Genomic DNA, 57,671 nt, shown 5'->3' on the forward strand with positions numbered 1-57,671 from the left:
CGAGATCTCCGCTGTCGGGTCCGCCCACCGTCGTGGCCGAGCAGGACGCCGCCCGGGACTTCTGGACCGGCGGTCTGGCGATAACCGGGTGCCGATGCGTCCCAGAGGGGATGCACACCCGGCCGCCGCCATTCCGTGACGGCAGCCTCCAGTGGCTACCGCTCCGGCCGGGTTCGCCACCTCGGCGACCAACCCGCCTCCGAGGGTGGCTCGGTCGGCTACTGCGCAGCCGTTGTCGTGGTCGTGGTTGTGGTCGCTTCCGGCGACGACGTGGTCGTGGGCGCGGGTGTCGGCGTGGTCGTGGCCGTGGTCGGCGGAGCGGCGCTGGTGGTCGTGGGGCGGATCGGCTCCGGACACACGCCGTCTCGCACGCCGATATTGTTGATCTCGTTGTTGGAGCGGGGATCTCCGGCGTAGTTGATCTTGTCCGTGCACTTCACATAGACGCCGCAAGGTTCGGGCCCGCAGTAGTCGGTACCGCCCGGCGCCGGAGGTGGGTAGCTCGGCTCACCGCACAAGGTCGCACCGCAGGTGTCCGTACCACCCTCCACCGGCTGAGATTCTGGCGCCACACCACAGACGACGACGGTTCCACAGTTGTCGGTGCCCCCGGGAGCGACCGGCCGACCGGCCCCCGCCTGCCCAGAACCCGACCCTTCGCCACCGCCCGCCTGCCCGACACCAGGGCTGCCCGGCACCGTAGTGCTGGTGGCCGGGGTCGTGGTCTTCGAAGGGCTGACCGAGGTCGCCGTCGCGGTCCCCGAACCCGGCTTGGCGGAGTCCTGCTCGTCCGCTGTGCACGCGGTCACGATCAGCACCGGCGCGACGACGCTCAGCACCAATCCGGTGCCCGCACGCCACCGGCGGCCCATCCTCAACATCTGCACGATCCGCACAGCCTCTCCTCTGAATATGCCGCCCGGCCCCGAATAGGACAGGCGCGCAAGGGTTCCGGCAAACCGGAATGATCGGTAAAGAAATCCCCTGCGAGAGTCGTCGGATGCTCCCCGGTCGTTACAAACCCCATCAGATCGACGCGGCACCTGTCGGCCGAATCACGTTCCCCCACAACCGAACCCCGGTCGTCGCCCCCAGCGCGCTGCTGGCAACGCGAAAGGAACAGAACGGCCATTGCTCAGCAATACGGCGGTGATGAGGTTGCACCATCGCCCCGATCCGGGCGTTCCGCACCACCGATGGGGAGATCACGTCGTGCAGAAGAACACCATCTGATGTTCGAATCTTGTTACACGCCAGTCGATATCGCTCACCTGCTGCGGCACCGATACGGTCTGCCGGTCGAGCTGACCGCCGACCGCGCGACCGTGGTGTGCGGACCGCGAATCGGCGCGCTGGACCTCCCCTCCGCACTCGGACGTCGAGTCCTGGGGCTACTCGCGGATACCTGTCCGCCCGTCATCAGTGATCAGCGAGATACACAGTGGACCTTTCTGATCGAACCGCTGATGCCGTCGAGCGCGCCGAGGTTCATCGATCTCGGAGTCGTCCCCCGTCGAGCCGGGCGACGGATACTGCTCCCCATGTCGGACTCCGGCTTCGGCTGCCGCTGGGCATCGCGGCCCAGACCCGGCCCCCTGCACCTGCCCGCGGGATCGGATGTCCTGGACGCGATCGAACGCCTGAACCCGGTGCCGTCGCCCCAGCCGCTGGAGGCATGTGCAGCGAAATCGCACCCGTCGCCCGGCTTGCCCGCACGACGGGACGGCCGGAGCTATGACAAACGACAGCACGCGGTACGCCCCGGGTGATCGCGGGTGTGGACACCCATACGCTTCTGTGGGTTGCCCGAACTCGTTGCGAGTGTGGCTATTTGCAACGATCCACGCCTCCACCCAACTGGCGCCCGGCCCCATACCCATGCCGGTGATCACGCCGTCCGGCGCGTCGATCACGCCGTTCTCGTCGACGGCCGGGTCGGTGGGAACGGCGGTAGCGGGTCCGGCGAATCCGGCCAGCACGGAGGCTGTCGCCGTGGCGATAACACCGGCACGGACCGATGGCCGCGCCCGGCGTCACCTGCCCCGGCCCGGATCGAATGATTTTGGGCCGGACCGGGATTCGCCTGAGGATCAGTCGGTGATGCCGGCGAACATGCCGGGCTCGTACGAACCGCCCTGCATTCGCACGATCACGCCGAGCCGGTTGGCGGCGTTGATCATGGCGACCAGATAGACCAGCGCGGCGATCTGGTCGTCGTCATAGTGCTTACGCACTTGGGCCCACGTGTCGTCGGATACGCCACGGTGGGCGTCCGCGAGCCGGGTGCCCTCCTCGGCCAGCGCCAGCGCGGCCCGCTCGGCCTCGGTGAACACGGCGGCCTCGCGCCAGGCGGCGACCAGGTTGATCCGGACCGCGGGTTCACCGGCTTCCGCCAGCTCCTTGGTGTGCACGTCGGTGCACCACCCGCAGCCGTTGATCTGGCTGGCGCGCAGCTCCACCAATTCGAGCGTGGACTTCGGCAGGGTCGACTGCGCGATGGCCAGGCTGGTGTTCGCGAACCGCTTGCCGATCTTGGCGCCGAGTTCGTTGTCGTTCAGGGTGAAACGGGGTTCCATGACGTGGTCCTCACTGGTGGTGTCGGGTGCTTTCGCACTGAACGAACACCAGACGACGGCTCCCGGGGCCGCGTAACAGCGCGCCGATGTGACGTGCGCCACGACATTTCGGTGTTACGGAACGGCCGAGCCCGGCGTCTGATGGGTGAACTACTGGAGAGCGAACAGGAGTCACCCCATGGTCGGTACATCGCGGAGCGTGCCCGGCGACAGCAACAGTGACTCGGCGACCGCGGCGTTCGTCGCCCACCGCAACCTGCTGTTCACCGTCGCCTACCAGATGCTCGGCTCGGCCGCCGACGCCGAGGACGTCCTGCAGGAGACCTGGCTGCGGTGGGCGGGGGTCGAGGTGGACACGGTCCAGGATCAGCGCGCGTACCTGGTGCGGATCACCACCCGCCAGGCGCTGGACCGGCTGCGCACTCTCGGCAGACGCAAGGAGTCCTACGTCGGACCGTGGCTGCCCGAACCGCTGCTCACCACGCCCGATGTGGCCGAGGACGTCGAATTGGCCGACAGCGTCTCCATGGCGATGCTGCTGGTGCTCGAGACGCTCACACCCACCGAGCGGGCGGTGTTCGTGCTGCGTGAAGTGTTCGACGTGGGGTACGAGGAGATCGCCGTAGCCGTGGACAAGAGCCCGGCCGCGGCACGCCAGATCGCTTACCGGGCACGGGCACACGTCGCTGCGCGCCGACCCCGCGGAATCGTCTCCGCCACCGAGACGCGCGATGCGCTCGACGCGTTCCAGCGCGCGATCGACACGGGTGATCTGCAGAACCTGCTCGATATCCTCGCGCCGGATGTGGTGTTCCTGGGCGACGGTGGCGGCATCGAACGGGCCACGCTCTCGCCCATCGTGGGAGCAGACAACGTGGCCAGCGTGCTGTCCGCCGGGCTCGGCAGGCTCGCGGCGGCGGCCAAGCAGCTGGCACAGGTCAACGGCTATCCGGCACTGATACTTCGGCGCGACGGCGAGATCGACACCGTCGTGGCGGTGCGCATCGATGACGGGCTCGTCACCGGGCTCTATGCCATGCGCAAAACTGTCCCATGTGCGGCGCGAGACCGCCCTGTCCCGCTGACGATCAGGAGTCTGCTGCGACAGGCTTGCGGGACAGGCGATCACGCGTGCGCTGTCTTCCCGCCGTCTATGACCAGTTGCGCCCCGGTGAGGTACTGGTGCTCCGGCGCGGCCAGGGTGAGGGCGAACGCCGCGATCTCCTCCGGTGTCGCAAGCCGGCCCAGGCCAGGCACACGCCGAGGTGCTGGAACTGGTCGCCGACGGCCTGTCGAATGCCGAGATCGCCGAGCGACTGCACGTCGGCATCACCACGGTCAAGACCCACATCCCAACCTGATGACCAAAACCGGTGCCACCAACCGGGTTCGGCTGGCCGTCCTCGGGCTCCGGGGCCACGGATGAGGTGCTACGCGGACGGCGCGGCGGCGAGGTGACGCATCGACGTGCCGTCCCACACCCCGGTGGCGAGGGCCTCGTCGTACTCAGTGCGCAGGCGCGCCACGAGCTCGGCGACCGAGGTGACCTCCTCGAGGGTGCCGACGCCCTGTCCGGAGCCCCAGATGTCACGCCACGCCTTCGCCCCGGTGTTGCCGCCGGAACCGAAATTCATCTTCGACGGGTCGGATTCGGGGAGGTTTTTCGGGTCCAATCCGGCGGCGACGATGCTGCCGCGCAGGTAGTTGCCGTGCACGCCGGTGAACAGGTTGGAGTAGACGATGTCGGCGGCGGTGCTGTCGACGAGCATCTGCTTGTACCCGGCCGCCGCATTGGCCTCGTGCGTCGCGATGAACGCGGAGCCGACGTAGGCGAGGTCGGCGCCCGCGGCCTGCGCCGCCAGGATCGACGCGCCGTGCGAGAGCGCGCCGGAGAGCAGGAGCGGACCGTCGAACCACTCGCGGATCTCGCGAATGAGCGGGAACGGCGAGGTCGTTCCCGCGTGCCCGCCCGCGCCCGCCGCGACCGCGATGAGTCCGTCCGCGCCCTTCTCGATCGCCTTGTGCGCGTAGGCATTACTGATGACATCGTGTAGAACGATTCCGCCGTAGGAATGAATCGCGTCGTTGACCTCGGGACGTGCGCCGAGCGAGGTGATCACGATGGGGACCTGGAAGTCCACGCACGCCTGAAGGTCGGATTCGAGCCGGTCGTTGGACTTGTGGACGATCTGGTTGACGGCGAACGGGGCGGCAGGCGCGTGCGGGTTCGCGGCGGTGTGCGCGGCCAGGTCCTCGGTGAGCTGGGCGAGCCAGTCGCGCAGGGCCGACGCGGGGCGGGCGTTGAGCGCGGGGAACGAGCCGATGACGCCGGCTTTGCACTGGGCGCTGACGAGTTCCGGGCCGGACACGATGAACAGCGGCGACGCGACGACCGGGAGCGCGAGCGGAATACGAAGGGCGGGAGGCAAAGTCATGATCGATACTTTCGTTCTGAGTGACGAGTGGTCGGTGATCGGGATTCGCGTCAGGAGAGCCGGGGCAACCAGGTCGGGAGGTCATCGGGCACCCGGCCGGGAAACTTCGGGTCGCGGCGCGCCGACATCTCGATGGTGTAAGAGTTGCCCCTGCCGGGGTTGTTCATGGCGACGATCGCGATGTGGTCTTCGACCTGGTAGTCCACCAGGGAGCGGTCGCTCATGCTCGTCGTGTTCCTGTCTGTCCGGCGCGTTCCCGCGCGGGTCGCCCGAGAGTTCGTCGGGACGGCCGCGCGGCGAAGGACGGCCGCGTTGTGCCGCCGGGCGGGTTGCGCCGACACATCGGAGTGTGCCGGGCGGGATCGGCAAGAAGTTATCCGAGCACGACTCTTTTTTGTCTGAGTGCGACAATCTCACCGTGAGTCATATTCGCTCCGCCAGTCTGCGCGGCTTCAGGAGCGTCGTCGCCGAGCTCGGGGGCGACGCGGACTCGCTGGCGCTCGCGGTCGGCCTGTCGCCGAAGTCCCTCGACATGGACGACGACCTGGTTCCAGGAAAGGTGGCCGCGGCGTTGCTCGAGGTTGCCGCGGAGCAGTTGCGGTGCCCCGACTTCGGTCTTCGGGTCGCCGGACGTCAATCTGTGTCCGTTCTGGGGACGCTCGCCGTCGCGATGACGAACTCGCCGACCATCGGCGACGCTCTCGACTGCCTGTCGCGATACCTCTCCTCGTACGGCCGGTTTCTCACGGTGTCCATGGGTGAGGACCCTCAGCATCGTCCTGGCGTGGTCGGGCTCTACTACGGCCCGGCCACTGCGGCAGGTCCGGTGCAGGCCGTCGACCTCGGTATCGGCTTCACCCACCGCGCCATCACCTACCTCAACGGCGGACCGTACGGTTTGCTAGGCGTCCATCTCCCGTACGAGTCCCCGGTCTCGCCCCGCGACTACGCGGACTACTTCGGAGCGCCGGTCCGAACTCGGCAGCCCCACCCGGCCGCCATACTCCGTCTCCCCGCGGCACTGCCGAATCAAGAACTCGTGGGCGTCAACGACACGATTCGTCAGCTCGCCATCGCGTTCCTCGCCGAGCAGACGTCGACCGGCAAGACGGACATCGTGTCCCGCACCCGAACCGCGATCAGGGAGTCGCTCGGCACGGGCACGGTCGAGCTGGCAGGGATCGCCCGGTTGCTGATGATGCACCCCCGCTCGCTCCAGCGACACTTGGAGCAGGCCGGTGTCACCTTCGGTCAACTCCTCGACGACACTCGTCGCGAAACCGCGCTCAGACTGTTGCTCGGCACCGACCTGCCACTCGGTCATATCGCGGGCATCGTCGGTTTCGTCGAGCAGCCGTCGTTCTCGCGGGCCGCCCGCCGCTGGTGGAAGCTCTCTCCTCGTGAAGTCCGGCGCACGCGCCGCATCTGACCCGACCGGCTCACCGGGACCGGAGTCGCTCCGGCACACCACCTCTCGCGCGCCTCGTACGATGGCGACATGCCACCTGTCGAGCCGGTTCGTGACGCCGCGGCCGTATGGGACATCGCGCTCCCGGCACGGCCGAGCCGGATCGCCGGAGTCAGCATGGCCGCGTTTCGCGGTCGGACTGCGAGTCTCATCGATATTCAGGTGATCCCGTACCCGGCGCTCACGATGTTCATCGATTTCGGTGATGGGCTGCTCGTCGACGACGCCGGTGGCGGGCGGGCGCGAGGCACTGTCGTCACCGGTCTCTCGCTCGGCGGCGTTCGGGGGTCCGGACGGAATATCGACTGCCTCCAGGTACGGCTGTCGCCGGTGGTCGCGCACGCGGCGCTCGGCGCGTCCTCGGAGCTGGGCGGGGCGGTGGTCGACCTCGAGGAGCTCTGGGGGCCCGACACCGTGCGGATCCAGGAGCGCCTGGCTGCTACCCGGTCGTGGGAGGACCGGTTCGCGATCGTGGAGGCCGCGCTCGCTCGGCGCCATGGGACGGGCCCCGCGGTCGATCCGGAGATCGACTTCGCCTGGGAGCGAATGGCATCGAGCCGTGGGCGAATTCGGGTCGACCGGCTGGCGGACGAGGTCGGCTGGAGTCGTAAACGGTTGTGGACCCGGTTCCGATCCCAGATCGGTCTCACTCCCAAGAGCGCCGCGAAGCTGATCCGCTTCGACCACGCGGCGCACCTGCTCGCCGCGGGTCACAGCGCGGCCGTGGTGGCGGTGGAAAGCGGCTATGTCGACCAATCCCATCTGCACCGGGACGTCATGGCCTTCGCCGGGGTGACGCCACGGGCCGTCGCGGTCGCGCCGGGGCTCGCCGTCGACGACGTCGCGTGGACCGGCGCCGGGCAAGCACAGGCGAACCAGCGCTCGTCCGCCTGACCACCCGAACGGAACATTTCTCCAAGACACCCCCGCGGTGCGCTGGCCATGCTGGCAGTCGAATCTGCAAGCGGGACAGTCCCATGGAGGAGAAATGAACGACGTCACCGGCACCGAACGACTGCCGCTGGGTATCCGGTTGCTGCACGCCGCGCGTAAGGCGCCGGACTGGTCGACGATGACGGCCGACGAATTGATCGCCTACCGCGACGCGGAGAACCGCAGGCGGTCGTCTCGTCTCGGCAGGGTGATCACCGGACGCCCGGCAGGCGGCGTCGCGATCCGGTGGCGTGAGGTGACGCTGCCCGATCGTGAGATTCGGGTCCGTGAGTACCGGCCGTCGACCGAAGACGGCGGTGCGCTGCCGCTCGTGCTGCACGTACACGGCGGCGGGTTCGTCGGCACGGCGGTCCAGTGCGACTGGGCCAACAGCCATCTCGCCGCCTCGCTGCCCGCGGTCGTCGTCTCGGTCGAGCATCGTCTCCTCGCCCCGGGCACTCCCCTGTCGGCGGCCGTCGACGACGGGTGGGAGGTGCTGCGGCACGTGGTGCGGCACGCCCACGAATGGGGAGTGGACCCGACGCGGACCGTGGTCTTCGGTGAGAGCACCGGCGGATTGATCGCCGCGGTGGCTGCGATCCGGGCCAAAGCTTCCGGCCAGCACCTGCGCGCGCAGGTGCTGGTCAATCCCGTGACGGACGTGACCGAGACGGCGTTCGACCATCCCTCGATCACCCGGTACGCGGACACTCCGACCCTCGACGCGGCGCAGCTGCGGCTGTTCCAGCGCTTGGCCGTGCCGCCGGGATCGGACGCGCGGGCGGTGTCGCCGCTGCTCGCCGACGACCTGAGCGGGCTGGCCCCGGCACTCGTGGTGGTGCCGACCGTCGACCCGCTGGCCGATCACGGTCGTCGTTACGCCGAACGGCTGCTGTCGTCCGGCACGCCCGCGCGGCTCACCGAACATCCAGGCGCGCCGCACGCTTTCCTGAGCATGCCGGGCCTGGTGCCGCAGGCCAAGGCCGCGCGTGCGGAGATCACCGAGTTCCTCCGGGATCGTCTCGCCGAATCACGTTCGTTCGCAACGAAATCGAAGAAGGCAGGAAGGCGATGACCAGCCCGGCTCAATCCTCGGCGAGCGCACGGTCGGCGAGTGCGGCGATGACCGGTCCGAGCGTTCTGGCGTAACCGACGGTGAGGTGATTGTCATCGCGGTACACCAGGTTGTCGCCGATCACGAGCGGGCAGCGGGCGGCGGTGCAGAACAGCGAGGTCAGATCGGCGTACCGGCCGCCACCGGCGGTGGCCGCCGCTTGCTCGGCCGCGATACCCGCATCGTCGACCGCGACCGGCCGCGTCGGCGTGCAGGCCCCGGCATTGTCGAGATGTTCGGACAGGCACGCGGGCACGGTGGTGCGCGGATCGGGGACCGACCCGAGAACGAGGACCGCCGCACCGGTCGCGCGCAGCCGGCCGACCAAGCGGTTGAGGCTGTCGACCCAGGCCTGGTCGTAGGAGACGAAGCCGAAGTCGGCGCCGTAGCGCCTGGACATGCTCAGCACGACCAAACGGGGGCGTTCGGCCTGTAGCCGGGTCAGGATCTGGCCGCGCCACTGTTCGCATTCGGTGTACTCCCGGCCCAGATACGGGCTGGTGATGGGCAGGTCGAGCAACGGGCAGGTGACCTTGGCCATGGTTTCCAGCCGCCAGTGCCGTGCCGCGGCGATCGGCTCGAACGCCGGATGCCACATCGCCGCATGCGAATCGCCGACCAGGGCCACCGTCGTGGCCGAGTCCGGATCGCCGGAGGCGCACTCGGCCTGTCCCACGTCACGCCACGATCGCACGCAGCCGTCGGTGAACACGCCTGCCTTGTCGCCAGGCGCGTCGGCGAGCGAGGGCGTGAGATTCGAAGGGACAGCCTGGATTTCGGCCGATGCGGCGACCGCGTCCTGGGTCTCCGCAATCAGCTGCCGGACCACCGCGTCGCGCGGGTCGACGCCGGGAGTGGCCGATGCGGCGGGCGTGGCGAGCGTGAGAGCCGGGGCTGCCGCGCCACGGCCGACCGGGGCGGGAACGAGCACGAGCAGCGTCAGTGCCACACAACTGACGACCGCCGTGATCGCGCCGCCGCAGGCGAGGCTGCGTGCGGCCGAGCTTCGCAACGGGGCGGCGAAGCGGGCCGGATTCTCGACCAGCCACAACGTGAGCATCGCGAGCCCGCCTGCCATCATGAGCGCGCCCATCGAGCCACCCAGTCCGAGCTGGTGCCCGAGCACGCGCGGCGCCAGCAGCAATACCGGCCAGTGCCACAGATACCAGGAGTACGACACGCGGCCGATCGCTCGCATTCCACGCAGCGCCAGTCCGCGCCCGACTCCGAATCGCGCGTCAGCGCAACCGGATACGATCACCAGGGCGGTACCGAGAACGGGCAGCACGGCCGCGGTGCCCGGATACGGTGTCGTCTCGTTCAGCTGGGAACACGCCGCGACGATGAGGACCAGTCCGATCCATCCGGCAAGGGCGGCGACCGATTTCGGCAATCGGGACCACACGCCGGCCGACAGCGCGATCATGCCGCCCGCGCCCAGCTCCCAGGCTCGCGTCGGCAGCGAGAAGAAGGCCCACGAGGGCAGCGTGCGGGTCAGGATCAGCGAGATCGCGAAGGAGAGCGCGGCGACAACCGCGAGAACGACCATGTACGGGAACGGACCGGTCGATCCGATCCGGCGCCGTCGCGCGAACCAAGCCGTGGCGGCGATCAGCACGGGCCACAAGAGATAGAACTGCTCCTCCACACCGAGCGACCAGAAGTGCTGAAACGGCGACGGCAGCGTATCGCCTGCGAGGTAGTCGTTGCCGCGCAACGCGAGCCGATAGTTCCCGGCGTACAAGGCGCCGGCGATCCCATCGCCGAGGACTTGGCGGGCCTGTAGCGGCGGCAGCAGTACGGCCGCGCCGATCGCGGTGGCGATCAGCACGACACCCGCCGCGGGCAGCAGACGGCGGACCCGCGCGCCGTAGAACCGGACCAGTCCGACAGCGCCGTCGGCGGCCGCCTCGCGGAAGAGGATTCCGGTGACGAGGAAGCCGGAAATGACGAAAAAGACATCCACGCCGACGAATCCGCCCCGAACCCCGGGCATGTTCGCATGGAAAAGCACAACGGCCAGTACGGCGACTGCCCGCAACCCCTCGATGTCGGGTCGAAATCCTCCGCGCGGTGTCGCGTTGAGTGCGCGATTATCCTGCAGATTCGTCAATCCGCCGCTCGCCACCACCGTCATGGACGGCATTGTTCGCGATCTTGATGGCTATGTCACGGCAACTCACCGCGTCGCAGGCTCCCCGACCTCGACCTTTCGGACCGATAGGCAGATCGAGTACGAGATCGGGATTTTCACAATGCATCGGCATCGGGACGCGGACAATCAATAACTCCGAATAGTTTCATTCCCGCAAATAAGAAATTGGCCTGACTTCGATCGAGGTGGGCTCCGCCTCGTCGGTGACCCACCGTGATAGAGGAAGAGCGTGGGAATCCTCATCGAAGACGCACACGTGCTGACCATGGACGGCATCTCCGGCAGCACACCGGTCGTGCGCAGCATCCGGATCGAAGGCGATCGCATCGCCGAGATCGGCGCCGGCCTGACCCCGGCCGACGGCGACACCGTCATCGACGGGTGCGACCGCTTGGTCGTTCCCGGGCTCGTCAACGCGCACACCCACTCATGGGAGACGCTGTTCAAGGGGCGCTACGACAATCTGCCGCTCGAACTGTGGCTCACCATGAGCTATCCGATCCTCGGTGACAGCCGCGTCGCCCCGGAGCTGGTGCGGTTGCGCAGCACGCTGTTCGCGATCGAATCGCTCAAAGCCGGCGTCACCACCATCGTCGACGACGTGATCGAGAATCCGAATCAGGAGTGGGCGCAGCTCGCGGCGGTGTTCGACGCCTACGACGAAGTCGGCATCCGGGCCAACATCTCCGGGCACGTCATCACCCGGCCCTTCGTCGACACCATCCCCTTTCTGGACGATCTGCTGGATTCGGCGATGGTGCGGCACCTCAGGTCGCTGCCCGCTCTCGCCGACGACGAGTACCTCGATTTCTGCCGCCGCGCGTTCGACACTCTGCACGGCCGCGGCGACGGACGGCTGCGGTTCATGACCGCGCCGTCCGCGCCGCAGCGCTGTAGCCCCGAGCTGATCGCCGGGGCGACCCAGTTGGCGCGGACCAACGACGCCGAGTGCCACATCCACGTGCTCGAGACCAAGACCCAGATGATCACCGGACCCGAACACTACGGCGGAACACTGGTCGAGTATCTGCACAGGATCGGCGCACTGACCGCCAATACCACTTTGGCCCACGGCATCTGGGTGACCGAGTCCGATATCGAACTCGTCGCAGATGCCCGCACCTCCCTCGCGCACAACCCCGTCTCCAACCTGAAACTCGGCTCGGGCATCGCGGCGTGGCGGCTGCTGCACGACGCCGGGGTCAACGTCGCGCTCGGCACCGACGGCTGCTCCAGCAGCGACTCGCCGCGCATGCTCGACGTGGTGAAAACGGCGGCGCTGTTGCACAAGGTGACCGATCCCGATTTCCGCCGCTGGCCGCGAGTCGACGAGGTGCTCACCGCGGCGACCATCGGCGGAGCCCGCAGCGCGGTGCTCGATCGCGTCATCGGAACGATCGAGGTGGGCAAGCAAGCCGACCTGGTGCTCTTCGATCTCGACACCATGGCCTTCACCCCGCGCCAGAAGCTCGACAATCAGCTGGTCTACTCCGAGAACGGATCGTCGATCGACACGGTCCTCGTGGCGGGGCGCGTCGTCGTCGCGGGCGGCGAGGTGACCACGGTCGACGAACGCGCGACGCGCGCGGAACTCGACCGGCTGCTGCCGGAAATCATCGCCTGGCAGGACGATCTGGATCGTCGCAATGCCGTGCTGGCCGACGCGATCTCCGCGGCCTATTTCCGGGCGGTCGCCACCCCGGGTCCCGTCAATCGCTTCGCCGGTGACGAGCGCGCCTGGCTAGCCTAGTTCACCCCGATACCCGCTGGCCGGTGATTACGGCCCGATGCCGGTTCCGCGCGCCCTCGATTTGGTAGATTTCGCTGACGACCGAACATTCCACCAGGAGGTTCGCGATGTTCTGGAACGCTTCCCAAATCCCCGATCAGCGCGGCCGGACGGCGGTGGTGACCGGGGCCAACAGCGGGCTCGGGCTGGAGACGGCGCGGCAACTGGCGGCCAAGGGCGCACACGTGGTGATGGCGGTGCGCAATCAGGACAAGGCCGCGGCCGCGGTCGAGAACATCCGCGCGATGGCGCCGGACGCCTCCCTCGAGTTGATCGCCCTCGATCTCTCCGCGCAGGCATCCGTCCGCGCGGCGAGCGAGAAGATCCTCGGCGCACATCAGCGCATCGATCTGCTGATCAACAACGCCGGGGTGATGGCGACCGGCGAGGCGAAGACCGTCGACGGCTTCGAAATGCAGTTCGGTGTGGACCATTTGGGGCATTGGACGCTGACCGCGCTGCTGATGCCTGCGCTGCTGCGCACTGCCCGAGCCCGGGTCGTGACCGTGACGAGCACAGCGCATCACATGGGTCGCGCCGTCGATCCGGCCAACCCCCACCTGGAAGGTCGCTACGGACCGTGGCGCGCATATGGTCAGGCCAAGCTCGCCAACTTCCACTTCGGCCTGGGATTGCAGCAGGAGTTCGAGCGGGCAGGCGTGGGCGCGGCGAGCCTCCTCGCGCATCCCGGCTTGTCGAACACCAACCTGCAAGCGGTCAGCGTGCGGGAATCCGGCGGCGGCCTGACACAGCGGTTCAGCCAGTGGGCCGCTGTGCACACGGGGATGTCCGCATCCGATGGGGCGCTGCCGCAACTGCGTGCGGCGACGGACCCGGCCGCGAACGGCGGTGATTTCTACGGTCCGATGTTCGTCAACAATGGACCGCCGGTGCGCAAACCGATCTTCCGCAGAATCGGAATGAACAGCGCCATCGCCAAACTGTGGGACGTCTCCGAGCGGGAGACCGGGGTGCCGATCGACGTGTCCACCGCGGCGAGCAGTTGACGACGGTGCCGCCGAGTGGGTTTCGCGCGGAGAAATGCGTGCGCCGCGGAAAACAACCGACGTATGACCACCACAAGCCAAGCGACGACACAAAGTTCGCGTCAAACGCCCCCCGTTCGCCCATTACCCGATATGGTCGTAGCGGCCCGAGAACGTGGCGGCGTTCCCGCGGCCTGACGGGGAAGTGGTCCGTCCTCCCGTTTCGACCTTCGGGAGGACGGACCCTGATCCGCGATTGCCGCGCCTAGGACGCGGCCTTTTGGTACGCGGCCACGACATCGGCGGGCACGCGCCCTCGCCGGGGAACGTCGAATCCGTTCGCCCTGGCCCACTCCCGCACCACACCGGGACGAGGACCATCGGTGGCCGCGGTCTCGATACTCCTGCTGCGCCGACCCGCTTTACCCACCCGTCGGCTATGAGGAACCCATTGCGCGAACGACTCTCGCAATCGCGCGGCGTTCTCCTCCGATAGGTCGATCTCGTACTCGACACCGTCCACCGCGAACGACACCGTCTCCGCCGCCTGCGAGTGACCGTCGAAATCATCGACGACCGTGACGACTACCTTGCGCGCCATACCAGATACCCCACTCCCAATTCGAAACCCACCGACACCTGCGCGATGAACCGGACGCGCAGAGACTCGACACCAATCTACGAACTCGCCGGTCGAGATTCAGCATGTTACGCCCACCTCGTCGTCGATTACACATCGCAGAAGCCGAACGAACTCCTTCGGGCGCGGCCTGACCTCACCGGTATCTCATTCGGTTCGGGTGCTTCGCCCCCGACGAGCGGCTCGCGGCGATTCTCGGCCGCGCCGCCCGGCAGGGCCGCGATCAACTGCTGATCGAACCCGACATCACCCCCGCCTGACCTCCGGTTCTTCCTTGTCGCGGATCAGTGTCGGAAGCCGCTCGCCTGGGTGGTTTCGTCCGCGACCCGGACACCGTAGTGATAGGCGAGCTGCCCGCCGAGATAGCCGGAGACGCCAAGCACAGCCAGGGCGACGATCGACAGCACCAGCTGGCCCCAGGACACGGCGCCCTGCGGACCGCTACCGGCAGTGCGCCAGAAGAAGCCGACGACGAAGGCGGCGGTCACCGTCAGATTGAGGCTCATGTGCAACAAACCGATGCGAAACGCCGTGGTGCCGGTCGGTATCGCGAGCAAGTCCAGCAGACCCACCACCGCCGCGACCAGTGCGCCGAGCACTCCGATCGCGATCAGCCACGTCGCGCCGCGGGCGAGGAACTGCGGGTCGTCCACCACCCGCGAGGCGATATCGAACACCACGCTCGCCACCCACGCCCCGATCGGCACGGTGACCAGGATCGGGTGGAACGGATGTCCGTACGGACCGGCCACCACGGAGACGACCGGTTGTTTTGCCTTCTGCATCTCACTGGTCATAGCAACCCCTGCTGACTGGTATCGGTATCGGTGGCCGCTCGGAGCGCGGCCGTTCGCTGCTCGTTTCTTTCGATCCAGACTCGACAGACGCATACCCGAAAAGATCGGAACTACCGGTTCGACGGAACGCCGACCACGCGGTTGCCACGGCGCGTCGACTGATAACCACCCTGATCGCGCCGTACCGGGTCACGTCGCCGTGAGCGTTCCCAGCGGGGAGTCGCTGTGTCGGTCGCTCACTTCACCCGGAACAGGTGAGGATTCGCGCCCGCTCGCGGGGCGACAATCGGCGGATCCGGTCCGATAGCGATGAGGAGTCCACCATGACGAACCCATCGGGTGTCCAGAGTCCCCCGCCCGCCGAACCCTTCCAGCGGCAGAGCGTCGCCACGGGGATCTCGATCACGGCGGCGATCATGCTGCTCGTACTCGCCACGGTCTCGGTGCTCGAGGGAGTCTCGGCCATCGCCAAGGACGAGATCTACGTCGCGGGCGTCGACTACATCTACGCGTTCGACTTGACCACCTGGGGTTGGATCCATCTGATCCTCGGCGCCGTCGGCGTGCTCTGCGCCTTCGGACTGCTCTTCGGCCGGACATGGGGCCGCTACGCCGCGGTGGCCATCGCCGTGCTGGTGATCATCGCGAACTTCCTGTCGCTGCCCTATTACCCGTGGTGGTCGCTGCTCGTCATCGCGCTGAGCGTGGTGGTCATCTGGGCGGTGACCGCCTGGCAGCCACAGCTGTGAAGCGCCTCGGAGGAGAATCGTGAGCAGGAAATCCCCTCACCGGGACGGTGGACCCTTGCGCGCACGTGACGGCTGAGGCCGATCGATGTCCTGGACAGATGCCCTCGGCCGGTTGCCCGGTATCGCGACCGCCCTGCGGTACCGGCGGGACTGGCTGCGCACGGACATCACCGCCGGACTCGTCCTGACCGCGCTGCTGATCCCCGCCGGAATGGGATACGCCGAGGCCGCGGGCCTGCCCGCCTACGCCGGTCTCTACGCCACCATCGTCCCGCTGCTCGCCTACGCGGTAGTGGGTCCGTCCCGGATCCTGGTTCTCGGCCCGGACTCCTCGCTGGCCCCGCTCATCGCGGCCGCCGTTCTGCCGCTGGCCGTGGCGGGCGATCAGGACGACGCGCTCGCCCTGGCCGGTGTCCTGGGCGTTCTCATGGGCCTCATTCTGTTGATCGGCGGATTCCTGCGGCTCGGCTTCGTGACCGAATTGCTGTCCAAGCCCATCCGGCTCGGATATCTCAACGCGATCGCGCTCATCGTCGTCGTGGGGCAGCTGCCCAAACTGCTCGGATTCTCCGTCGACGCCACGGGTGTGCTCGCGGAGGTCGCCGAGACCGCCAGGGCGGTGTTCGACGGCAGGGTCGATCCGGTGGCGGCCGGTATCGGCGTCGGCGCCATCGCGATCATCGTGGCCATCAGGATGTGGCTGCCCGTAATTCCCGGCGTGCTGGTGGCCGTGGCGGGAGCCATCGCACTGTGCGCCGCGGCGGATCTCACGGACGACATCCCCATGGTCGGCGCCCTTCCCGAAGGGTTGCCGCTGCCCTCGATCGGTGGCGTCGACTGGCACGACGTCGTGCGCCTGATCGGGCCCGCCGCCGGGATCGCGCTGATCGCGTTCGCCGACACCGGTGTGCTGTCACGGACATTCGCCTCCCGCCACGGCGAGGACGTGAACGGCAGCACCGAGATGAAGGCCATCGGCGTGTCGAATATCGCGGGCGGGTTGTTCGGCGGGTTTCCGGTGTCGGCGAGCGGTTCCCGCACTCCGGTCGCCGAACAGAGCGGAGCTCACACCCAGTTGACAGGAGTCGTCGGCGCGCTGGCGGTCTTGGCGTTCGTCCTCGTCGCGCCCGGTCTCACCGCGTACCTGCCCGACGCGGCGCTCGCGGCCGTGGTCATCGTCGCGGCCACCGCGCTCATCGACGTGGGCGGCATGGTCCGGATGTGGCATATGAGCACCGTGGAATTCTGGCTCGCGGTCGCGGCTTTCCTCGGGGTGGTGTTCGCGGGTGTACTGCAAGGGATTCTGGTCGCGATCGGATTGTCGTTCGTCGCCGTGGTCGCGCGCGCGTGGCAGCCCTACCGCACCGAATTGGTGCGCACGGCTGACCGCCCCGGCTACCACGACATCGAACGCCACCCCGACGGACAGCGAATCCCGGGGTTGGTCCTGGTCCGGTTCGATGCTCCCCTGTTCTTCGCGAATGGCGAGATCTTCGACGAGTACGTCCGCGGGGTGGTGTCCAAAGCCCCGACTCCGGTCGAGTGGGTCGTCATCGCCGCGGAACCGATCACCGGCCTCGACACCACCGCCGTGGACGAACTCGTCGACCTGGACAGGTACCTGGAAGGCCAAGGAATCCGGCTGGCCTTCGCGGAGATGAAGGGGCCGATCAAGGATCGGCTCCTCCGATTCGGCGTGGGTGACCGATTCGACGCCACCCACTTCTACCCCACCGTGGACGCCGCGGTCGCGGACTTCCTCGAACGCCAGGACCGCATCCACCCACAGGAATGAGGCGACCGTGAACAAGGACGAATACGGCAACGATGCGGCGGCCGGCGATGTGCGCATGCGACGGTGGTCGGCGCGAGCCGCTTTCGTGTCGGTGTGCTGCGCCGTGCTCGTCCCGGTGCTGTTCGCCGGACTGCTCGGGACCGCGGGGTTGGTGATGGTCGGCATCGGCGGCGCGGTGGTGACGGTCGCGGCGCTCTATTGGTTCCTGTCCCGGCGCGGGGTGCTGCGGGCGGCCGGAGCGGTGGTGGCGGTGCTAGCGCCGATCGTCGTGTTCGTCCTGTTCGTTCGCGCCCAGCTGCTATGGGTGGTGCTGCTGACGTGCGGCCTGGCGGCGCTGGCGCTGATCTGCGCGCGTATCGCGCTGCGCGAGCACGAGCGCGACACGCGGATGCCCGAATATCCGGCCGCGCCGCCGAATCACCCGTTCCTGATCATGAATCCGCATTCCGGCGGAGGCAAGGTCGCGCGATTCGACCTGCGGCGCAGAGCCGAGGAACTCGGCGCCGAGGTCCTGCTGCTCGAAGGGCCGGAGACCATTGACGTCGTTGCCGCGGCACGCGACGCCGTCGCGCGCGGCGCGGATCTGCTCGGCGTCGCGGGCGGTGACGGAACGCAGGCGCTCGTCGCGGGCGTCGCCGCCGAATCCGACGTGCCGTTCCTGGTGATCAGCGCGGGAACGCGCAACCACTTCGCCATGGATCTCGGTCTGGACCGCGCCGATCCCGGCGCCTCGCTCGACGCGCTCACCGACGGCGTCGACTTGCGAGTGGACCTGGGCGCCATCAATGGCCGCCCCTTCGTCAACAACGCCTCCTTCGGCGTCTACGCCGAACTCGTACGCAGCCCCGCCTACCGCGACGACAAGACCGCGACCACACTCCAGACGCTCCCGGATCTGCTTGCCGGACAAACGGGTTCGCGGCTCGTCGCGCATATCGGCGACACCGTCGTCGACGGGCCGCAGGCCGTCCTGGTCAGCAACAATCCGTATGGCAGCGGGGATCTCGCCGGACTGAGCCGCCGCGCCCGGATCGACCGCGGCCTGCTCGGGGCGGTCGCCCTCTCGGTGGCCAGCACCCGTCAAGCCATCGATCTGCTGCGCGTCGGCCGATTCCGGCAACTCGTCCAGCAGACCACCCGCGAGGTGATCGTCGAAGCCGACACCGACACCATCCCCGTCGGAGTCGACGGGGAATCGCTGCTGCTCACCACGCCGGTCCGCTGCACGATAGCGCCGGGCGCGCTGCGGGTGCGTGTGCCGAGAACGCGACCGGGCACGCCCGCGCCCACCCCCGCGGTGGACTGGATTCGCCTGCGGGAGAGGGCACGTCGCCCTAGGCGCGCACCCGGATCACGCTCCGGCGCCTGATGACCGGGCCCCGCGCGGAGACGGTGTGCCGGCGCGAATCAGGCCGCGCAGTACCGGCCTGCCTCGGGCAGCAGGTAGCGGAGCGACTCCGCCCGGCGACCAGCCGCTACCTCGGCGCGGCCAGTCACCGCCCGAGAAACAGTCGTTCGCAAGGCAGTCGCGGCAACAGCCGACAGTCCTCGACAGCGTTTTGTATCAATTCGATCGTGCAACAGTTCGTTTGCCTCCAATCGAGGATCGAATTGCGTACCGCCGCCATGTCGGCCGTGTAGTCGAAGGCCATCCCGGCCAGCCAAATCCGCAGGTACACATCACCTTCGCATGGGCGTCTTCGTTCGGCGTTCATGGCCTGCCACCTCGAGCAACGTACAGGTGGGAATCAGTCAACTTCCGCTCCTCTTCCGGAATCGTCACCGGCCGTATGAACTTCTCGGCCTCATCGGCCACGACGCCGCTCCCACGGCAACGTCGATGGCAAGCCCGCGACAAGGCCGACCGGGCCCGTAGCCCAGACCTCGACCACGCCCCACCGGGTTGGCTGATCGCGCGAGTCGGCAGCGTGTTCGTCGCCTACGGATCGATCAGCCGGCGGTCCTCAGAACCAGCGCTTGCGGGGGCGCGGCTGGACGTCACAGGAACAGCGCTGCGCCTCAGGTACATCGCCGAGCACCTGCTCGACGTGACTTCCACATCCCTCGTAGCCGGGCTTGCCGCACCTATGGCAGATGATTCGTTGACACATGTCCCTTTTCCCTTTCTGTGTATACGGATTTCGCGGCAGAGTTACCTGGATTGTCCGGCGATCGCATCTCGCCAGGTCCGATATCCGCCATCCAGGTTGACCGCCTGCCTACCGCGCTGGGTCAGCACTCGCGTCGCACTGTTGCCGCGTTGCCCCACCTGACAGAAAACCAGAACGGAGCCTTGCGGGATCTCGTCCACCCTTTCACGCAGTTCATCCAAGGGGATATTGCGTGCGCCGGGGATGGAACCCGCGGCGAACTCCTCCGGCGATCGCACGTCGACCAGGTGCGATCCCGCAGCGATCACCTCGTCGATTTCGTGCCACTGCACCGTGCGAAGCGCGCCGATGCGCAGGTTGTCGGCCATGTAACCAAGCATGTTCACCGGATCCTTGGCCGAACCGAACTGCGGTGCGTACGCCAGCTCCAGGTCCATCAATCGGGAGGCCGGGATTCCGCCTGCCATCGCGGTGGCGAGCACGTCGATACGCTTGTCGACGCCTTCACCGCCGACCGCCTGCGCACCGAGTATCGCGTCCGTTTCGGGATCGATGAGCAGCTTCATCGACATCGCGCGGGCTCCCGGGTAGTACCCGGCGTGGGCGAGCGGATGCGAATGGAGAACACGGAAAGGACGCCCCGCGGCCTGCAATCGAGTCTCGCTCCATCCGGTCCTTGCCGCTCGCACATCGAATACGCCGATGATCGCGGTGCCTCGAGCGGGCGGGTCCGCAACCGTCAGGCCCGTGATCGCATCGGCGACCAGCCGCCCTTGCCGATTCGCCGCATTCGCCAGCGGGACCAGCATCGACTGTCCTGTCACCGCGTCCAGCTTCTCCACCACATCGCCGACGGCATAGATGTGCGGGGCCGACGTGCGCAGCCGATCGTCGACCACGATGCCGCCACCCGAGCCGATCGCCAATCCGGCATCGCGGGCAAGAGCGCTCTCCGGTCGTACTCCGATCGCCATGACGACCAGATCGGCCGGGATCACACGCCGATCGGAGAGGGTCACCGCCTCGGCGTCGATGCCGACCGGCTCCACACCCAGCTCCAATCGAATCCCGTTGTCGCGCATTTCGGCGGCGACCGGCGCGGCCATCTCGACATCCAGCGGAGCCAGCACCTGCGGGCCGCGCCCGACCACGGTGGTCGAAATCCCCTTGCGTACGAGGTTTTCAGCCATCTCCACTCCGATGAAGCCCGCGCCGACCACGACCGCGGACTGCGCATCGGCCGCAGCCGCGGCCAAGCGATCGACGTCGGCGACATCGCGCACCACCAGAGCGCGCTCGACGCCCGGCAGCGGCGGCACGATCGGCGCGGCGCCGGTGCTCAGCACCAACTCGTCGAACGGTTCGACGTATTCGCGACCCGAATCCAGCGCACGCACGGTGACGGTGCGATTCTCCGAGTCGAGGGCGATCACCTCGTGCCGCACGCGCACGTCCAGGCGGAACCTCGCCGCGAGCGACTCGGGTGTCTGCAACAGCAGCGATTCGCGTTTCGGGATCACCCCGCCGACGTAGTAGGGCAGGCCGCAGTTCGCGAACGACACATGATCGCCGCGCTCGAGAACGACGATTTCCGCCGATTCCATCAACCGCCGCAAGCGGGTGGCGGCCGACATGCCACCGGCCACTCCACCGACGATCACAACCTTCATCTCGCTCCTTCCGGACTGGCCTCGCCCCACTGTGCGGCAGGCCACCCTTCACTCTCGTATACCCCCAGGGGTATCTTGACTACGAGCATCAGAATACCCCCCGGGGTATGGAAGGAGAATTGTGATGACCGACTCACCGACGCTTTCCCCCGCTAGAAACAGTTCGCCACCCGGCGGGTCCGCCGGGATGCTCGGCCGAATCGGGGCCGCGATGGCCGGGCGCGCCCGGATCGTGTTCGGGGTATGGCTGCTCGTGTTGATCGTTCTCGGCGCCGCCGCGCCGAGCGTGTTCACCTCGCTCGCCGGGGCGGGCTGGCAGGCCAACGGCTCGGAATCGGTGCAGGTGCGCGAACTGGCGCAGCAGCACTTCGGCGGAAACTCCTCGGCCGCGGTCCAGGTTGTCGTGCACTCGGACACCGCGACGATCGATAGCTCGCAGGTGCAGCATGTCCTGAGCGAGATCACACAGGTGTTCGCTGATGATTCGCGCTTCGGAGAGGTCATCGCCCCGCAGCCCGGGATGTCGATCAGCCGCGACGGGCACACCGGCATCCTCATCGCGGGCGCCAACGCCTCCACCGACGACATGGTCAAAGCCGTCGATGATCACAAGGACACGCTGACCGCCCTGTCCGGCGACGGAATCGAGGTCTACCCCACCGGCGCGTCCGCGCTGTGGAGCGACTTCAACAAGGCAAACCACGACGCCATGATCAAGGCAGAAATGTTCTCCTGGCCGGTCACCCTGGCGATCATGGTGCTGGCCTTCGGCTCGCTCGTCGCGGCCGGACTGCCGCTGTTGCTGACTCTCGCGGGACTGGTCGCCTCGGCCGGCGGACTGGTGCTGCTCAACCAGATCACGCCGATCTCGGTGTGGGCCATGAACTTCGCCATGATGTTCGCCCTCGCGCTGGGCATCGACTACGCGCTGTTCATCGTCGCCCGCTTCCGCGACGCGCTCACCACCGCGCCCACCGCCAGGGCCGCCGTGGCCGAAACCATGGACACCGCGGGCAAAGCCGTTGTGCTGTCCGGACTGACGGTCCTGGTCAGCCTCTCCGCGGTACTGATCGTGCCCGCCCCAGCGGTCCGGACGATGGCCGTCGGGATCATGTTCGCGGTGGCGTTCGTCCTGCTGGCCACCACGACGCTGCTGCCGGCCGCGCTGGGATCCCTGGGCGGCAAGGTCAATGCCGGTGCGCTGCCACACGCCAAGCGCCAGCAACACCGTTCTCCGAAGTTCGCCTCCTGGGGCCGACTGCTGCACGACAAGCCGTGGCCGTTCGCGATCGGCGCGCTGGCCGTGTTGATCGGGCTGTCGGCGCCCGTGTTCGGCCTGAAGGTGGCGATGCCATCGATCCAGGTCGTCCCCGCCGACGCGTCCGTCCGCCAGGGCTATGAACTCGTCCAGGCGCAAATGGGCGAGGGTGCACCGGGAATGCTGCAGATCATCGGACCCGCCGACGAAGCCACCCAGCTCGCCTCGGCTGCTGTGACCGTGGACGGGATCAGCATGGTCACCCCGGCTCAGCCCGCGCTCGATGAGAGCGGTCTGGTGATGATGCAGGCGCTGCCCGATGTCGATCCGTCGGATGCGCGCATGGGCGGGATCCTCGACGATCTGCGGGACACCCTGCCTTCTGGCGCACTGGTCGGCGGCGCACCAGCGGAGAACCTGGATCTACAACAGGCGCTGAACGACTACCTGCCCATGATCGTCGGCATCATCCTGGTGCTGGGATTCGCACTGCTGCTGATCGCCCTGCAAGCGCCGTTGATCGCCGCGCTGGGCACCGCGGTCAGCCTGCTGTCCACCGCCGCGGCGTTCGGTGTCGCGAAGCTGATCTTCCAGGACGGACACGGCGCGGGTCTGCTCGGCTTCACCCCGCAGGGATTCCTGGACGGGTGGGGACCGGTGTTCTTCTTCGCCATGATCTTCGCCATCGCCATGGACTACACGGTGTTCCTGCTGGCCACCGCCAAGGAGCACTACGAACGCTCCGGCGATCCGAAGCTCGCTCAGGTCGACGGCATGGCGCATTCCGGACGGGTGATCTTCGCCGCCGCCGCGGTCATGGTCGCGGTGTTCTTCACCTTCGCCCTCGCCGACCCGCTGCCACCGAAGGAGATGGGCATCATCCTGGGCGTCGCCGTGCTGCTGGACGCGTTCGCGGTGCGCCTGGTGCTGCTGCCGGTGCTGCTGCGGCTGACCGGCCACGCCGCCTGGTGGTCCCCCGCCTGGCTGCGCAAAGCCCTCCCCTCGATCAGCTTCGCCCACCACTGACCCCGCCTTCCCGGGCTCGGTTCACACCGAGCCCGGGAATACCCCCAGGGGTATCATGGGTTGAAGTATTCGAGGAAAGGAACCCATCATGGTCGGCAACGAAGAGACTATCGCCCAGGTGCTCAACCGCCTGCGCCGCGCGCAGGGTCAGCTCACCGGCGTGATCTCCATGATCGAGCAGGGCCGCGACTGCAAGGACGTGGTCACCCAGCTCGCCGCCGTCTCCCGAGCGCTCGACCGCGCCGGCTTCAAGATCGTCGCGACCGGCCTGCGCGAATGCCTCACCGGAGACACCGCCGACGGCTCCGAACCGATGACCGAAGCCGAACTCGAAAAGCTCTTTCTTTCTCTTGCCTGATCGCATAATGCGAAGGCACACAACATGATTGGATTCGATGACCTGTGCCGACTCTACCCCGCCACGACGGTTGGACCATCGGACGCGCCGTCCCGCTACTGGCCGGCGTCTTCGTTCTCGTCAGCACCCTGCTCGCCGCGGCGGTCTCGCCTTGGTGGCTCGTCCTGACCGGCTTCGTCGGCGCGAACCTGCTGCTCTACAGCGCCGTCGGCTGGTGCCCGGCCACCCTGCTGCTGCAGCGCCTCGGCGTTCCCGCGACCGCGAGTTGCACCACAGCGCGAACCTGAGACGTCGATGACCCTCCGGACCATTTCGGCGGATCCCACCGACCCCGACGTGGCCGATCTTCTCTTCGCAGCCATCGGCGGCGACCGTTCACGACTGGACGCCGCAGCGCGGCGCTACCGGGCCGACCATGCCGCCCACCTCATCGCGGTGGTCCTCGACAACGAACTGATGGGCGTGGCGGGCTACGTGGTGTCCGAGGACCACGCGGTACTGCTGCATATCGCTACACGAGAACCTCACCGCCGCACCGGCATCGGTCGGCACCTGCTTGCCGAGATTCGGTCACGGGCGCCTGGGCACAGCCTGCTCGCCGAAACCGACCGAGACGCCCTGACCTTTTACCTCGCAACCGGATTCGAGGCGATCTCGCTGGGAGAAAAGTACCCCGGCGTCGAACGATTCCAGGTCCGCTGGACGCCGCCGAGTCGACCTCAGCCGAGGAAGAACTCGGGCCCGAATCTCCCCCACAATGACGCGCACCGCAGGCAGGCACCCCGCAGCGATTCGATCGACCCGCGCGAATAACGCCTCGAGCACTCGACGTGCGAAATCGCATTTCGAGTAAGCACCTGCGAGTGATTCGATATGGGTGCTACGGTCGTGATCATGCTGGAACCGATCGGAGGATTGCCGGACGGCGTCATCGGGTTCGAAGCAACGGGACGGCTCGAGGCATCCGACTACGAAAAGATACTGATGCCCGCCATCCGCGAAGTCTGGGGTCGCGGCGACGAGATCCGAATCGTCTTGGTGTTCGAACGATTCGAAGGCATGACGCCCGAGGCGGCGTGGGAGGATCTGAAGCTCGGAGTCGAGCACCTCACTCGCTGGAAGCGGATCGCGCTGGTCACCGACCTCGACTGGATGATCACCGTCACCTCGCTGTTCGGCTGGATGACACCGGGAGAATTCAAACGCTTCCCCGTCGCGAACCGAGACGAAGCGATCGCCTGGGCGGCAGCGGCCGACCACTGAGGCCCGGACACCGGATACGCGAACTCGCGTTCATCCGGGCCGTCGAGCCCGGTCTTTCGGCGGCCGCCGGAGAATTCTTCGTTGTCCGGTGAGCGTGGTGGCTTGCCAGTATATTCGGGAAGTACGTGAATTCGGCCGTCGAACAGGGCGGCGGTGTACGCAGACACGTGGCCACCAATATTCCCCGCTCGGCAAGAGCCGCAATTCTCGCGGCTGCTCGAGGAAAGACTTCGATGCCGAGGGCCCGCATACGTGCGATTCCGGCCATTCAGTGGCACGTGAACGGTGCGGTTCCGAGTTCTACGAAGCAGCGAAATCGACACTGTAGCAGTGCTTTACGAGACGCTGTCGATACAGCGTCCAGACAATGTCGCTGACAGACGAAACGATCCTGCGGAGGAGGACAGCATGAAGGTTACCCAGATTCCCGGGCCCGTCGAAGAGGTCATCCGGCGGATGCGCGCTATCAAGGACGAACTCGATCCGCGCGACGGAGTCGCGAGCTTCAACAACATGTATCTGCGCGTCACCGAATTGGTGGGACAACAGATCACCGAAGGATTCTTCACGGACTCCGCATTCGTGGAACGCCTCGATGTGATCTTCGCTCGGCTGTATTTCGACGCGGTCGATGCCGCCAAGCTCGGCAAGCGGCCCAACCCGGTCTGGCGGCCGGTCTTCGATGCCCGCGCCAACCGCACCGTGTGGCCGTTGCAGTTCGCGCTGGCGGGCATGAACGCCCATATCAACCACGATTTGGCGACCGCGGTGGTCGAGACGTGTAAGGAGCGCGGCACCACGCCGGACACCAAACCGGTGCATGCCGACTACCTCAAAGTCAACGAGCTGCTGAGCAAGATCGAGGCCGAGGTCAGGGCGGAATACGAGCCCGCGCTGCTGAAGCTGACCACCAAGGACGCCGAGGCGCTCAAGCACATTCTGTCCAGCTTCAGCATCGCCCGCGCGCGGGACACCGCGTGGAACACCACGCAGATTCTCTGGCAGCAGCGCAACAACCAGGTGCTGCTCGGGATGAGCAAGCGAACCCTCGAGGAAACCGTCGGCACCGCGGGCCGAATGCTCGTCACCCCGGTCGTTCCGCCGCCGAAGTGACGATCGAACGACTCGGCCGAGGCCGCGCGGCGGTTCGGCCGAGTCGTTCCACGCGCTAAGGCGCCTCCACCGGAGGCCGATAGGTGACCTCCCGCGCGACGGCTTCGTCGACCTGCTCGGGGGTCAGCAGAGTCACGGTGTGCGACATCGCCGCACCCGAGGCCGCGGTGCGGATGGCGAGCGCCGCGGCCGAAACCTCGTCCGGGACATCACCGATCACGAACAGATCGTCGTCCCCGAAAGCGAAATAGCAGACGTCCACATGGCCGCCCACGCTTTCGACCATTTCCGTGATAGCCGCCCGGCGGGCGCTGCCGCCCTGCGCCAGCACACCGCGAGCCCCCTCATCGGAGTAGCCGACTCGCCACAGATACTTGGGCATTTCCTAACTCCTCCTTCTCGCAGAACTCTCTTGGCAGGACCGACCTTACGGTCTCGGCGACCACGGGGCGGCGCCGCGGAGGCACCGTCGCGGCAATGATGCGGCACCGTGACAGTGGGGACACTGCGACGTCGTCGCGGCCGCCCGACGCCACTCTTCCCGCCGCAGTGAAATAAGCGGGTTTCGCTGTGTCCGAGTGTTTGCTACTGTGCTGGCACGAGGCAGGGTGGGTTGCCGGGCACCGATCGACGCGGCATCCTACGATTTTCGAGACGAACGAGACGCCCCTGGCAGATGGCATCGGCGCGCACCGAAGCGCGTCAGCGAAAAGCAGTGACGTCGTTTACCACGATCCCCACCGGATTCGGTTGCTGAGAGTGGCCGCATCCGCATTGTCCGCCGGATATCATCGGTGAACGGATGTGCACGTAGGCGATGCGAGGCGGGCCGATATCAGCGGTGGATCGTCCCGCTCCGGCGCAGACGGGCGCCGCCCGGTCGGACAAAGAAGCGGGGGTCGCACACTCGGAGGAGGATTCACCATGTTGGATTCGTTCTGGGACCTGTTGTGGTACACGATCATCGTGTTCGCCTTCGTGGCGTACTTGATCGTCCTGTTCCAGATCTTGGTCGATCTGTTCCGCGACCACACCGTCTCGGGCCTCGGCAAGACCCTGTGGGTGATCGTGCTGATACTGCTGCCCTACCTCAGTGCGTTCGTCTACCTGATCGTCCGTGGTCGCGGCATGGCCGAGCGGGCGCGGCAGATGCAACTCGAGGCCAAGCAGAGCACCGACGAGTACATCCGGCAGGTCGCGGCGGGCAAGTCTCCCACCGAGCAGATCGCCGAAGCGAAGTCGCTGCACGACTCCGGCGTGATCACCGCGGCGGAATTCGAACAGCTCAAGGCTCGGGCGCTGGGACAAACCCCCTCCGTGTAAGAGGCGGTGACCCGGAAAGAGGCGAAATATCCGTTCCAGAAATGGAATTCGCCCCTCGCCGGTCCACCGATCACCGACTTGCACGGGAGTGAAGGAGCGCTCGTGAACAAATACCCACCGATCGCCGAGCACGGCATCGTCGGCGACCTGCAAACCGCCGCCCTGGTGTCCTCGGCAGGCACGATCGACTGGTGGTGCACGCCGCGGTTCGATTCGCCGAGCGTCTTCGCTTCCCTGCTGGACAGCGAGCGCGGCGGCTTCTGCCGACTTGCCGTGGATTCCACCGACGACGATGTGTCGATTCGCCAGCTGTACATGCCGGATACGGCCATTCTCGTCACCCGGTTCCTCGGACCGGACGGGGTCGGTGAGGTCGGCGACTTCATGGATCCGATCCGGGGTACCACGCCCACCGATCGGCATCGGCTGGTGCGGGTGGCCCGGGTGGTGCGAGGGACTCTGTCCTTCACGCTGACCTGCAAGCCGCGATTCGACTACGGTCGCGCCGCGCACACCCTCGAGCAGATCGACGACCGCGCGGTGGTCTTCCACGGCCCCGGCACGGACCTGCACCTGCGGACCACCGAACCGGTGACGCTGCGGGCCGAGAACGGTGACATCACGGCACATTTCACGCTCTCCCAAGGCGAGACCGCCGTGGTGGTGTTGACCAGCACGGCGAGCGAGGGCCCCGCGCCCGAGCATCCCGGTCGTGACGACATCCTCGCCGACTTCGAACGGTGCCGGAACTTCTGGCAGTCCTGGTTGCGTTCGTCCACCTATCTGGGCCGCTGGCGGGATATGGTCAACCGCTCGGCGATCACGTTGAAGCTGCTCACCTACGCGCCGACCGGTGCGCCGATCGCCGCGGCCACCATGGGGCTGCCGGAGCAGGTGGGCGGCGAGCGCAACTGGGACTACCGCTACACCTGGATCCGGGACGCCTCCCTGTCGGTGCGGGCGCTGATCGATCTCGGCTTCACCGAGGAGGCCTACGCGTTCCGGCGTTGGCTGCGTGACCGTCTCGACGCGGGCGGCACCGCCTCGGGTGAGCCGCTGCAGATCATGTACCGGATCGATGGCGACCCGCTGCTCGAGGAGGAGGTGCTCACCCACCTGGAGGGCTACCGAGGTTCCGCCCCGGTCCGGGTCGGCAACGCGGCGGCCGACCAGATCCAGCTCGATATCTACGGTGAGGCCGCCGACGCGCTGTCGCAGGCTCCCGATATCGGCGGCATCGAAGGGTGGCGCGCGTACGCGAAACTGACCGACTGGCTCGCCGACAACTGGGACCGGCACGACGAGGGCATCTGGGAAACCCGCGGCGGCAGGCAGGAGTTCACCTACAGCAGGCTGATGACCTGGGTGGCGTTCGATCGCGGCATTCGCTTGGCCACCAAATACTCGCGGCCCGCGGATGTGGCGCGGTGGACGCGCGCGCGGGACGAGGTGTTCACGCAGATCGTCGAGCGCGGCTGGAGCACGAAGCGGCAGGCGTTCGTCCAGCACTACGCCACCGATGTGCTGGACGCGTCACTGCTGCTGATGCCGCGCATGGGTTTCCTGTCACCGCGGGACCCCGCGTGGCTGAGCACGCTGGACGCCATGGACCAGGAACTGGTCAGCGACAGCCTGGTCTACCGGTACGACCCCGAGGCGTCTCCGGACGGTCTGCGCGGGGTCGAGGGCACCTTCAATCTGTGCAGCTTCTTGTACGTGGAAGCACTGGCCCGCGCGGGTCGTGTCGCGCAGGCCCGCTACGCCTTCGACAAGATGCTCACCTACGCCAATCACGTCGGGCTGTTCGCCGAGGAGATCGGCCCCTCCGGTGAGCAGCTCGGCAACTTCCCCCAGGCGTTCACCCACTTGGCCCTGGTCGCCGCCGCCATGGCTCTCGACGAGCAACTCGACCGCGCCGAGGCGCGACCGGAACCATCCGGATAGATCGATGAGCCGATGACCGACACAGGCGTCTCCAGCCCACCGCGCGCGGTACTCGTTCCGCTGGCGCTCGCGCAGTTCATCTGCAGCTTCGCTGGTTCGAACATGAACGTGATGATCAACGACATCAGCCGGGATCTGAACACCACGGTGCAGGGCGTGCAGATCGTCATCACCACCTTCCTGTTGGTCATGGCCGCGCTGATGATCCCCGGAGGGAAGCTGACCGACCGATACGGGCGCAAACGCTGTTTCATCGTGGGCCTGATCGTGTACGGCATCGGCGCGGTGCTGAGCGCGCTCGCGCCCGGACTCGGCGTGCTGATCCTGGGCAACTCGATCCTGGAGGGCGTCGGCACCGCGATGCTGATCCCGCCGGTCTATATCCTGACCACCCTGTTCTTCACCGAAACCACCTCCCGCGCAAGGGCATTCGGTGTGATCATGGCCTTGGGCGGGATCGGCGCAGCCGCAGGCCCGTTGCTCGGCGGACTCATCACCTCGGGTCTCGGCTGGCGCGCGGCGTTCGGGTTCCAAGCGCTGGTGGTCGCGGTGATCGTGCTGCTCAGCCTGCGCGTCGTCGACCCGCTCCCCGCGGACCCGACGAAGTCGTTCGACATTCCCGGCTCGGCGCTCTCGGCGATCGGGCTGGTGCTGCTCGTCATGGGAATCCTGGCCGCCGACGACGATATTCGGCTGATGGTCACCCTGCTCGCGGCGGGCGCGGCGGTGCTGGTGTGGTTCTTCCTGTGGATTCGCGCGCGGGAGCGATCGGGTCGGGAGCCGCTGATCTCGACCAGCTTGTTCCGTAACCGCACCTCGAACCTCGGTCTGGTGACGCAGAACCTGCAATGGCTGCTGCTGATGGGAACGTCGTTCGTCGTCGCGGCGTATCTCCAGGTTGTCCGGGGCTACAACGCGATCGAGACCGGCGTGATCTTCACCGCGGCCACCCTGGGACTGCTGGTGTCGTCGCTGGCCGCCGCGCGGCTGGCCCGAAGGCGCGCCCAGCGCACGCTGATCATGGCCGGTTTTCTGATCACCGTCGTTGGCATCGTCGTGCTGATCGCGATGACCGGGCGCTCGGAGAGCCTGTGGGCATTCGTCCCCGGATTGCTGCTGATCGGCGTGGGATTGGGCGTGATGCTCACCCCGGCGGTCAATATCGTTCAGTCCAGCTTCGGCGAGGAGCAGCAGGGCGAGATCTCCGGCTTGTCGCGCAGCGTGTCGAACCTCGGCTCCTCGCTGGGCACCGCCATCGCGGGCACCATCCTGGCCGCCGGACTGACCGGTCACGCCTACGCCGCCGCGATGATCACGCTGGCCGCCCTCGGTGTCGCCGGACTGATCACCGCGGCACTTCTGCCCCGGCAATCCGGCCCCGTCCAGCCCACCTGATCCGATGGGCGTCGACACGCGCACGCTGCTGCACGGTCCGCTGTTCTCCCGCAGCAGACCGTTGGATCGCGACAACGCGGCCAGCCGCATCAGCGCCTACATCTACGGCAATGTGCTGGTGCTGGCCGCGCTCGTGCCGTTCGTCGCGGCGGAAAAGCACCTCGGCATTCTGGTCGTTCTCGGCACCGCGCTGTCGACGTTCGTCGCCCATGCCTTCGCCGAAGCCGTCGGACACACGGTGCGGCAACGAAGTCCACTGACTTGGGCGGAACAGGTGCGTGAATTGCGCAATTCGATCCCCATTCTCAGTTCCGCCGTGCTGCCGTGCGCGATCCTCGCCACCGGGTGGCTGGGGTGGCTGGAGCCGAAGACCGCGCAGATCTTCGCGGAACTCACCGTGCTGGCCCGCATCGGGGGCATCGTGTTCGTCATCGCCCGGCTGAAGGGCGAGCGCCCGACGCGGTCCTCCGTGCAAGGCGCCGTCCTGCTGACCGCGGTCGCCGCGACCGTCGTGATCGTCAAGGTCGTGCTCACCCACTGAGGCGAGCGGCCACCGGTCGACGGAATGCGAGTTTCGATCCGAGTCTTGCACCGGTCTGCTTCAATCGATATATGTGCAGGTGGATGGCTTACTCGGGGAAACCGATCCTGGCCGAGGACCTGCTGTTCCGGCCGGTGCATTCGCTGATCGACCAGAGCATGCACTCCCGGCTCGGCGCGACGACGACGAACGGTGACGGCTTCGGGATCGGCTGGTACGGCGAGGGTTCGCGGCCGGCGGTGTTCAAGAACATCGAACCCGCATGGAACGACCAGAACCTGCGCGAGATCGCGGGCGCCGTGCGGACGCCGCTGTTCTTCGCCCACGTGCGCGCGTCGACCGGGACCGCCGTGCAGCGCAGCAACTGCCACCCCTTCCGGCACGACGGGTGGCTGTGGATGCACAACGGAGCGCTCAACGGTTTCCGTGCGATGAAGCGGGATCTGCTGACCGCGGTGGATCCGGCCCTGTTCACCGATATCGAGGGGTCCACCGACTCCGAACTCCTGTTCTTCCTCGCGCTCACCTTCGGTCTCACCGACGATCCGTTCGGCGCGGTCGCCCGTGCCGTCGGTCTCGTCGAAGAGGTCGGGCGCGCGCACAACGTGACCCACCCCGTGCAGATGAGCGTCGCCACCACCGACGGCGAGTCGATGTGGTTCTTCCGGTACTCCAGCGAACGGCACACGCGGACGCTGTTCTACTCGACCGAGATAGCGAAGGTGCGCGCGCTGCATCCGGAGGTCGAGTCGCTCGCCCTGCTCAGCGAGGAGGCGCGGTTCGTGGTCTCCGAGCCGCTGCGCGATCTCTCGGGCGCGTGGAACGAAGTCCCGGAATCCTCGGCCGGTGTCGTCCGTCCCGGGCACGACGAAATTCGCCCCTTCCAACCGATCTCGCCGTAACGCGTGTTCGCCGCACACCCGAGCGGCGCACCGGGCGGTGGGACCACCACCCGGCATTTCCCCCTGATCGGGCAGGTCACCGGGAGGTTGCGACGGGCCCGTGCGGCCGCGATTCGACTACGGCGATAGTGTCGCTGGAGATATGCTGACGACGTGAGGCGAGTGCCGTCATCGGTGCCAGCGGCCGCGATGCGGGCGTCACGCCTCGCTGAACTCCGGGCGTCGAAGCCGACCTCGGACCGAGCGACGCAGCCCGCTCGCCCTTGGCATAAACCATCGTTCTACTGCGCCGATCCATCGACACTCTCGGCCAACGGCGCCGTTCGGCTGTTCTCCTACTGGCCCATCCGGTTCGAGCGATGCGGCGATTGATCGATCGAAATCGTCCCGAATGATTAGAGGTGACTCGCGATGTCAGCAACTGATGAGCATTCCGTGAAGCAGGCGGTGGCGGCGGGGACGTCGATCGGCGCCGCGATCTTGCTGTTGGCCGTCGGCATTCTCTCGATCTTCGAGGGAATCTCGGCCATTGCCAAGGACGACATTCTGGTGACCGGGCCCAACTACGCCTATCAGTTCAGCGCCACCAGTTGGGGCTGGATCCACCTGATTCTAGGGATTCTGGTGGTGATCGCGGCAGCCGCGCTGATGGCCGGAGCCATGTGGGCGCGCGTGGTCGCGGTCTTCCTCGCGGCGCTGTCCATCCTGGCGAACTTCCTGTGGCTGCCCTACTACCCGTGGTGGTCGATCGTGATCATCACCTTGAATGTCGTCGTGATCTGGGCCGTGACGACGTGGCAGCCCGACCGCATCTGAACCGGGCCTGCGCATCATGGGAAAGAAGGCCGGACACGGCAAAACCAAAGGCAAGAAGGGTGGGGCGGGCAAACACGCGCCGAGCGAACGAACCGACGCCTCGGGTGAGTTGATCGAGCCCTCCGCTCCGGCGCCGCCACCACCGATGACGAAAAAGGAGTACTACCGTCATCTCGCGCCGCTGCACGCCGAACTCGTCGCGTTGCAGTCGTGGGTGAAGTCGTCGGGGGCGAAGATCTGTGTCCTGTTCGAGGGGCGCGACACCGCGGGGAAAGGCGGTGTCATCAAGGCGATCACCGAGCGGGTCAGCCCGCGGGTGTTCCGCGTGGTCGCGCTGCCCGCGCCGACGGAACGCGAGAAATCGCAGATGTACGTGCAGCGCTACCTGCCCCATCTTCCCGCGGGCGGGGAAGTCGTCATCTTCGACCGCAGCTGGTACAACCGCGCCGGTGTCGAACGCGTGATGGGATCCTGCACCGAAGAGGAGGCCCAGCGCTTCCTCGAGGCCATCCCGACGGTCGAGAAATCGATCGTCGAATCCGGCGTCATCCTGCTGAAGTACTGGCTCGAGCTGAGCGAGGAGCAGCAGACATTGCGGCTGCAGAGCCGGATCGACGACCCGCGCAAATTCTGGAAGCTGTCCGACCTGGACCTGGAGTCCTACAGCCGCTGGTACGACTACTCGCGAGCGCGCGACGAGATGTTCCGCTACACCGACACCGGTTGGGCGCCATGGTATGTCGCGAACAACGACGACAAGAAGCGTGGGCGGCTCAACATCATCAGCCACCTGCTGAGCCAGATCCCCTACGAGCACCCGGACCACCCGAAGATCACGTTGCCGGAACGGCAGAGCCCGGCGGGCTACCAGCCACCGACGCTGCCCCTGCACTGGATTCCGACCCCCTTCTGAGAGTCCCGGCCAGGAAAGGACGAGCGCCATGGCTTCGATGGAATCGGCGCCGAGCCCGGCGCATCCGGCCGGCACCGGGGACCCTCCGGTCTGGTACGCGCTCGACGCGTCCGTCGCGCTGTCCGCCTTCGGTTCGGATGAGCGGTCCGGTCTCACGGCGAGGGAGATCACGCGACGTCGCGAACGGTACGGCCTCAACGAGATCGCCTCCGAGCCCGCGCCGTCGGTCTGGGCGATCGCGCTCTCCCAGCTGAAGGATCCGATGAACCTCATGCTGGTCGTGGTGGCCGTGGTCAGCGTGATCATCGGTGAGATACCGACGGCGATCGTCGTCGGTGCGCTGGTCGGGCTCAATATCGTGCTCGGCACCCAGCAGGAGGTCAAGGCGCGAGCCAGCGTGGACGCCCTGGCCAAGATGCAGACGCCGCAGGCGCGCGTGATTCGCGACGGAGCGCTGACCCAGCTCGACGCCACCGAACTCGTGCCGGGCGACATCGTCGAACTCGAGGCGGGCGACATCGTCCCCGCGGACGGACGGCTGCTGAGGTCCGCGACGCTGGAGACGCAGGAAGCGGCGCTGACGGGTGAGAGCGCACCCGTCGCCAAAGACTCCCAGACACTCGGCACCACCGATGTCTCCCTCGGTGACCGCACCAATATGGTCTTCCAGAACACCTCGGTCACCCGTGGCACGGCAGGCATGGTGGTCACCGAGACCGGCCAGGACACCGAGATGGGCCGGATCGCCTCGATGCTCTCGGCCGTCGCGCCGAGCAAGTCTCCGCTGCAGCGGGAATTGAACGCGCTCACCAAAGTGCTCGGCGTGATCGCCTGGACCGCGGTGGCGATCATCGTGATCATCGGGGTGATCCGCGGGCAGAGCGTCACGACCCTGCTGCTACTCGGCATCTCGATGGGCGTGTCCGCGATTCCGACCGGCCTGCCCACCTTCGTCCAGGCGATGCTGGCGTTCGGTGCGCGCCAGCTGGCCGACGCGAAGGCTGTCGTCAAGAACCTCACCGATGTCGAGACGCTCGGCGCCACCAGCGCGATCAACTCCGACAAGACCGGCACGCTGACCATGAACCAGATGACCGTGCGGTCGTTGTACTTCCACGGCAGGCAGTACCTCGTCGAGGGCCAGGGCTACGACAAATCGGGGAAGATCACCCAGATCGCGGGTGAGGGTGTTCCGGACTTCACGCTGCTGGCCTACGGGCTGTGCCTCGACAGCGACGCCACCGTCTCCGACGCCGGAGAGATCGTCGGCGATCCGACCGAGGCCGCGCTGGTGGTGCTGGCGGCCAAGCTCGGCGTCGACGCCCCGCTCACGCGCGGGACGTATCCCCGTGTCGCCGAAGTGCCGTTCGATTCGGCGTACAAGTTCATGGCCACGTTCCACCATCTCGAAGTCGACGAGCTCACCCGGTTCGTCGAATTGGTCAAGGGCGGGCCCGACGTCGTCCTCGACCGGTGCGCGACCGCGTACCGGCCGGGGCGGCGACCGGTACCGATCGACGACATGCGCGACGAGATCGTGGCCGCGAATCGCGCCATGTCCGAAAAGGGTTTGCGCGTACTGGCCTTCGCGGCGCGGGTGCTGGACGGGCACGAGGAGGCCGTCGCGGCCGATCCGATGGCGTTCGTCGACGACCTCACCTTCGTCGGCATGGTCGGCATCATCGACCCGCTGCGCCCCGAGGCGATCGACGCGGTGCGCACGGCCCACGAAGCGGGCATCGACGTCCGGATGATCACCGGCGACCACGCGATCACCGCGTCCGCGATCGGCGCCGAACTCGGGCTCGGACCCGGTGCGATCGGCGGCGCCGAACTCCAGGCCATGACCGACGGGGAGCTGGCGGCCGCCCTGCCGAACCTGCACGTGTTCGGGCGCGTCACCCCTCAGGACAAGCTGCGCCTCGCCGACATCATGCAGCGCGGCGGCGCGGTCGTGGCGATGACCGGCGACGCCGTCAACGACGCCGCCGCGCTGAAGAAGGCGGACATCGGCGTGGCCATGGGATCGGGCAGCGAGGTCACCAAACAGGCGGGCAAGATGGTGCTCACCGACGACAATTTCGGCACCCTGATCACCGCGATCCGCCTGGGCCGCAGCATCTACGACAAAATCGTGTCCTACATCCGCTATCAGATGTCCAAGCTGTTCTCGCTGGTGCTGCTCTTCCTGGTCGCGAGCATCTTCGACATCAACGACGGCGTCGCGCTGACCCCGCTGATGGTGCTCTTCCAGCACTTCTTCATCACCCTGTTCCCGGTCGCGGTGATCATGCTCGATCCGCCGCCGCCGAACCTGATGAACAAGCCACCCCGCGACCCCGCGCGGCCGATCGCCAACCGGAATTCGTTCCTGCAGTGGCTGGCCTACGGTGTCCTGCAGTTCGCCGTGACACTCGCCGCGATGCTCCTCGCGCCCGGCGAGATGAGCACCACTACGGCGAACGTCCCGATGACCACGGCGTTCGTCGTGCTGTCGTTCGGCTCTATCCTGAGCGGGCTGGTCATGCGCCGCGATCCCGAATCCGGCCTGACGCCACCGATTCTCGGCGCACTGAAGATCCTGACGATCCCGGTCGTCGTCACGGTGTTCGCCGTGGAGATCGGGTTCCTGCAAGACCTGCTCATGACGACGTCGCTGACGGGCGGCCAGTGGCTCGCCTGCCTCGGCTGGTCGCTGATCGTTCCGATCGTCATCGAGGCCGAGAGCGCGGTCCGCCGTGCGCGTCTGCGCGGCGCCACGCCCTCCGCGCGCATCCCGGTCGGCGCGGCGGTCGGCCCGCAGCGGGCCAGGACGACCCTGGTCACCAGCGGACGCTGACTCGCGGTCAGTCGACCCGTTCGAGCTTCGGCATCTGCCAAACACCCTCGACCGCTTCGTGTTTCGGGGCGTAGAGGCGCATGGTGAGAGAGAACGCTCCGGCGGCGGGGATGGGCAGCCAGTTGCCCTGCGGTACGGCCGCGCCGGGATCTGCGCTCTGCACGACCAGCTCGACCGAGCCGTCGGCGCCCCGAACGACCGGGACCTGATGACCGACGGCATAGATGCCCGCCGGGTTCTCCACGAAGTGACTTGCCGCATCGTAGGCGGTCAGTGACCAGAAAGCATCGACCGGCGGCAATTGTCCTTCGGCGAAACGGATTCGGAAGCGCCGCGGCACTCCGTCGTCGTCGGCGACAGCGTCGACGGTCGGGTAGATGGCGTCTTTGGCGAGGTTGGCGCCGAGCCCGTGCATGGCCACGGTCGCGCGCAGGTCGTAGTTGGTGCCGTAAGCGCCGACGGTCGGATCGAAGGTCCAGCCGTTGATGTCCTCGGCGTACGGGTTGCGGTAGGTCGGGATCCGCTTCTTCGCGTCGTCGGCCGCGGCGTTCAGCACGTCGGGCGAAACGTCGGCCGGGCTGCCGCCGGGGGCGATGCCTATGGTGGCGAATCGCCGCACGGCGTCGGCGTCCTCGGGCGCGGGCGGGTTGAGCGCCATGACCTTGCCCATCCGGTCGAAGAAGGTGGGTCCGTCCATCCCGGCGACGATCGCGGCGGGGTCGGCCGCGCGTGCGGGTTGCGCGCCGGGGTCGCCGTGGGCCGCGGTCGGGTCCTTCACCCATGCGCTCAGCGGCACCAGCTCCAGCTGCCGTTGCAACTCGCGAACCCGGTCGACGTCGGCGGCGCCGTCGAATTGGAGCCGGCCGAGCAGCCAGGCGGTGCCGGTGGGCACGGCGAGCCGGGTCACTCCGTCGGGCAGCGGTCCCGACCAGCCGGGCCCGGTGACGGCGTAGGTGAACGGAGGCGTCGCCGTGCCCGGCGTGACCTGCGGGTCGACGCTGCTGGGATCGTGCACGGTGTTGGACCACGCGTCCATGATCTGCATGAGCCAGTACCGGCCGGGCTCTATCGCGGGTACCCGCAGGATCATCGGTTCGGCGCGGACGTCGAGCCATGCCTGCGAGTAGAGCGTGTCGAGGTTGAGGCGCACCACCTGCTTGTTCTCCGGGGTCGGCGGGTCGCCGTGCTGGAACCGGTTGGGCGGAGCGCCGTTCTCCCGGGTGACGTCCATGAGGACCAGGGGGTAACCGAAGACGTAGGCGTCGGTGGCGATGGCCTTCGTGTCCACGGCGCCCGCGCCCGCGGACGTCGCCGTCGCGCCGCTGTCCTCGGCGTCGCCGCACCCGGCCATTCCCAGGATCGGGACGGCGGTGATCCCCAGGCCGAGAGCGGACCTGCGCGATACCGCGGCAAACTCCCGATGTTCGCGACTCTTCCCGAAGTTCATGGAAAACGCCCCTTCTTCGATGTGGCGCCGCCCGAAAGCGACACCGACTGGCCTGGCCGTTCTCGAGATTCGAGGAGAGACTATCGGGAAAATACTTCCAAGCGGCGGCATTTCCGTGCAACGAACCGGCATCGAGAAAGTTAACTAGCAATTCATCAGCAACAACTTCAGTATGGCCGAGCGAGGTCGTTCGCCAGGGCACCGCATCACGGTCGCCGATGCTTCCTCGTGCAGGACGAACAGGTCCGGGCTCTTTCGGCCTGGCGCCAGCAATTCTCGGTGCACACGATTCTGTGGTCCGACGGCGGCCGCCGGTCGCGGGGTCAAGCGCCTGCCGGGGCCGGGGTCCCTGTACCGTCCTCGGGCCCGGGCGGGACGGCCTCCTCCTGGCCGCGCGCGGGACGAATCAGGATCTCCAGCGCGAGCAACGCCAGCAGGGCGCCGAGCACGATCCACACCACCACCAGTCCGGTGGGGTAGCGCCAGAAGATCAGCAGGAGCGCGGCGACGCCGACGATCGCCCATCGCAGCGCCACGCGCGCACGGAACGCCCACACCTCCACCGGATTCGGTGGGCGCGAACGCCGGAGCCGCTGCACCGCGTCCAGGCCCTGCCCGAAGCCGCGGCGGACGGCGACGGCCGAGCCCGCGCCTCCGGTGAGGTAGGCGGCGATCGCGATCACGATGCCGAGCACGGCCACCCCGCGCAGCGCGGTGCGCAGCGGCACCAGCACCGTGTCGACGATCGCGGTGGCCGCGTCCGGCGACAGCACGTCGGGCGGCATCCGGTCCAGATACAGCGCTCGGGCGAGGAGCAGCGCGATCGCCAGGATCAGCATGCCCACCACCAGCGCGAGCCCGACGAAGACCAGGGCACGGCGACGGCGGCCCGGCGGCGCCACGGCGATCGCGGACACCGCGGCCGCGATCGTCAACCAGGGCAGCACGTTCGCCGCATTGTCGAGCGCGTCGACGGCCCGCTGCGCCCGGACCAGCTCCGGGGACCTGAACAAGACGAACTGCTTGTCGACCGGCGGGATCTTCTCGACGAAGGTGAAGCCGCGGTCGAGCAGCCGCGCTTTCACGTTGTCGAGCACCGTGCCGAGCGAGACGGTCACCGTTCCGTTCTCGTCGACGGTCACCGAAGACGGTCCGACCTGCCCGGTCACCACCGCGACCAGCGCCGTGTGGGCCGCGCGATTGGCTTGCAGCCATAGGTCCTCGAACTTCTCGCTACGCACGAACGTCAGCACCGTCTCGTTGACGAAGTTGCGCGCCTGGACGGCGATCACCGGCGCCAGCCCCTCGATCGCGCGATCGAGCCGCGGCCGTTCCTCGGTCGCCGGGACCGCTTCGGTCAGTGCGGCCAGCGCGTCCGCGGTCAGCCCCTCGATATCGACGCGCGCGAAGATCTCGTCGGTGATCGTGTTCCCGATCTCGTTCTGCAGTGCCGGATCCGTTCCCAGCGGCGCCACCGTGGTCAGGTACCGATCGGTGTCGAGAATCTGGCTCCGCACGTACCGCGACATCACCGTCGTGATCGCGAGAACGGCGACCAGCACCGTCAGCACCGCCACCGCGGTCCACCGCCACGAATGCCGCGGCGGTCGAGCGACCGGCGGCGCGCCGCGACCCTCCGCGCGCATCGCTGCCACCTCGGCGCGTAGCCGTTCGAGTTCGGCGCGTTCGTCCGCGCTGAGCGCACCGGCGGGTAGATCCTCGGGCGGTTTGGAGTTCATCGGAATCCCTCACTCCAGGAACGGATTCGGGGGTGCGACGGCAATTCGCCGACTTCGGCCTTTCCCTTTCGGGACGAGACCGGTGCACGTCACATCGAAACAAAGAGCGGAACCCTCGGGCCCGCCCCGACCGCATTTTTCACAGCCGCCGCCGATCAGGGCGTGCGCTATGATCGACACTAACATCGGCGACGTCGGCAGAGCGTAGATTCTTCTCGGAATCAACGCCACCCGTCGCACAAAAAGCCATGCTTCGACAGCTCGTTCGGTAAGAATGTCAGGCGATTTGTCTCTTTCTCGGCACAGAAAGAGGGGTTACAGTGACCGGCTCCGATATCGACATGATCGGCCCCATCGACTATCTCGTGATCGAATTTCCTCCCGACCGACCTCCGGACGGTTCGGCGCTGCCCCTCCTGCGCGACCTCGTCGAACGCGGCATCGTCCGGGTGCTCGATCTGGCGTTCATCCGGAAGGACCTCGACGGTTCGCTGACCGGAATCGATATCGCCGACGTGGGATTCGAAGGCGAGATCGATATAACCCTGTTCGCGGAGGCGGGATCGGGCCTGCTCGACGACGCCGACCGCACGGAAGCCGGTGCCGCGCTCGAACCGGGACGTTCGGCCGCGATCCTGGTTTACGAGAACACCTGGGCAGCGCCTTTCGCGTCTGCGTTGCGTCGCAACGGCGCCGAACTCGTGGCCTCCGGACGCATTCCGGTGCAAAGCATATTGGCGTCTCTCGATGCCCTCGAAACGGAAAATCGTTGAGGAGAATTGTCATGCCCGGACTGCTGCGCGGCGTCGCCCGCACCGCTATCATCTCCGGAACCGCGACCGCCGTCTCCAATCGCGTTTCCCGACGCCAGGGAGAGCGCTGGGCGGCGCAGGAACAGGAGCAGTACGCCCCGCCCCCACGCTATGCGGAACCGCCCGCCGCACCGCAGCCCGCCCCCGGCGGCAGCGCGAGCACGGAACGGATCACCGCGTTGAAAGAGCTCGCCGGGCTCCGCGCGCAGGGCGTGCTGACCGACGCCGAGTTCGAAGCCGAGAAGGCCAGGATCCTCGCGTCCTGAGCCTGAGTCCGGGCCGTCATCGATTCCGCCCGAGGCATCGCGGAGAACCGACGACTCTCCCGCTGGCATCCGGTGTGGCGAGCGCTTCGGCGTAGACCGACAGGATCGCCGCGATGTGCCGCGATTGGCGCGGCTCGTCGGCGTGCTCCGCGAGCGTCCGGCGCACGGCTTGGAGACGGATTCGATTGCGCGCGAGGTCTTTCAGCACCGCGGCGAACGATTCCACCGACCGATCGGGGGCGCGAACGCCGCCCTCGGCGGGCACGGTTTCGGAGAGTTCGGGATCGCAGTACACAACAGGCAGGCCCATCGCCATCGCCTCGAGCAGCACCATGCCCTGGGTATCGCAGTCGGAGGTGAGCAGCAGCAGGTCGTGATCGCGCATGGCGCGCAGGCAGTCGGCCTGGCCGACCTCGCCGTGCAGACGCACACGTCCGCCGAGATCCGCCTCGGTGACCGCCGAGCGGGCCCGGTCGGCCAGCGGGCCGCCGCCGTAGACGTCCAGCGTGCAGTCCTCGACCAGGCGCGCCACCTCGATCGCCTCGAGCGGACGCTTCTCCGGCGACAGGCGACCGCACCACAGGGCCCGCAGCGGTGTTTCCGTGTTCGTCGCCTCGTCGTCCCCGCCGCGGACGCGGTCGAGCAGTTCGTCGTCGATTCCGTTGGACACCACGTGAATCGGCCGGTCCACGCCGTGCGCGGCGACGCGACGGGCGAAGTGCCGGGTCGGCACGATCACCCGATCGGCCGCCTGTGCCTGCGCGATCAGCGGACGCCAGGCGAGCCGGGCGATCCGGCCGTCACCGACGGACGGCGGTCGCCCGCGCAACGGCACGAACCAACCGTGCACCCAACGCATGGTCAACGCGGACAGATACGGCGCGGGCGAATACTGCGCGATGACCGTGTCGTCACGGCTCTGCATGGTCTGGACGACCGGAATGCCGTGCCTGCGCGCGGCGCGTGCGCCGGAGATACCGCAGCCGTAGGTCGTCAGCGCGTGCACGATGTCGATCGGACCGCGCTCGGCGAAAGCGGCATCGATCGTGCGCCGAGTGGCCCGGGTCGGCAGGACGACCGGCAGCCCGTTCGACATCGCGACCGGCAGCGCGGCGAGCACCACCGTATCGGCGTCCGATGTCACGGAACCCGGTGCGGGAGGGCAGAATACGGTCACCCGATGGCCGAGCCGCCGCAGGCCGCCGCAGAGCGACCGCATCGCGGTTTGGACGCCGCCCAGGGTGGCCGGGTGGAAGTCGGTGAAGATCGCGACGTGCACGGAATCGCCCACAGCTCAAGCCGATGCCGAGACGACCAGGCGTTCCACCGCGTCCGCCGTGGCGCGGACCCCGTTCTCGGCGGAGACCGCGCGCCCGAGTTCTGCCGCCCGCCTGCCCGCCTCGGGTGTCAACGCCCGGACCAGCGCGTCGTGCAGCCGGTCCTCGGTCAGCGACGGATACGGGAAATCGGCCCCGATGCCGAGCGCCGAAATGCGCCAGCCGTAGAAGAACTGGTCGCTGTGCACGCCGATCACCACCGCGGGCAGGCCCGCGCGCAGCACATCGTGGGTGTTGCCGCTGCCGCCGTGGTGCACGACCGCGCGGCACCGCGGCAGGACGCGGTCGTAGTCGAAGGAATCCAGCACGAACAATCGCCGGTCGTACCCGATGCCGCGCGGAAACCCCTCCCCGCGCACGGTCACCAGGGCGCGGGCCCCCAGCCTGCGGCAGACGGCGGCGATCAGCTCGCAGCATCCGGTGGGATCGAGGATCGGCATCCCGGTCATGCAGAAGTAGATCGGCGGCTCGCCCTCGTCGAGCCACGCGGACAACGCCGGATCGACCACCGCCTCGCCCCACGCCTCGCGCAGCCGGGCGGGCAGAATCGGCGCACCGACCACGGTCGACCGGTCCGGCCAGTCGCCGGGTTTCGGCAACAGCACCGGACTCACCATGTGCACCAGCGGAATACCGTCCTCGCGCATGCGCCGGAACGGATTCCGTGGCTTGCCCGGCAACTCCATCATCGCGCGCACCCGCCGATCCACCCGGCGATACGCCAGGCCGTAGGCCATCTCGAAGCCCGAGTAGCTGGCCAACCGCAGTCGCGGCGACGAAATCATGTGCTTGACCATGAACGACGACGGGAACTCCGTGGTGCGCTCGAGCGGATACGGCAGACAGCCCACCACGGTCTGTCCGTACTTCTCCCCGCGTTCCATCGCCCAGGGCAGGGTCGAGGCGCACGAGACGATCACATCCGCCGACTCGCACGCGCCGCTGAGCGCCTCGTGCATCCGTTCCCCGCGCTCGCCCGCCATGATCTTGACCGTGTCCAGCATGATCCGGACGAACGGCAGCGTCTTACCGGAGGACAGGGCGCGTTTGGCGGCGGGCGACTCCAGCAGTTCCGCGGAGTTGAACGGGATGACGTGCGGCTCGAAGCCCGACCGCCGCACCACGTCGGCGTAGTTCTCGGTGGCGGTCATCTCGACATCGTGCCCGCGCGAACGGAATTCGTCCGCCAGTGCCAGATACGGCTGATGATCGCCCCGGGTTCCCGCCGTCAACAATGCGATACGCATACTCTCGACTTTCGCTCGTGATCTGCTGTCGTTCGTCCGCATTCGGAATTCGCCCGGCCGTCGCGGCGGACCGGTCGCGGTGCGGCCGATGTTAATGTCTGCTGGTGACCGACCACCTGCGCTCCGGGCTCCGCATCGGCATCCTCGGCGCGGCCCGCATCGCGCCCGCGTCCCTGATCGCGCCGGCAGCGCGCAGCTCGGAGGTCGTCGTCGCCGCGGTGGCCGCGCGGGATCGGTCGCGCGCGGAGCAATTCGCGCGCAAGCACGGTATTCCGCATATCTATGACAGCTATCGGGCGCTGATCGAGGCGCCCGATCTCGACGCGGTCTACATTCCGCTGCCGAACGGCTTGCACGGCCGCTGGACCCGGGCCGCCGTGGCGGCGGGAAAACATGTGCTGTGCGAGAAGCCGTTCACGGCCAACGCCGCCGAGGCGCGTGAGATCGCCGCGCTGGCAAGCGATTCCGATCGCGTCGTGATGGAGGCCTTCCACTACCGCTATCACCCGCTGATGTCGGCCGCCGAGGAGATCATCGCGTCCGGCGAACTCGGAACACTGCGGCGCGTGGAGGCCGCGCTGTGCTTTCCGCTGCCGAAGTTCTCCGACATCCGCTACGACTACGCCCTCGCGGGCGGCGCCCTGATGGACGCGGGCTGCTACGCCGTGCACATGGCCCGCGTGCTGGGCGGGGAGGACCCGGAAGTGGTCACGGCGCGGGCGAAGCTGCGCGAATCCCGGATCGACCGGGCGATGACCGCCGACCTGCGCTTCCCTTCCGGGCACACCGGCCACATCCGGTGCTCGATGTGGTCGGCCGACGTGCTGCGCGTCGGCGCCACCGTCGTCGGGGACCGCGGCCGGATGCGGCTGATCAATCCGGTGCTGCCGCATCTGGGACATCTGCTCGCGGTCCGCTCGGAGCGCGGCAGGCGGGTGCGGCGTTTCGCGCATCGGACCTCCTACGACTATCAACTCGACGCCTTCGCCGCCGCGGTGCTGCGCGGCGAGCCGGTGGCCACCGCGCCGGGCGACGCCGTCGCCACCATGTCCGTCATCGATGCCATCTACCGCAGCGCCGGTCTGCCACTACGCCAACCGAGCTGACGTCTCGTCGAGGAAATCGACGATGTGCCCGAACACGTCCAGCGCCGCGCCACGCCCGATGAACGTGTCGAGGTGGCCGTAGGAGGGAATCTCGGTGTAGCGGACATCGGTTCCCGGATTGCGCGCCGAAAGCACCTCGTAACACAGCTTGTTGGAATCGAGCCACGCCTCGTTACGGCTGCCGGACAGCAGCAGCACGGGGCAGTCGATGCGATCGGCGTGGTCGAGCGCGTTCTCCGGCAGCGCCGCGTAGCGCTCGTCGTCGACGTTCCACCGCACCACCGCGTGCGCGAGTTCCATCTGCCGCAGGTGCGGCAACACCGAAAGCGGTATCGCGCCGAACAATTCGGCCAGCCGATCGTGCGTGCGCGAATCCAGATGGTCGTGCTCGAACAGCTTGGCGCCCATCCCCCAGCCGTGCTGCACCATGCGGCAGGTCGGGTCGGGGCAGTCGCCTTTGCGGGACAGCGCGGCGTAGAGCAAGGTGCGCCGGGACCAGAGCCCCACCTTGCGGAAGTCGGATTCGATGTGGCCGACCCGCGAGCCGAGCAGCTCACTGCCGAGCAGCACGCGCAGCCGCGCCGACGTGCTGACCTTGGGCGTGAGGAAAACGCCCTGCGCGACCACGCCCGCGAGTCCGGGCAGCAGTCCGGCCGTCATGCTCAGCGAGAGGGCCAGCGCACCGATGCAGTGCGCGACGACGAACAGCGGACGGTCGCCGATTCGGGCCCTGATCTGCGCGACCGCCGCGGGCAGGTCGTAGAGCGCGACATCGTCGAAGGTGTAGGGCGGGCCGGATTCGTTGTACGGCAGGCGGCAACTGCCGCGCCAGTCGAGCAGCCACGACTGGTAACCGGCGTCGGCCAGGACATCGGTGACGTTCCGGATCTCGGAGAGCGCGAACATCTCCGACGACACCCCGTGCCCGTGCACCAGCAGCACCGCGGGACCGTCCGCAGGACCGACACGGCGCAGGCCGAGGTCGACGCCGTCGGCCGTGCGGAAGGAAATCGTCTCCGCGGCACCGGTTTCCGTCGCGGTGGATCGCAGGTTCATCGGCGGTGCTCCTTACGCGCGGCCCGGCGCAGATCCAGCAGGTCGATTCCGACCCGGAGCATCGGTTCCATCAACCCTTTGCCGAGCTGGCCGCCGAACCAGCTGAGCCACAGCAGTTTCGCCAGGCGCCGCTGCCGTTCGGGCAGTCGTGGATCGATCCGGATGCCGTCGATCTGGTCGGGCAAGTAGGTGTGCATGGGCACGGCGACTTCGCCGCGGTACGACGCGGGTTCCCCGGCGCGGCCGATCTCGAGAACCTGCGTGCCGAGCTGCCGGACGAAACGCCTGCGCGCCGCGGCGAACTTGTATCCCTCCAGCCACCACGCGCCGCCGGAAGAATCACGCAGGGTCAGGCGGTAGTGCATGAGCGGATGCCGCACCTCGTGACGCAGCGGAATCCCGTCGTGCGGCCGGACGGTCGCCGTGCCTTCGACGGTGAGCGGCTCGTCGTGCAACCGAGCGCAGGTGAGCTCGCCGGTGACGTCGAGCGTGCGTGCGGTGAACACCTGCGCGCCGCTCGCGACGGACAGTGTCAGCCGCAGATCGCACGGGAGGTCGGCGGTCTCGCCGACCGGACCGACTGTCCCGGCGAGTGTTTCGTCGAATCGCAGATAGGGCTCGTCACCCGGCTGCGGGCCGACGCCCGCCATGGCCGCGAGCATCCGGCTGCGGGCCGCCGGGCCGGACGCCGCGGGCGCGGGCAGGCCGTTGGCGGAGACGAACGCCTCGGTCCGGGTGGCCGAGGCGGGCGGCGCGGTCACCATCGCCGCCAGCTGACGCCGGGCGACGGGGCTTTGCAAAACCTGCGCCAGCGACTCCAGTTCCGGTACCGGTTCTTCGCGGATCGCGCGGACCACGTCGTCGCACCACTGCTCCCAGTGCTGCACGCGAAGACCCATGCCGCCCAGCGTGGTTTCGGCGACCACCTGATCGAGCGAGGTGGGCGCACCCGTGAGGTGATAGGTGTGACCCCAGGCGCTCGGCGTGCCGACGATCTCCGCGGTCACCCGGCTGACCCAGTCCACCGGCGCGGCGTTGAGGTACCGGAAGCCCGGCGCGGTGCGAAATCGCATCAGCGCCGCGGTGATTCCGGCGTTGAGGTCACGCGGATTGTGTGCGCCGGTCTCCGGGTGGCTGCCGATGCCGCCGGGACGAAGGATGGTCACCACGAGTCCGTGTTCGCCCGCGCGGCGCAACGCGGCCTCGGCGGCCCATTTGGATCGGTCGTATCCGATGGGCAGCGCGGCGACGTGCGCGGTCGGGTCGTCCTCACCCAGGGTGGCCGCGTCCGTTCCGTTGAACACCGCCAGCGACGAGATGTGGTGCAGCGGTTTGGGCCGGTCGGTGCAGGCCAGTTCCGCGAGGGTCAGCGGGCCGAGCACGTTGGTCCTGCGCAGCGACGGGTAGCCGCGCAGGAAGTCCACCGCGGCACCGGCATTGACGATGGAATCCACGTCCGCGGCGAGGGTTTTCCATTGCTCGTCGGACAGACCGAGCCGGGGCTTGCGCAGGTCGCCCGCCAGCGGGGTCACGCGCCGCAGTATCTCCCGCGACCACGGCAGCGCGAAGCGCCGGACGGCGTCTTCCAGCCGTCGGGTGGCGTCGTGGTCGTCGTCGGCGCGGACCAGGCACACCACGTGGGCTCGGCTGTGGCGCAAGAGATCGAGCAGCAGATGACTGCCCAGAAATCCAGTGGCCCCGGTCAGCAGGATGCGGCGCGGTGCGACCCGTTCCGGCGCCGCGACGAGCGGCAACCGATCGGCGCCCACGAGGTCGGCGAACAGCTGTGCGAGGTCGGCGGTGTCGGCCTCGGGTTCCGCGTTCGGCTGCGGCGGTGCGGATTCCGGGTGGTCCGCCAGCCAGCGCTGCGCCAGCCTGCGGGGCCGTGCGTCGAAGAACACCGTGTCGAGATCCAGGTGGACATCCAGCTCGCGCGCCAGCGCCGCGACGAATTCCACCGCCGCGAGGGAGGTGCCGCCCGCGTCGAAGAAGTCGGCGTCGGCGTCGAGTGGCGTCGCGGTGAACCGATTCGCCACGGCGGTCACGGCCGTGACCAAAGCGTCGGCGTCCCTCGGTGGTGCGGCGGGTCCGGACTCGTCCGGCTGTGCCGCGCCGTTTCCTCCGGTTGCCTCGGCATCCATGGATCGCGCACCGTGCTGGGGTTCGCCTCTCGGCGCAGCGCCGTTGCCGCCCGTGCGCGCCAGCAGGGCGGCGACATCCAGTCCGGTGGTGGCTCGTTCGAGGGCTTCGCCGCGCACGCGACGGTCGACGGCCGGGTTGCGGGCCGCCGTCCGTTCGTCAGCACCGGTCACCGAGTCATCTCCTCTTCTCCATGGGCTGCCGTGGTTTCCCAGGACCTGAACTCCCGCAGACGATCCGGTGTCGCGGTGACTTCCAGCCGCGCATCCTCCGAGGCTCTGCCGCCCAGCCGCGTGGCCAGTCGGCGGGCGGGTTCGTTGCGGCCCGAGCCCTCGACCGACATCCGCACCGTCGAGCAGCCGAGGGCGTCGGCCCGATCGGCGACCCAATTCAGTAGCCGCTCCTCGACGCCGCGGCCGAGGGCGCGGCAGCTGAGCTGCCAGCCGCGAATCCAGAGGACGTCCGCGTCCGCCCGCAGCGCGAGCACCGAGATCAGGCCGTAGTCGCCGAAGCGATCGCGCGCCGTCGCCGTCCACACCTCGCCCTCGTCGCGCCACCCGTCGAGATCCTCGTGAGTGACCGTGGCGAGGGTGAACTGATTGGTCCGCCGCACGAGCTGTTCGGCGCGCACCGCGGTGGCCTCGGTCAGCGGCTCGATGGCGACCTCGAGGTTCAGCCCCGCGAGGAATGCGGCGAATTCCGCGGTGGCGCGGGCCTTGTCGCGCTCCCGATCCTGGCGGTAGAAATCGGCCCGCGCGCGGTCCTCGGCCGTCGATGCGATCGGAACCACCGGCCACAGCCGCGTGAGGAACGACTCCAGTTCCGCGCCGGGAGGACATGTCACCGACAGCACCTCGGGCAGCCGCGCGCGCATACGCGCCACTTCGACCGGGTTGTCGTCGAGATAGCAGAAGCTGTCGAGACCGAGCCCCAGGGTGTTCGCGACCTCCTCCAGCCGCTCCGGCTTGCCGTCCCACCCCGCGGAGACGGCCGCGAAATGCTCACGGCGCAGCGGGCTGTCAGGCCGGTCCAGGATCGCGTCGACGATATCGGCGTCGTTGTTGGTCAGCAGCACCAGCAGCGTTCCCGCGTCGCGCCAGTGCAGCAGCCGCCGCGCCAGCACACGGCGTGGCTCGTCGAAAGCCACAGCGGCGGAACCGATCTCGCCAGCCGTTCCGCTCCACAGGGTGTCGTCGCCGTCCACGGCGATCACCTTCGGCGCGGGCTCCGTCGCGTCGGCCGCGGTCGCGACGACGGTGAGTGCCACTGCCGCCTGGAATTCGGGCGTGAAGGGCAGATGCGCCAGGACCTCGGTTCGATCGTCGAAGGGCTGGTCGACCGGATGACGGCGCGTCCACTCCTGCGCATCCAGTACCGCCACGCCGGGCTTGTCGTGCAGGCGTTCGGCGACCAGCCGCTCCCATTCGAGCCACCGTTCCTCCGCGCGGGCCGAGGGCAGGATGCCCACGATCACCGGCCGGTGCGTGCGTTCGGCCACCTCGAGCACGGCAGCGGGGAACGCGGCGGCCAGCTCGGCGAGCTGGTCGTCGGCGAGCGCGCCGAAGCGTTCCAGATCCGCCGCGCGCAGCAGCACGATGCCCAATTCCGTCGACGGCTGCGCGAACACACCCGAAGGGTCGCGCAGGCAGGACAGCACATGATGGTAGGGCGCCTCCGCGACGGTGATCGGCGTGGCATCGGACGACGCCGCCGCCATCAGCTCGGGCAGCCTGCCGAGCGCGAACGTCGCGCCCACCGCCGCGCGGAGTCCGGGAACCGGCTGCTGCCCAGCGGTTTCCGGTCGGGCCGAAGCCCCGGGGTCGGCGACGACGGCGGCGACCGTCGCGAGGTATTCGGCGCCGAACTCGGCGCAGGCGCCCGCATCGATGATGTCGCTGTTGTAGGTGAACCACACCTGTCCGGTATCGGGCAGCACCGCGACCATGAGGTCCAGATCGGAGTAGCCCGTGCTCACCGGAACGACCGCTGCCGGCGCGACGGCGGAGTTGGCGCGCAGGTAGTTGAAGTACACCTCGATCATCGGCGCGTTGTCGCGGTAGAGGCCCTCGGCGGCCAGCGCGGCGAGCACCTCGGCGAAGCCCGCGCCGGGCGCGAGCAGATTCCGCAGTCGCTCGCCGGTGCGCCGCAGCACGTCGGCGACGAGATCACCGGCCGACGCGGCCGCCGGGAACGGCACAGGCACACCGAAATACCCGACTGCGGTAGTCGCGTCGGCGTGCATGCGGGTGTCCACCGGAACCGCGAGCGCGAACCGATCGACCCGCTGACGACGGGCCAGCAGGATGGTCAGCGCGCCGAGGAACACCGCGGCCGGGGTGATGCCGAGGTCGCGGGCGCGGTCCGCGACCCGGTCGTGCAATTCTGCGGGCAGGTCGAGCGCCACCGACCCCGCGCCGTAGCTGCGGGCGGCCGGACGCGGATGCGCAATGGTCAGGTCGAGCCTGCGCGAGCCCGAGAACGCCTCGCGCCACCGCGTTTTCGCACTCTCGGCGTCGGCGTCGTCGCGCCCGCTCGACTGCGCGGCGAGCAGCTGATGCATGTCACGGTTGGTGACGACGTCGTCGAGCTCCGCGCCGGACAGTTCCGCGGCGAGTTCACCGGCGACCAGCAGCATCGACTGCACATCGCTCATGCTGTGGTGCGCGCCGAAAAGCAGTGCCTGACCGCCGGATTCGGCGTTCAGCAGTTCGAAGCGCCACAGCGGGCCCGTCGCCAGATCGAACGGCCGCGCCATCAGCTCCGCGAAACGCTGCTGCACCACGGTGTCGTCGAGCCGTTTCAGGTCGCGCCAACCGGCCGATGTGCCCGGCTCCCGACGGATCTCCAGCTGCCGCCCGTGCTCGTCACTCGACCGGATGGTGGTGCGCAACGCCGCATGCCTGCGGGCCAGCCGCGCCAGCGCCTCGTCCAGCCGCGGCCTGGTGACCCGCGCGGTCAGCCGCACGGCGACGCCGCCCGTCTGCGCGGCGCTCGGGATGCCGAGTTGCTCGGTGCGCAGCAGGCGCATCATGTCCCGGGTGACCGGCAGCACCTCCACCTCGGGAGCCTCGGCGGCGACCGCGGCGGAGCCCCCGGCGTCGGCCTGCCGCACCACCTCGCCGACGAGATGATCGGCGAGGTCGGCGAGACTCTGCTCGGCGAGGATCGTGCCGAGCGGCACCGAGATTCCGGTGTGCTCGCGCACCTTGTTGCGCAGTTCCACCGCCATCAGGGAGTCGAGACCGAGGCTCTGGAAGGTCTGCTCGGCCGCGACCGTTTCGCTGCCCGCGTGGCCGAGCACCTCCCCGGTCCACTCGACGAGGGCGGCGAGGGCCAGCGCGCTGGCCTCGGCGCGCGGCACGGCCCGCACTCGTTCGGCGAAGCGCGAACCCGCCGCCGCGTCGACGGTCGCGCGGTCGGCCACCGCCCGCCGGGGCGCGCGGCGCACGAGCCCGCGCAGTAGCGGCGGGACCGCGGGCGCACGGCGCAGCACGCCGGTGTCGAGCAGCAAGGGCACCAGCAGCGGGTCACCGACTCGCAGGGCGGCGTCGAAACAGGCCATGCCCTCGGGCACCGAGAACGCGCGGACGCCCGCGCGCGCGATCCGCCGGATGTCGGCCTGCGCCATCTGGTCGTGCATGTCGACCTCCCACGCGCCCCAGGCCAGCGACTGGGCTGGGAGTCCGCGTGCGCGGCGACGCAGCGCCAGCGCGTCGAGATAGGCGTTGGCCGCCGCGTAATTGGCTTGGCCTGGCGTGCCGAACAGGCCGCCCGCAGCGGAGAACAGCACGAACATGGACAGCTCCCGGTCGGCGGTCAGCTCGTGCAGATGGTGTGCCGCATCGACTTTCGGCCGTAGCACGGCGTCGAGCTGCTCGGCGGTCAACGCGCCGAACGTGCTGTCGTCCAGGACGCACGCCGCGTGCACCACACCGGCCAGCGGCAGCCCGTCGAGCAACCGCGCCAGCGCCGACCGGTCGGCGATGTCGCAGCGCGCGAATCGCACACGCACACCGCGGCTTTCCAGCTCGTCCCGCAGCGCGACGCCACCGGGGCCGTCGATACCGCGGCGGCTGACCAGCACCAGATCTCTGGCATCGTAGGCGTCGGCCAGGTGCCGGGCCAGCGCGGAACCGAGCCTGCCGGGCGCGCCGGTGATGAGCACGGCCCCGTCCCCGAGCGACACCCGGCCTTCCGGCGCGCGCCATGCCGCCTCGGGCAGCCGAGTCAGCCGCGGCGCGAATGCCACTCCGTTTCGCACGGCGAGCTGCGGTTCTTCCGCGGCGAGGAGCGCGACGACGTCCACGTCACCGTCGGCCGCATCGATCAGCGTGATCCGGCCGGGATTCTCCGACTGCGCGGAGCGCACCAGTCCCCACACGACCGCGCCCGCCGGGTCCGGGCTGTCCTCGCCGAGCAGCGTCACCGCTCGGTGGGTGCGCACGACCAGCCTCGACCGCTCGAATCGATGGTCGGCCAACAGCGTTTGGAGCGCGGCCAGGGTCTGCTGGGCGGCGTCGTGCACCTGGCTCGGTGCATCGCCTTCGGACGCCCGCAGCACGATCACATCGCGGACCTCGCGGGCGGCGGGATTCCACTCGCCCACCGTGAGCGTCCGGTCCGGGACGGGCAGCGGGAGCTCCGACCACTCCATCCGGAACAGCCGACGGTACGCGGGCGCGAGCGCGGCGGCGTCCCACTGCGCGGCGGCCACCGGCCGCGACAGCACCGAACCCACCGACACCACGGGCTGTCCGGTGCGGTCGGTCGCGAACACGCTGACGGCGTCGGATCCCGACCGGGTGAGCCGGACGCGCAGCGCGGTGGCGGCGGAGGCCCACAGCGTGACATCGGTCCACACGAAAGGCAGCAGGGCATTCGCGCCGTCGGCGGCGAACAGTGCGGTGGCGTGCAACGCGGCGTCCAGCAGCGCCGGATGGATGCCGAATCTCGCGGCATCGCCGTGGGCGGCTTCGGCGAGTTCGACCTCGACGAAGATGTCGTCATCGCGTCGCCACGCCGCTCGCATCGCCCGGAACAGCGGACCGTAGTGATGCCCGCGCGCGAACAGCGTCGCGTACAGGTCGTCGACGTCGACGCGAACCGCGTCCGCGGGCGGCCACGCCGAGAAATCGACTTGTGCGGGAACAGGTTCGGATTCCGCGGCCAGCGCCCCGTCGGCGTGGAGCGTCCACTGGGCGTCCGGGTCGTGCTCGGCGCGGGCGTAGACGCGCACGGTACGGCGGTCTCGGTCGTCCGCGCCGCCGACGACTGTCTGGATCTGCAAAGCTCCGCGCTCGGGCACGAGCATCGGCGCGCGCAACACCAGCTCACGCAGCACCGGGCTGCCCACCTCGTCACCGGCGCGAACGGCCAGTTCGACCAGCGCCGCGCCGGGAACGAGCACCGCGTTCGGTCCGGCGTGATCGACCACCCACGGCTGCTGCGTGCGCGAAAGCCGTCCGGTCAGCGTGAGGCCGTCCGAATCCGGCTGCGGCACACCGGCGCCCAGAATGGGATGGGCGACATCCTGGAGCCCGAGCGACCCGGAGTCGCGGTGGACGGGGTCGGTCCAGAAGCGCCGTTCGTCGAAGGCATAGGTGGGCAGGTGGACCCGCCCGTGGTCGGGAACCAGCCGGGTCCAGTCGAGTTCGTGGCCCGCGACGTACAGTTCGGCCTGCGCCCTGGCCAGGCAGGTGGGTCCGTCCTGGTCACGCACCAGCGAACCGACGGCCACCACCTCGCGCCCGAGCTCCTCCGACACGGCCTGCACGGCCGCGGTCAGCGAGGGGTGCACGCCGAGTTCGACGAAGTAGCGGAACCCGTCGGCGATCATGCGCTCGATCGTGGCCGCGAACCGCACGGTCTCCCGCGCGTTCCGGTACCAGTAGCCGGGTTCGATCGGTTCGGCCGTCATCGGCTCGCCCGAGACCGTCGAATACCACTGCGTGGCGGGCGAATCCGCGGTAAGGTCGGCCAGCGCGGCGGTCAGTGGATCGCGGATGGACTCGATCAGCCCGCAGTGCCCCGCGAATCCGGGACCGGCCGCGCCGAGCCGGGTGTAGATTCCCGCGCGGTCCAGCTCGGCGAGCAGTTCCTCCACCGCCGCCTGCTCGCCCGCCACGATCGTCGAACGCGGCACGTTCACCGCCGCGATCGACACCCGGCCGTCGACATCCGCCAGCCGCCCGCGCACCTCGGCCTCGGGCAGGCCGATCATCGCCATCGCGCCCGGTTCGGTAATGCCCTGCATCAGGCGGCTGCGCGTGACGACGATCCGTGCGGCATCGCTCAATTCGATGACACCGGCGCAGTAGGCGGCGGCGATCTCGCCCTGGCTGTGGCCGACGACCGCGTCCGGGGTGACGCCCGCGGCCCGCCAGGTGGCCGCGAGCGCGGCCATGGTCGCGAACAGCAGCGGCTGCACGACGGGGAAGTCGGCGAGGTCGGCGGCAGTCATGGTGTTCAGCCGGTCCACCAGCGACCAGCCGATATGTGTGCCGTAAGCCTTGTCGCACTGTTCGAATTCGGCGCGGAACTCCGCGGAGCCTGCGAGCATGTCGCGCGCCATGCCGATCCACTGTGTGCCCTGTCCGGGGAAGACGAACGCGGTCTTGGCGTTGGTGAGCACCGGGCCGGAGCCGACGACGGCGTTCGCCGACGACCGGCCGTCCACCAGATCGCCCAGCGCGCCGACCATCTCGTCCCGGTCGCCCGCCACCACGACGGCACGACGCTCGAACTGGGTGCGCTGCAATGCCAGTGCGCGAGCGACCGGTCCCGGCCGCAAGCTCGGCTCGGCCAGCACCAGATCGAGCAGCCGTTCGGCCTGACCGTGCAGCGATGCCTGACTGCGGGCCGAAATCGGCAGCAGCGCCACCCTTCGGTCCTCGCTCGCCGGCTCCGGCGCGGCCGTGGGCTCGGGTGGCGCCTCCTCGAGGATCAGGTGCGCGTTGGTGCCGCTGAGCCCGAAGGCGCTCACCCCGGCACGGCGCGGCCGGTCGCCGCGCCGCCACGGCATCGGCTCGGCCTGCACCGCCAGACCGCTGCTCGCCCAATCGACCTGCGGCGACGGCACTCCCACATTCAGTGTGGCCGGGATGCGTTCGTGGTGCAGCGCCAGCACGAGTTTGACGATGCTGCCCACGCCCGCGGCGGCCTGGGTGTGCCCCACATTGGATTTCAGCGATCCGATGCCGAGCGGCCGCTGCGGATCGCGGCCGGGTCCGAACACTCGCGCCAAGGCGCGCGCCTCGATCGGGTCGCCGAGCGCCGTCCCCGTGCCGTGCGCTTCGACATAGTCGATATCGTGCGGCGCCAGACCCGAGACTCGCAGCGCCGAGCGCAGCACCTGTTCCTGGGCCGCGCCGTTCGGCGCGCTCAGACCCTGGCTGCGGCCGTCCTGGTTGACGGCGGAACCGCGAATGACCGCGAGCACCCGGTCTCCGTCGCGGCGGGCGTCCCCGAGACGCTTCAACAGCAGCAGACCGGCGCCCTCGGCCCACACCGTGCCGTCGGCGTCGGTGGAGAACGGCGCACACCGGCCCGTCGGCGACAGCACACCGAGCCTGCTCAGTTCGATGTGGGCGGTCGGCGACATCAACAGCGTGGCGCCGCCCGCCAAGGCGAGGTCGCACTCCCCCGCGCGCAGTGCCTGCATCGCCAGGTGCACCGCGACGATCGACGAGGAGCAGGCCGTGTCCAGGGTGACCGCCGGGCCGTGCAGCCCTAGCGTGTAGGCGATCCGGCCGGACGCGACGCTCGGCGAGAGTCCGGTTCCGACTTGGCCGTTCAGCTGTTCCGGCGCGACGTCGGCCAGATAGCCGGTGCTGTACACGCCGAGATAGACGCCGGTCGCGCTGCCGTGGAGGGTGCGCGGATCGCGACCCGACCGCTCGATCGCCTCCCACCCGAGCTGCAACATGACGCGCTGCTGCGGATCCATCACGGCGGCCTCGCGCGGGCCGATGCCGAAGAACGCGGCGTCGAAACGGTCGATGCCGTCGACGTATCCGCCGCGGAAGGTGTACGCCTTGCCGGGCGCGGAGATGTCCGGGTCGTACAGTCCGTCGATGTCCCAGCGGCCCGCGGGCACCTCGGTGAGCGCGTCACCGTTGCCGTCCAACAGCCGCCACAGCGCCTCGGGCGAATCCGCGGCGCCCGGGAAACGGCAGGACATCGAGAGGATCGCGATCGCGTCGTCGTCCGCGTCGTCGCCGGGAGCGGCCTCGGCCTCGGCGGCACTCGCCGCAGCCGGATCGTGCGACGGGTCGGGGGCCAGTGCCGTGGCCACCCCGTCGATCGTGGGATGGTCGAACAGCAGGTTGGTGTCGAGGAAGCGCCCGACGAAATCCGACAGGTCGACCACCATCTCGACCAGATCGGCCGAGCCCAAACCGAATTCGACCATCGGACGATGCGCGTCGATGCGTTCCGGATCCAGCGCGGCCTGCCGGGCGATCGCCGTCACCAGCCAGGATCGGATCGCCTCCGCGGAGGGCTGCGCCGCGGACCCCGCCGCGGGCTCGGCGGTCTCCGGCCGCACGGTCTCGGGCTCCGCGTCGTAGTCGTCCAGCTCGTCCTCCGGCGATCGCACCGGGCCCGCGAGCAGCGCGAGCAATTCGCCGGACAGATAGGCCGCCCGGCACGCCGAACGCTGAATCTTCCCGCTGCTGGTCTTGAAGATGGTTCCCGGCCGGATCAGCAGCACCGCCGCGAGGCCGATCCCGTGGTCGGCCGCCACCGCGGCGCGGACGGAGCCCTCGATCGCGGCCTGCTCGCCGGGATCCTCGCCGCGCACCTCGGCCACCACCACAGGCTGTTCCCCGTCCACCCCGACGTCCACGGAGAAGGCGGCGACGCATCCGGCACGGACGGCGTCGTGCGCCGCTTCGACGGTCTCCTCGATGTCCTGCGGATAGTGGTTGCGGCCGTCGACGATCAGCAGATCCTTGCGTCGGCCGGTGACGAAAAGCTCTCCGCCGGAGAGGAATCCCAGATCACCGGTGCGCAGGAAGCGACGGTCGTCTCCGGGCAGCCGCGCCCCGAACACCTCGGCGGTGGCCTGGTCGTCGCGGAAATATCCGGCGGCCACGCTGTCGCCTGCGACCCAGATCTCGCCTTCCGCCCCGGCGGCGCGTTCGGCGCCGCTCTCGGGGTCGACGACCGCGATCGAGATCCCCTCGGATGCGTGCCCGACGCCGACCAACTCGGTTGCGCGCGTGGGGTGTCCGTCGGTGGCACGGCTCGCGGCGTCGAGGAACGACGGCGGCGTGGCGGTGGCGGGCGCGGTCACGATCAGGGTGGCCTCGGCCAACCCGTAGACCGGCTGGTGCGTTTCGGCGCGGAACCCGGCCCTGCCGAAGGTGTCGGTGAACCGCCGCACCGTCGCGGCCCGCACCGGTTCGGAACCGTTGAACGCCACCCGCCACCGGCTCAGGTCGAGCCGATCGATCTGCTCCGGCGCGACGCGGCGCACACACAGCTCGTAGGCGAAGTTGGGGCCGCCGCTGGTGTGGGCGCGGTAGGTGGAGATCGCCTGTAGCCACCGTTCCGGACGTTGCAGGAAGTGCAGCGGCGACATCAGCACCGAATTCCCGCCGAGATAGACCGT

The 57,671-nt window shown here is 68.5% G+C and carries 42 protein-coding genes (1 of these 42 running past the window's edge); 26 read left to right on the forward strand and 16 right to left on the reverse strand.

All coding sequences use genetic code 11. The features are described from left to right. Positions 1-218: 218 nt before the first annotated feature. Together ACRWNM_RS21550 and ACRWNM_RS21555 are read right to left on the reverse strand one after the other, a co-directional pair. Positions 219-896 carry a hypothetical protein gene (locus ACRWNM_RS21550; RefSeq protein WP_431969854.1) on the reverse strand — a complete coding sequence of 226 codons (678 nt, stop codon included), beginning with the start codon at positions 894-896 and terminating at the stop codon, positions 219-221. Between the two features lie 1,194 nt (positions 897-2,090). Further along, positions 2,091-2,576, reverse strand: a complete 486-nt coding sequence (locus tag ACRWNM_RS21555) for a carboxymuconolactone decarboxylase family protein (protein WP_431969855.1) — start codon at positions 2,574-2,576, stop codon at positions 2,091-2,093. A 178-nt stretch (positions 2,577-2,754) separates the two neighbouring features. On the opposite strand from ACRWNM_RS21555, the gene ACRWNM_RS21560 reads away from it, so the two are divergent. Beyond that, a complete protein-coding gene (locus ACRWNM_RS21560) occupies positions 2,755-4,002 on the forward strand; it encodes an RNA polymerase sigma-70 factor (protein ID WP_431969856.1) in 1,248 nt (415 codons plus the stop codon). A gap of 4 nt (positions 4,003-4,006) precedes the next feature. Here the strand turns inward: ACRWNM_RS21560 and ACRWNM_RS21565 are convergent, their stop codons facing one another. After that, positions 4,007-5,011, reverse strand: a complete 1,005-nt coding sequence (locus tag ACRWNM_RS21565; protein ID WP_431969857.1) for an NAD(P)H-dependent flavin oxidoreductase — start codon at positions 5,009-5,011, stop codon at positions 4,007-4,009. 50 nt (positions 5,012-5,061) lie between these two features. Then, entirely contained in the window at positions 5,062-5,235 is a 174-nt protein-coding gene (locus ACRWNM_RS21570; RefSeq protein ID WP_431969858.1) for a hypothetical protein, read from the reverse strand. A gap of 194 nt (positions 5,236-5,429) precedes the next feature. On the opposite strand from ACRWNM_RS21570, the gene ACRWNM_RS21575 reads away from it, so the two are divergent. The 3 genes from ACRWNM_RS21575 to ACRWNM_RS21585 all read left to right on the forward strand — a co-directional run bounded on the left by ACRWNM_RS21575 (position 5,430) and on the right by ACRWNM_RS21585 (position 8,487). Then, positions 5,430-6,440: an AraC family transcriptional regulator ligand-binding domain-containing protein gene (locus ACRWNM_RS21575; RefSeq protein WP_431969859.1), complete on the forward strand. Its 1,011-nt coding sequence runs from the start codon at positions 5,430-5,432 to the stop codon at positions 6,438-6,440. A 69-nt stretch (positions 6,441-6,509) separates the two neighbouring features. Then, the gene (locus ACRWNM_RS21580; protein ID WP_431969860.1) at positions 6,510-7,373 is read left to right on the forward strand and encodes a helix-turn-helix domain-containing protein; all 864 of its coding nucleotides are present in this window, start codon (positions 6,510-6,512) and stop codon (positions 7,371-7,373) included. A gap of 94 nt (positions 7,374-7,467) precedes the next feature. Beyond that, entirely contained in the window at positions 7,468-8,487 is a 1,020-nt protein-coding gene (locus ACRWNM_RS21585) for an alpha/beta hydrolase (RefSeq protein ID WP_431969861.1), read from the forward strand. Positions 8,488-8,497: 10 nt separating this feature from the next. Here the strand turns inward: ACRWNM_RS21585 and ACRWNM_RS21590 are convergent, their stop codons facing one another. Further along, positions 8,498-10,663, reverse strand: a complete 2,166-nt coding sequence (locus tag ACRWNM_RS21590; RefSeq protein WP_431969862.1) for an acyltransferase family protein — start codon at positions 10,661-10,663, stop codon at positions 8,498-8,500. Positions 10,664-10,910: 247 nt separating this feature from the next. Here ACRWNM_RS21590 and ACRWNM_RS21595 point away from each other — a divergent pair, with 247 nt between their 5' ends. Both ACRWNM_RS21595 and ACRWNM_RS21600 read left to right on the forward strand, forming a co-directional pair. Further along, complete coding sequence (locus tag ACRWNM_RS21595) at positions 10,911-12,431, forward strand: amidohydrolase family protein (protein WP_431969863.1); 1,521 nt, start codon at positions 10,911-10,913, stop codon at positions 12,429-12,431. Positions 12,432-12,538: 107 nt separating this feature from the next. Then, positions 12,539-13,477, forward strand: coding sequence for an oxidoreductase (locus ACRWNM_RS21600; RefSeq protein WP_431969864.1), 939 nt, complete (start codon positions 12,539-12,541; stop codon positions 13,475-13,477). Positions 13,478-13,721: 244 nt separating this feature from the next. On the opposite strand, the gene ACRWNM_RS21605 is transcribed toward ACRWNM_RS21600, so the two are convergent. Both ACRWNM_RS21605 and ACRWNM_RS21610 read right to left on the reverse strand, forming a co-directional pair. Next, on the reverse strand, positions 13,722-14,057 hold the full coding sequence (locus tag ACRWNM_RS21605) for a histone-like nucleoid-structuring protein Lsr2 (RefSeq protein WP_431969865.1): 336 nt from the start codon (positions 14,055-14,057) through the stop codon (positions 13,722-13,724). A 323-nt stretch (positions 14,058-14,380) separates the two neighbouring features. Next, entirely contained in the window at positions 14,381-14,893 is a 513-nt protein-coding gene (locus ACRWNM_RS21610) for a DUF2231 domain-containing protein (RefSeq protein WP_431969866.1), read from the reverse strand. A 323-nt stretch (positions 14,894-15,216) separates the two neighbouring features. Here ACRWNM_RS21610 and ACRWNM_RS21615 point away from each other — a divergent pair, with 323 nt between their 5' ends. From ACRWNM_RS21615 to ACRWNM_RS21625, 3 genes are all read left to right on the forward strand, one after another. Continuing rightward, positions 15,217-15,642, forward strand: coding sequence for a DUF7144 family membrane protein (locus ACRWNM_RS21615; protein ID WP_431969867.1), 426 nt, complete (start codon positions 15,217-15,219; stop codon positions 15,640-15,642). 85 nt (positions 15,643-15,727) lie between these two features. Then, on the forward strand, positions 15,728-17,437 hold the full coding sequence (locus tag ACRWNM_RS21620) for a SulP family inorganic anion transporter (RefSeq protein ID WP_431969868.1): 1,710 nt from the start codon (positions 15,728-15,730) through the stop codon (positions 17,435-17,437). A 55-nt stretch (positions 17,438-17,492) separates the two neighbouring features. Further along, on the forward strand, positions 17,493-18,806 hold the full coding sequence (locus ACRWNM_RS21625; protein WP_431970015.1) for a diacylglycerol/lipid kinase family protein: 1,314 nt from the start codon (positions 17,493-17,495) through the stop codon (positions 18,804-18,806). 783 nt (positions 18,807-19,589) lie between these two features. Here ACRWNM_RS21625 and ACRWNM_RS21630 read toward each other — a convergent pair. After that, positions 19,590-21,218 (reverse strand): FAD-dependent oxidoreductase, encoded by a 1,629-nt coding sequence (locus ACRWNM_RS21630; RefSeq protein ID WP_431969869.1) that lies wholly within the window; start codon positions 21,216-21,218, stop codon positions 19,590-19,592. Between the two features lie 124 nt (positions 21,219-21,342). On the opposite strand from ACRWNM_RS21630, the gene ACRWNM_RS21635 reads away from it, so the two are divergent. The 6 genes from ACRWNM_RS21635 (at position 21,343) to ACRWNM_RS21660 (ending at position 26,236) form a co-directional block, all read left to right on the forward strand. Next, positions 21,343-23,502, forward strand: coding sequence for an MMPL family transporter (locus ACRWNM_RS21635; RefSeq protein WP_431969870.1), 2,160 nt, complete (start codon positions 21,343-21,345; stop codon positions 23,500-23,502). A gap of 88 nt (positions 23,503-23,590) precedes the next feature. Continuing rightward, entirely contained in the window at positions 23,591-23,860 is a 270-nt protein-coding gene (locus tag ACRWNM_RS21640; RefSeq protein WP_431969871.1) for a metal-sensitive transcriptional regulator, read from the forward strand. A 44-nt stretch (positions 23,861-23,904) separates the two neighbouring features. Beyond that, positions 23,905-24,147 (forward strand): YgaP family membrane protein, encoded by a 243-nt coding sequence (locus ACRWNM_RS21645; RefSeq protein WP_431969872.1) that lies wholly within the window; start codon positions 23,905-23,907, stop codon positions 24,145-24,147. 7 nt (positions 24,148-24,154) lie between these two features. Next, entirely contained in the window at positions 24,155-24,673 is a 519-nt protein-coding gene (locus ACRWNM_RS21650; protein ID WP_431969873.1) for a GNAT family N-acetyltransferase, read from the forward strand. Positions 24,674-24,754: 81 nt separating this feature from the next. After that, on the forward strand, positions 24,755-25,123 hold the full coding sequence (locus ACRWNM_RS21655; RefSeq protein WP_431969874.1) for an STAS/SEC14 domain-containing protein: 369 nt from the start codon (positions 24,755-24,757) through the stop codon (positions 25,121-25,123). A gap of 408 nt (positions 25,124-25,531) precedes the next feature. After that, positions 25,532-26,236: a DUF5995 family protein gene (locus ACRWNM_RS21660; protein WP_431969875.1), complete on the forward strand. Its 705-nt coding sequence runs from the start codon at positions 25,532-25,534 to the stop codon at positions 26,234-26,236. A gap of 55 nt (positions 26,237-26,291) precedes the next feature. On the opposite strand, the gene ACRWNM_RS21665 is transcribed toward ACRWNM_RS21660, so the two are convergent. Further along, entirely contained in the window at positions 26,292-26,618 is a 327-nt protein-coding gene (locus ACRWNM_RS21665; protein ID WP_431969876.1) for a GYD domain-containing protein, read from the reverse strand. Positions 26,619-27,163: 545 nt separating this feature from the next. Between ACRWNM_RS21665 and ACRWNM_RS21670 the strand changes: the two genes are divergently transcribed. The 8 genes from ACRWNM_RS21670 to ACRWNM_RS21705 all read left to right on the forward strand — a co-directional run bounded on the left by ACRWNM_RS21670 (position 27,164) and on the right by ACRWNM_RS21705 (position 36,909). Next, positions 27,164-27,559, forward strand: a complete 396-nt coding sequence (locus ACRWNM_RS21670; protein WP_431970016.1) for an SHOCT domain-containing protein — start codon at positions 27,164-27,166, stop codon at positions 27,557-27,559. Between the two features lie 102 nt (positions 27,560-27,661). Further along, complete coding sequence (locus ACRWNM_RS21675; RefSeq protein WP_431969877.1) at positions 27,662-29,503, forward strand: glycoside hydrolase family 15 protein; 1,842 nt, start codon at positions 27,662-27,664, stop codon at positions 29,501-29,503. Between the two features lie 12 nt (positions 29,504-29,515). Further along, the gene (locus tag ACRWNM_RS21680; RefSeq protein WP_431969878.1) at positions 29,516-30,898 is read left to right on the forward strand and encodes an MFS transporter; all 1,383 of its coding nucleotides are present in this window, start codon (positions 29,516-29,518) and stop codon (positions 30,896-30,898) included. Between the two features lie 4 nt (positions 30,899-30,902). Further along, positions 30,903-31,439, forward strand: coding sequence for a hypothetical protein (locus ACRWNM_RS21685; protein ID WP_431969879.1), 537 nt, complete (start codon positions 30,903-30,905; stop codon positions 31,437-31,439). A gap of 83 nt (positions 31,440-31,522) precedes the next feature. Beyond that, positions 31,523-32,341 (forward strand): class II glutamine amidotransferase, encoded by an 819-nt coding sequence (locus ACRWNM_RS21690; protein WP_431969880.1) that lies wholly within the window; start codon positions 31,523-31,525, stop codon positions 32,339-32,341. A gap of 411 nt (positions 32,342-32,752) precedes the next feature. Beyond that, positions 32,753-33,157 carry a DUF7144 family membrane protein gene (locus ACRWNM_RS21695; RefSeq protein WP_431969881.1) on the forward strand — a complete coding sequence of 135 codons (405 nt, stop codon included), beginning with the start codon at positions 32,753-32,755 and terminating at the stop codon, positions 33,155-33,157. 16 nt (positions 33,158-33,173) lie between these two features. Further along, entirely contained in the window at positions 33,174-34,070 is an 897-nt protein-coding gene (gene ppk2 / locus ACRWNM_RS21700; protein WP_431969882.1) for a polyphosphate kinase 2, read from the forward strand. A gap of 28 nt (positions 34,071-34,098) precedes the next feature. Continuing rightward, positions 34,099-36,909: a cation-translocating P-type ATPase gene (locus ACRWNM_RS21705; RefSeq protein WP_431969883.1), complete on the forward strand. Its 2,811-nt coding sequence runs from the start codon at positions 34,099-34,101 to the stop codon at positions 36,907-36,909. A 7-nt stretch (positions 36,910-36,916) separates the two neighbouring features. On the opposite strand, the gene ACRWNM_RS21710 is transcribed toward ACRWNM_RS21705, so the two are convergent. Both ACRWNM_RS21710 and ACRWNM_RS21715 read right to left on the reverse strand, forming a co-directional pair. Further along, positions 36,917-38,356, reverse strand: coding sequence for a DUF1254 domain-containing protein (locus tag ACRWNM_RS21710; protein ID WP_431969884.1), 1,440 nt, complete (start codon positions 38,354-38,356; stop codon positions 36,917-36,919). A 323-nt stretch (positions 38,357-38,679) separates the two neighbouring features. Continuing rightward, positions 38,680-40,095 carry a hypothetical protein gene (locus ACRWNM_RS21715; RefSeq protein WP_431969885.1) on the reverse strand — a complete coding sequence of 472 codons (1,416 nt, stop codon included), beginning with the start codon at positions 40,093-40,095 and terminating at the stop codon, positions 38,680-38,682. 320 nt (positions 40,096-40,415) lie between these two features. On the opposite strand from ACRWNM_RS21715, the gene ACRWNM_RS21720 reads away from it, so the two are divergent. Both ACRWNM_RS21720 and ACRWNM_RS21725 read left to right on the forward strand, forming a co-directional pair. Next, a complete protein-coding gene (locus ACRWNM_RS21720; RefSeq protein ID WP_431969886.1) occupies positions 40,416-40,868 on the forward strand; it encodes a DUF6325 family protein in 453 nt (150 codons plus the stop codon). Positions 40,869-40,879: 11 nt separating this feature from the next. Continuing rightward, positions 40,880-41,173: an SHOCT domain-containing protein gene (locus ACRWNM_RS21725; RefSeq protein WP_431969887.1), complete on the forward strand. Its 294-nt coding sequence runs from the start codon at positions 40,880-40,882 to the stop codon at positions 41,171-41,173. 16 nt (positions 41,174-41,189) lie between these two features. Here ACRWNM_RS21725 and ACRWNM_RS21730 read toward each other — a convergent pair whose 3' ends face one another. Both ACRWNM_RS21730 and ACRWNM_RS21735 read right to left on the reverse strand, forming a co-directional pair. Next, positions 41,190-42,464 (reverse strand): glycosyltransferase, encoded by a 1,275-nt coding sequence (locus ACRWNM_RS21730; protein ID WP_431969888.1) that lies wholly within the window; start codon positions 42,462-42,464, stop codon positions 41,190-41,192. A 3-nt stretch (positions 42,465-42,467) separates the two neighbouring features. Further along, on the reverse strand, positions 42,468-43,757 hold the full coding sequence (locus ACRWNM_RS21735) for a glycosyltransferase (RefSeq protein ID WP_431969889.1): 1,290 nt from the start codon (positions 43,755-43,757) through the stop codon (positions 42,468-42,470). Between the two features lie 104 nt (positions 43,758-43,861). Here ACRWNM_RS21735 and ACRWNM_RS21740 point away from each other — a divergent pair, with 104 nt between their 5' ends. Beyond that, positions 43,862-44,863 (forward strand): Gfo/Idh/MocA family protein, encoded by a 1,002-nt coding sequence (locus ACRWNM_RS21740; protein ID WP_431969890.1) that lies wholly within the window; start codon positions 43,862-43,864, stop codon positions 44,861-44,863. On the opposite strand, the gene ACRWNM_RS21745 is transcribed toward ACRWNM_RS21740, so the two are convergent. The 3 genes in view from ACRWNM_RS21745 to ACRWNM_RS21755 are tightly spaced (each overlapping or abutting the next) and all read right to left on the reverse strand, a layout consistent with a single transcriptional unit that may run on beyond the window. Continuing rightward, positions 44,846-45,919 carry an alpha/beta hydrolase gene (locus tag ACRWNM_RS21745; RefSeq protein ID WP_431969891.1) on the reverse strand — a complete coding sequence of 358 codons (1,074 nt, stop codon included), beginning with the start codon at positions 45,917-45,919 and terminating at the stop codon, positions 44,846-44,848. The genes ACRWNM_RS21740 and ACRWNM_RS21745 overlap by 18 nt on opposite strands. Continuing rightward, on the reverse strand, positions 45,916-48,231 hold the full coding sequence (locus ACRWNM_RS21750) for a thioester reductase domain-containing protein (RefSeq protein ID WP_431969892.1): 2,316 nt from the start codon (positions 48,229-48,231) through the stop codon (positions 45,916-45,918). Before ACRWNM_RS21750 ends, ACRWNM_RS21745 begins: the two co-directional genes overlap by 4 nt. Next, positions 48,228-57,671, reverse strand: partial view of an HAD-IIIC family phosphatase gene (locus tag ACRWNM_RS21755; RefSeq protein ID WP_431969893.1) — the 3' portion only. Its footprint extends 687 nt past the window's final position; the window shows 9,444 of its 10,131 coding nt (coding positions 688-10,131); the start codon falls outside the window, past its right edge — the gene reads right to left on this strand; its stop codon occupies positions 48,228-48,230. The genes ACRWNM_RS21750 and ACRWNM_RS21755 overlap by 4 nt, the downstream gene beginning before the upstream one ends.

The sequence above is a fragment of the Nocardia sp. bgisy134 genome (assembly GCF_965341865.1).
Classification (GTDB): Bacteria; Actinomycetota; Actinomycetes; order Mycobacteriales; family Mycobacteriaceae; genus Nocardia.

What these genes read in the sequence shown, in the direction of transcription:
- ACRWNM_RS21585 (WP_431969861.1), top strand. Translation starts at nt 7,468, where the DNA reads ATGAACGACGTCACCGGCACCGAACGACTGCCGCTGGGTATCCGGTTG.
- ACRWNM_RS21725 (WP_431969887.1), top strand. Translation starts at nt 40,880, where the DNA reads ATGCCCGGACTGCTGCGCGGCGTCGCCCGCACCGCTATCATCTCCGGA.
- ACRWNM_RS21735 (WP_431969889.1), bottom strand. Translation starts at nt 43,757, where the DNA reads ATGCGTATCGCATTGTTGACGGCGGGAACCCGGGGCGATCATCAGCCG.
- ACRWNM_RS21580 (WP_431969860.1), top strand. Translation starts at nt 6,510, where the DNA reads ATGCCACCTGTCGAGCCGGTTCGTGACGCCGCGGCCGTATGGGACATC.
- ACRWNM_RS21650 (WP_431969873.1), top strand. Translation starts at nt 24,155, where the DNA reads ATGACCCTCCGGACCATTTCGGCGGATCCCACCGACCCCGACGTGGCC.
- ACRWNM_RS21710 (WP_431969884.1), bottom strand. Translation starts at nt 38,356, where the DNA reads ATGAACTTCGGGAAGAGTCGCGAACATCGGGAGTTTGCCGCGGTATCG.
- ACRWNM_RS21570 (WP_431969858.1), bottom strand. Translation starts at nt 5,235, where the DNA reads ATGAGCGACCGCTCCCTGGTGGACTACCAGGTCGAAGACCACATCGCG.
- ACRWNM_RS21745 (WP_431969891.1), bottom strand. Translation starts at nt 45,919, where the DNA reads ATGAACCTGCGATCCACCGCGACGGAAACCGGTGCCGCGGAGACGATT.
- ACRWNM_RS21715 (WP_431969885.1), bottom strand. Translation starts at nt 40,095, where the DNA reads ATGAACTCCAAACCGCCCGAGGATCTACCCGCCGGTGCGCTCAGCGCG.
- ACRWNM_RS21620 (WP_431969868.1), top strand. Translation starts at nt 15,728, where the DNA reads ATGTCCTGGACAGATGCCCTCGGCCGGTTGCCCGGTATCGCGACCGCC.
- ACRWNM_RS21625 (WP_431970015.1), top strand. Translation starts at nt 17,493, where the DNA reads ATGCGACGGTGGTCGGCGCGAGCCGCTTTCGTGTCGGTGTGCTGCGCC.
- ACRWNM_RS21640 (WP_431969871.1), top strand. Translation starts at nt 23,591, where the DNA reads ATGGTCGGCAACGAAGAGACTATCGCCCAGGTGCTCAACCGCCTGCGC.
- ACRWNM_RS21695 (WP_431969881.1), top strand. Translation starts at nt 32,753, where the DNA reads ATGTCAGCAACTGATGAGCATTCCGTGAAGCAGGCGGTGGCGGCGGGG.
- ACRWNM_RS21655 (WP_431969874.1), top strand. Translation starts at nt 24,755, where the DNA reads ATGCTGGAACCGATCGGAGGATTGCCGGACGGCGTCATCGGGTTCGAA.
- ACRWNM_RS21610 (WP_431969866.1), bottom strand. Translation starts at nt 14,893, where the DNA reads ATGACCAGTGAGATGCAGAAGGCAAAACAACCGGTCGTCTCCGTGGTG.
- ACRWNM_RS21600 (WP_431969864.1), top strand. Translation starts at nt 12,539, where the DNA reads ATGTTCTGGAACGCTTCCCAAATCCCCGATCAGCGCGGCCGGACGGCG.
- ACRWNM_RS21565 (WP_431969857.1), bottom strand. Translation starts at nt 5,011, where the DNA reads ATGACTTTGCCTCCCGCCCTTCGTATTCCGCTCGCGCTCCCGGTCGTC.
- ACRWNM_RS21705 (WP_431969883.1), top strand. Translation starts at nt 34,099, where the DNA reads ATGGCTTCGATGGAATCGGCGCCGAGCCCGGCGCATCCGGCCGGCACC.
- ppk2 (WP_431969882.1), top strand. Translation starts at nt 33,174, where the DNA reads ATGGGAAAGAAGGCCGGACACGGCAAAACCAAAGGCAAGAAGGGTGGG.
- ACRWNM_RS21685 (WP_431969879.1), top strand. Translation starts at nt 30,903, where the DNA reads ATGGGCGTCGACACGCGCACGCTGCTGCACGGTCCGCTGTTCTCCCGC.
- ACRWNM_RS21630 (WP_431969869.1), bottom strand. Translation starts at nt 21,218, where the DNA reads ATGAAGGTTGTGATCGTCGGTGGAGTGGCCGGTGGCATGTCGGCCGCC.
- ACRWNM_RS21635 (WP_431969870.1), top strand. Translation starts at nt 21,343, where the DNA reads ATGACCGACTCACCGACGCTTTCCCCCGCTAGAAACAGTTCGCCACCC.
- ACRWNM_RS21660 (WP_431969875.1), top strand. Translation starts at nt 25,532, where the DNA reads ATGAAGGTTACCCAGATTCCCGGGCCCGTCGAAGAGGTCATCCGGCGG.
- ACRWNM_RS21615 (WP_431969867.1), top strand. Translation starts at nt 15,217, where the DNA reads ATGACGAACCCATCGGGTGTCCAGAGTCCCCCGCCCGCCGAACCCTTC.
- ACRWNM_RS21690 (WP_431969880.1), top strand. Translation starts at nt 31,523, where the DNA reads ATGGCTTACTCGGGGAAACCGATCCTGGCCGAGGACCTGCTGTTCCGG.
- ACRWNM_RS21665 (WP_431969876.1), bottom strand. Translation starts at nt 26,618, where the DNA reads ATGCCCAAGTATCTGTGGCGAGTCGGCTACTCCGATGAGGGGGCTCGC.
- ACRWNM_RS21560 (WP_431969856.1), top strand. Translation starts at nt 2,755, where the DNA reads ATGGTCGGTACATCGCGGAGCGTGCCCGGCGACAGCAACAGTGACTCG.
- ACRWNM_RS21590 (WP_431969862.1), bottom strand. Translation starts at nt 10,663, where the DNA reads ATGACGGTGGTGGCGAGCGGCGGATTGACGAATCTGCAGGATAATCGC.
- ACRWNM_RS21605 (WP_431969865.1), bottom strand. Translation starts at nt 14,057, where the DNA reads ATGGCGCGCAAGGTAGTCGTCACGGTCGTCGATGATTTCGACGGTCAC.
- ACRWNM_RS21680 (WP_431969878.1), top strand. Translation starts at nt 29,516, where the DNA reads ATGACCGACACAGGCGTCTCCAGCCCACCGCGCGCGGTACTCGTTCCG.
- ACRWNM_RS21555 (WP_431969855.1), bottom strand. Translation starts at nt 2,576, where the DNA reads ATGGAACCCCGTTTCACCCTGAACGACAACGAACTCGGCGCCAAGATC.